General features: G+C 62.4%; 55 protein-coding genes, 1 tRNA gene, 1 other RNA gene and 2 pseudogenes (1 of these 59 cut by a window edge). 35 read left to right on the top strand and 24 right to left on the bottom strand.

All coding sequences use genetic code 11. From position 1 onward, the window contains the following. Positions 1-196: 196 nt before the first annotated feature. Complete coding sequence (locus ACQZ6J_RS30185) at positions 197-565, bottom strand: VOC family protein (protein WP_163991796.1); 369 nt, start codon at positions 563-565, stop codon at positions 197-199. A gap of 143 nt (positions 566-708) precedes the next feature. Here ACQZ6J_RS30185 and ACQZ6J_RS30190 point away from each other — a divergent pair, with 143 nt between their 5' ends. Next, positions 709-1,053, top strand: a complete 345-nt coding sequence (locus tag ACQZ6J_RS30190) for a hypothetical protein (RefSeq protein WP_449086731.1) — start codon at positions 709-711, stop codon at positions 1,051-1,053. Positions 1,054-1,110: 57 nt separating this feature from the next. Here ACQZ6J_RS30190 and ACQZ6J_RS30195 read toward each other — a convergent pair whose 3' ends face one another. Genes ACQZ6J_RS30195 through ACQZ6J_RS30205 form a run of 3 tightly spaced genes read right to left on the bottom strand, consistent with a single transcriptional unit; the run spans position 1,111 to position 3,177 of the window. Then, complete coding sequence (locus ACQZ6J_RS30195) at positions 1,111-1,797, bottom strand: helix-turn-helix transcriptional regulator (protein ID WP_449086732.1); 687 nt, start codon at positions 1,795-1,797, stop codon at positions 1,111-1,113. A gap of 13 nt (positions 1,798-1,810) precedes the next feature. Beyond that, positions 1,811-2,770 carry an NAD(+) diphosphatase gene (gene nudC, locus ACQZ6J_RS30200; protein WP_449086733.1) on the bottom strand — a complete coding sequence of 320 codons (960 nt, stop codon included), beginning with the start codon at positions 2,768-2,770 and terminating at the stop codon, positions 1,811-1,813. Further along, the gene (locus ACQZ6J_RS30205; RefSeq protein ID WP_163991791.1) at positions 2,767-3,177 is read right to left on the bottom strand and encodes an HIT family protein; all 411 of its coding nucleotides are present in this window, start codon (positions 3,175-3,177) and stop codon (positions 2,767-2,769) included. The genes nudC and ACQZ6J_RS30205 overlap by 4 nt, the downstream gene beginning before the upstream one ends. Positions 3,178-3,268: 91 nt before the next feature. Between ACQZ6J_RS30205 and ffs the strand changes: the two genes are divergently transcribed. From ffs to ACQZ6J_RS30220, 3 genes are all read left to right on the top strand, one after another. Next, positions 3,269-3,365, top strand: an RNA gene (gene ffs, locus ACQZ6J_RS30210) — signal recognition particle sRNA small type. Between the two features lie 47 nt (positions 3,366-3,412). After that, positions 3,413-5,290, top strand: coding sequence for a DNA polymerase III subunit gamma/tau (locus tag ACQZ6J_RS30215; RefSeq protein WP_449086734.1), 1,878 nt, complete (start codon positions 3,413-3,415; stop codon positions 5,288-5,290). Positions 5,291-5,399: 109 nt separating this feature from the next. Then, positions 5,400-5,723, top strand: coding sequence for a YbaB/EbfC family nucleoid-associated protein (locus ACQZ6J_RS30220; protein ID WP_075856809.1), 324 nt, complete (start codon positions 5,400-5,402; stop codon positions 5,721-5,723). Positions 5,724-5,738: 15 nt separating this feature from the next. Here ACQZ6J_RS30220 and ACQZ6J_RS30225 read toward each other — a convergent pair whose 3' ends face one another. Continuing rightward, on the bottom strand, positions 5,739-6,215 hold the full coding sequence (locus ACQZ6J_RS30225; RefSeq protein WP_449086735.1) for an Lrp/AsnC family transcriptional regulator: 477 nt from the start codon (positions 6,213-6,215) through the stop codon (positions 5,739-5,741). A 112-nt stretch (positions 6,216-6,327) separates the two neighbouring features. On the opposite strand from ACQZ6J_RS30225, the gene ACQZ6J_RS30230 reads away from it, so the two are divergent. Then, complete coding sequence (locus tag ACQZ6J_RS30230) at positions 6,328-6,864, top strand: RBBP9/YdeN family alpha/beta hydrolase (RefSeq protein WP_449086736.1); 537 nt, start codon at positions 6,328-6,330, stop codon at positions 6,862-6,864. A gap of 95 nt (positions 6,865-6,959) precedes the next feature. Beyond that, the gene (locus ACQZ6J_RS30235) at positions 6,960-7,571 is read left to right on the top strand and encodes a LysE family translocator (RefSeq protein WP_449086737.1); all 612 of its coding nucleotides are present in this window, start codon (positions 6,960-6,962) and stop codon (positions 7,569-7,571) included. Between the two features lie 80 nt (positions 7,572-7,651). Here ACQZ6J_RS30235 and ACQZ6J_RS30240 read toward each other — a convergent pair whose 3' ends face one another. Then, entirely contained in the window at positions 7,652-8,296 is a 645-nt protein-coding gene (locus tag ACQZ6J_RS30240; RefSeq protein ID WP_449086738.1) for an MOSC domain-containing protein, read from the bottom strand. A gap of 57 nt (positions 8,297-8,353) precedes the next feature. Between ACQZ6J_RS30240 and recR the strand changes: the two genes are divergently transcribed. From recR to ACQZ6J_RS30300, 12 genes are all read left to right on the top strand, one after another. Continuing rightward, the gene (recR, locus tag ACQZ6J_RS30245; RefSeq protein WP_163991778.1) at positions 8,354-8,959 is read left to right on the top strand and encodes a recombination mediator RecR; all 606 of its coding nucleotides are present in this window, start codon (positions 8,354-8,356) and stop codon (positions 8,957-8,959) included. Positions 8,960-9,053: 94 nt separating this feature from the next. Then, on the top strand, positions 9,054-10,436 hold the full coding sequence (locus ACQZ6J_RS30250; protein ID WP_449086739.1) for a lytic murein transglycosylase: 1,383 nt from the start codon (positions 9,054-9,056) through the stop codon (positions 10,434-10,436). A 160-nt stretch (positions 10,437-10,596) separates the two neighbouring features. After that, positions 10,597-11,202 (top strand): ribosome maturation factor RimP, encoded by a 606-nt coding sequence (gene rimP, locus ACQZ6J_RS30255; RefSeq protein ID WP_163991776.1) that lies wholly within the window; start codon positions 10,597-10,599, stop codon positions 11,200-11,202. 62 nt (positions 11,203-11,264) lie between these two features. After that, positions 11,265-12,872, top strand: coding sequence for a transcription termination factor NusA (gene nusA / locus ACQZ6J_RS30260; RefSeq protein ID WP_163991774.1), 1,608 nt, complete (start codon positions 11,265-11,267; stop codon positions 12,870-12,872). After that, the gene (locus tag ACQZ6J_RS30265) at positions 12,869-13,561 is read left to right on the top strand and encodes an RNA-binding protein (RefSeq protein ID WP_163991772.1); all 693 of its coding nucleotides are present in this window, start codon (positions 12,869-12,871) and stop codon (positions 13,559-13,561) included. Before nusA ends, ACQZ6J_RS30265 begins: the two co-directional genes overlap by 4 nt. A gap of 101 nt (positions 13,562-13,662) precedes the next feature. Continuing rightward, positions 13,663-16,398 (top strand): translation initiation factor IF-2, encoded by a 2,736-nt coding sequence (infB, locus tag ACQZ6J_RS30270; protein ID WP_449086740.1) that lies wholly within the window; start codon positions 13,663-13,665, stop codon positions 16,396-16,398. A gap of 417 nt (positions 16,399-16,815) precedes the next feature. Beyond that, positions 16,816-17,223: a 30S ribosome-binding factor RbfA gene (gene rbfA, locus ACQZ6J_RS30275; RefSeq protein ID WP_163991768.1), complete on the top strand. Its 408-nt coding sequence runs from the start codon at positions 16,816-16,818 to the stop codon at positions 17,221-17,223. 12 nt (positions 17,224-17,235) lie between these two features. Further along, complete coding sequence (gene truB / locus ACQZ6J_RS30280; RefSeq protein WP_163991766.1) at positions 17,236-18,168, top strand: tRNA pseudouridine(55) synthase TruB; 933 nt, start codon at positions 17,236-17,238, stop codon at positions 18,166-18,168. 93 nt (positions 18,169-18,261) lie between these two features. Further along, complete coding sequence (locus tag ACQZ6J_RS30285) at positions 18,262-19,113, top strand: alpha/beta fold hydrolase (RefSeq protein WP_449086741.1); 852 nt, start codon at positions 18,262-18,264, stop codon at positions 19,111-19,113. A gap of 153 nt (positions 19,114-19,266) precedes the next feature. Further along, positions 19,267-19,536, top strand: a complete 270-nt coding sequence (gene rpsO, locus ACQZ6J_RS30290) for a 30S ribosomal protein S15 (RefSeq protein WP_047635766.1) — start codon at positions 19,267-19,269, stop codon at positions 19,534-19,536. A 323-nt stretch (positions 19,537-19,859) separates the two neighbouring features. Beyond that, on the top strand, positions 19,860-21,998 hold the full coding sequence (pnp, locus tag ACQZ6J_RS30295) for a polyribonucleotide nucleotidyltransferase (RefSeq protein ID WP_449086742.1): 2,139 nt from the start codon (positions 19,860-19,862) through the stop codon (positions 21,996-21,998). Between the two features lie 308 nt (positions 21,999-22,306). After that, positions 22,307-23,323, top strand: a complete 1,017-nt coding sequence (locus tag ACQZ6J_RS30300; protein ID WP_449086743.1) for a class I SAM-dependent methyltransferase — start codon at positions 22,307-22,309, stop codon at positions 23,321-23,323. A 44-nt stretch (positions 23,324-23,367) separates the two neighbouring features. Here the strand turns inward: ACQZ6J_RS30300 and ACQZ6J_RS30305 are convergent, their stop codons facing one another. The 4 genes from ACQZ6J_RS30305 to fabA all read right to left on the bottom strand — a co-directional run bounded on the left by ACQZ6J_RS30305 (position 23,368) and on the right by fabA (position 26,629). Beyond that, a complete protein-coding gene (locus tag ACQZ6J_RS30305; RefSeq protein WP_449086744.1) occupies positions 23,368-23,946 on the bottom strand; it encodes a GNAT family N-acetyltransferase in 579 nt (192 codons plus the stop codon). Between the two features lie 79 nt (positions 23,947-24,025). Next, the gene (gene fabI, locus ACQZ6J_RS30310; protein WP_449086745.1) at positions 24,026-24,832 is read right to left on the bottom strand and encodes an enoyl-ACP reductase FabI; all 807 of its coding nucleotides are present in this window, start codon (positions 24,830-24,832) and stop codon (positions 24,026-24,028) included. Between the two features lie 4 nt (positions 24,833-24,836). Next, a complete protein-coding gene (fabB, locus tag ACQZ6J_RS30315; protein ID WP_163991753.1) occupies positions 24,837-26,060 on the bottom strand; it encodes a beta-ketoacyl-ACP synthase I in 1,224 nt (407 codons plus the stop codon). A gap of 53 nt (positions 26,061-26,113) precedes the next feature. After that, on the bottom strand, positions 26,114-26,629 hold the full coding sequence (gene fabA, locus ACQZ6J_RS30320; protein WP_163991751.1) for a 3-hydroxyacyl-[acyl-carrier-protein] dehydratase FabA: 516 nt from the start codon (positions 26,627-26,629) through the stop codon (positions 26,114-26,116). A gap of 297 nt (positions 26,630-26,926) precedes the next feature. On the opposite strand from fabA, the gene irrA reads away from it, so the two are divergent. After that, positions 26,927-27,349 carry an iron response transcriptional regulator IrrA gene (irrA, locus tag ACQZ6J_RS30325; RefSeq protein ID WP_163991749.1) on the top strand — a complete coding sequence of 141 codons (423 nt, stop codon included), beginning with the start codon at positions 26,927-26,929 and terminating at the stop codon, positions 27,347-27,349. A gap of 50 nt (positions 27,350-27,399) precedes the next feature. Here the strand turns inward: irrA and ACQZ6J_RS30330 are convergent, their stop codons facing one another. Further along, positions 27,400-28,035, bottom strand: a complete 636-nt coding sequence (locus ACQZ6J_RS30330) for a trimeric intracellular cation channel family protein (RefSeq protein ID WP_163991747.1) — start codon at positions 28,033-28,035, stop codon at positions 27,400-27,402. 143 nt (positions 28,036-28,178) lie between these two features. On the opposite strand from ACQZ6J_RS30330, the gene ACQZ6J_RS30335 reads away from it, so the two are divergent. Then, positions 28,179-28,658, top strand: coding sequence for a hypothetical protein (locus ACQZ6J_RS30335; RefSeq protein WP_449086746.1), 480 nt, complete (start codon positions 28,179-28,181; stop codon positions 28,656-28,658). A 3-nt stretch (positions 28,659-28,661) separates the two neighbouring features. Here ACQZ6J_RS30335 and ACQZ6J_RS30340 read toward each other — a convergent pair whose 3' ends face one another. The 5 genes and pseudogenes from ACQZ6J_RS30340 to ACQZ6J_RS30360 all read right to left on the bottom strand — a co-directional run bounded on the left by ACQZ6J_RS30340 (position 28,662) and on the right by ACQZ6J_RS30360 (position 31,407). Beyond that, positions 28,662-29,453, bottom strand: a complete 792-nt coding sequence (locus ACQZ6J_RS30340; RefSeq protein ID WP_449086747.1) for a YdcF family protein — start codon at positions 29,451-29,453, stop codon at positions 28,662-28,664. 71 nt (positions 29,454-29,524) lie between these two features. After that, the gene (locus ACQZ6J_RS30345; RefSeq protein WP_204326799.1) at positions 29,525-30,247 is read right to left on the bottom strand and encodes a YoaK family protein; all 723 of its coding nucleotides are present in this window, start codon (positions 30,245-30,247) and stop codon (positions 29,525-29,527) included. A gap of 107 nt (positions 30,248-30,354) precedes the next feature. Then, positions 30,355-30,593: pseudogene (locus ACQZ6J_RS30350) on the bottom strand (GIY-YIG nuclease family protein). A gap of 206 nt (positions 30,594-30,799) precedes the next feature. Next, a tRNA-Ala gene (locus tag ACQZ6J_RS30355) sits at positions 30,800-30,875 on the bottom strand. A gap of 151 nt (positions 30,876-31,026) precedes the next feature. Next, the gene (locus tag ACQZ6J_RS30360; RefSeq protein WP_163991740.1) at positions 31,027-31,407 is read right to left on the bottom strand and encodes a TIGR02300 family protein; all 381 of its coding nucleotides are present in this window, start codon (positions 31,405-31,407) and stop codon (positions 31,027-31,029) included. A gap of 383 nt (positions 31,408-31,790) precedes the next feature. Between ACQZ6J_RS30360 and ACQZ6J_RS30365 the strand changes: the two are divergent. The 4 genes and pseudogenes from ACQZ6J_RS30365 to rpsA all read left to right on the top strand — a co-directional run. Continuing rightward, positions 31,791-31,997: pseudogene (locus tag ACQZ6J_RS30365) on the top strand (3-phosphoshikimate 1-carboxyvinyltransferase); the annotation flags it as partial. A gap of 74 nt (positions 31,998-32,071) precedes the next feature. Then, complete coding sequence (locus tag ACQZ6J_RS30370; RefSeq protein WP_449086748.1) at positions 32,072-32,707, top strand: FMN-binding negative transcriptional regulator; 636 nt, start codon at positions 32,072-32,074, stop codon at positions 32,705-32,707. Between the two features lie 32 nt (positions 32,708-32,739). After that, the gene (gene cmk, locus ACQZ6J_RS30375; protein ID WP_163991734.1) at positions 32,740-33,372 is read left to right on the top strand and encodes a (d)CMP kinase; all 633 of its coding nucleotides are present in this window, start codon (positions 32,740-32,742) and stop codon (positions 33,370-33,372) included. A gap of 179 nt (positions 33,373-33,551) precedes the next feature. Then, the gene (gene rpsA / locus ACQZ6J_RS30380; RefSeq protein WP_112795593.1) at positions 33,552-35,255 is read left to right on the top strand and encodes a 30S ribosomal protein S1; all 1,704 of its coding nucleotides are present in this window, start codon (positions 33,552-33,554) and stop codon (positions 35,253-35,255) included. Positions 35,256-35,359: 104 nt separating this feature from the next. On the opposite strand, the gene ACQZ6J_RS30385 is transcribed toward rpsA, so the two are convergent. The 3 genes from ACQZ6J_RS30385 to ACQZ6J_RS30395 all read right to left on the bottom strand — a co-directional run bounded on the left by ACQZ6J_RS30385 (position 35,360) and on the right by ACQZ6J_RS30395 (position 38,870). Continuing rightward, positions 35,360-37,087 carry a hypothetical protein gene (locus ACQZ6J_RS30385; RefSeq protein WP_449086749.1) on the bottom strand — a complete coding sequence of 576 codons (1,728 nt, stop codon included), beginning with the start codon at positions 37,085-37,087 and terminating at the stop codon, positions 35,360-35,362. Between the two features lie 239 nt (positions 37,088-37,326). Next, entirely contained in the window at positions 37,327-37,953 is a 627-nt protein-coding gene (locus ACQZ6J_RS30390; RefSeq protein WP_163991730.1) for a ribonuclease D, read from the bottom strand. An 83-nt stretch (positions 37,954-38,036) separates the two neighbouring features. Next, the gene (locus ACQZ6J_RS30395; RefSeq protein ID WP_449086750.1) at positions 38,037-38,870 is read right to left on the bottom strand and encodes a MerR family transcriptional regulator; all 834 of its coding nucleotides are present in this window, start codon (positions 38,868-38,870) and stop codon (positions 38,037-38,039) included. A 271-nt stretch (positions 38,871-39,141) separates the two neighbouring features. On the opposite strand from ACQZ6J_RS30395, the gene ACQZ6J_RS30400 reads away from it, so the two are divergent. Together ACQZ6J_RS30400 and ACQZ6J_RS30405 are read left to right on the top strand one after the other, a co-directional pair. After that, entirely contained in the window at positions 39,142-40,413 is a 1,272-nt protein-coding gene (locus tag ACQZ6J_RS30400) for a 4-aminobutyrate--2-oxoglutarate transaminase (protein WP_449086751.1), read from the top strand. A gap of 71 nt (positions 40,414-40,484) precedes the next feature. After that, positions 40,485-41,966, top strand: coding sequence for an NAD-dependent succinate-semialdehyde dehydrogenase (locus tag ACQZ6J_RS30405; protein ID WP_449086752.1), 1,482 nt, complete (start codon positions 40,485-40,487; stop codon positions 41,964-41,966). An 8-nt stretch (positions 41,967-41,974) separates the two neighbouring features. On the opposite strand, the gene ACQZ6J_RS30410 is transcribed toward ACQZ6J_RS30405, so the two are convergent. Further along, positions 41,975-42,748 carry a metallophosphoesterase gene (locus ACQZ6J_RS30410; protein ID WP_449086753.1) on the bottom strand — a complete coding sequence of 258 codons (774 nt, stop codon included), beginning with the start codon at positions 42,746-42,748 and terminating at the stop codon, positions 41,975-41,977. Between ACQZ6J_RS30410 and ACQZ6J_RS30415 the strand changes: the two genes are divergently transcribed. Both ACQZ6J_RS30415 and copD read left to right on the top strand, forming a co-directional pair. After that, a complete protein-coding gene (locus ACQZ6J_RS30415) occupies positions 42,747-43,130 on the top strand; it encodes a hypothetical protein (RefSeq protein WP_449086754.1) in 384 nt (127 codons plus the stop codon). The two genes, ACQZ6J_RS30410 and ACQZ6J_RS30415, sit on opposite strands and share 2 nt — an antisense overlap. Next, entirely contained in the window at positions 43,130-44,014 is an 885-nt protein-coding gene (gene copD / locus ACQZ6J_RS30420) for a copper homeostasis membrane protein CopD (protein ID WP_449086755.1), read from the top strand. Before ACQZ6J_RS30415 ends, copD begins: the two co-directional genes overlap by 1 nt. A gap of 26 nt (positions 44,015-44,040) precedes the next feature. Here copD and ACQZ6J_RS30425 read toward each other — a convergent pair whose 3' ends face one another. Then, the gene (locus tag ACQZ6J_RS30425) at positions 44,041-44,811 is read right to left on the bottom strand and encodes a TIM barrel protein (protein ID WP_449086756.1); all 771 of its coding nucleotides are present in this window, start codon (positions 44,809-44,811) and stop codon (positions 44,041-44,043) included. A 61-nt stretch (positions 44,812-44,872) separates the two neighbouring features. Continuing rightward, complete coding sequence (locus ACQZ6J_RS30430; RefSeq protein ID WP_449086770.1) at positions 44,873-45,820, bottom strand: helix-turn-helix domain-containing protein; 948 nt, start codon at positions 45,818-45,820, stop codon at positions 44,873-44,875. Between the two features lie 86 nt (positions 45,821-45,906). Here ACQZ6J_RS30430 and ACQZ6J_RS30435 point away from each other — a divergent pair, with 86 nt between their 5' ends. The 5 genes from ACQZ6J_RS30435 (at position 45,907) to ACQZ6J_RS30455 (ending at position 52,156) form a co-directional block, all read left to right on the top strand. Further along, entirely contained in the window at positions 45,907-47,181 is a 1,275-nt protein-coding gene (locus tag ACQZ6J_RS30435) for an ABC transporter substrate-binding protein (RefSeq protein WP_163991713.1), read from the top strand. A gap of 117 nt (positions 47,182-47,298) precedes the next feature. Continuing rightward, the gene (locus ACQZ6J_RS30440) at positions 47,299-48,159 is read left to right on the top strand and encodes a carbohydrate ABC transporter permease (protein WP_449086757.1); all 861 of its coding nucleotides are present in this window, start codon (positions 47,299-47,301) and stop codon (positions 48,157-48,159) included. Continuing rightward, the gene (locus tag ACQZ6J_RS30445; RefSeq protein WP_163991708.1) at positions 48,156-48,992 is read left to right on the top strand and encodes a carbohydrate ABC transporter permease; all 837 of its coding nucleotides are present in this window, start codon (positions 48,156-48,158) and stop codon (positions 48,990-48,992) included. Before ACQZ6J_RS30440 ends, ACQZ6J_RS30445 begins: the two co-directional genes overlap by 4 nt. 15 nt (positions 48,993-49,007) lie before the next feature. Next, the gene (locus tag ACQZ6J_RS30450) at positions 49,008-50,096 is read left to right on the top strand and encodes an ABC transporter ATP-binding protein (protein ID WP_449086758.1); all 1,089 of its coding nucleotides are present in this window, start codon (positions 49,008-49,010) and stop codon (positions 50,094-50,096) included. 56 nt (positions 50,097-50,152) lie between these two features. Next, entirely contained in the window at positions 50,153-52,156 is a 2,004-nt protein-coding gene (locus tag ACQZ6J_RS30455; RefSeq protein ID WP_449086759.1) for an aldo/keto reductase, read from the top strand. A gap of 182 nt (positions 52,157-52,338) precedes the next feature. Here ACQZ6J_RS30455 and ACQZ6J_RS30460 read toward each other — a convergent pair whose 3' ends face one another. After that, entirely contained in the window at positions 52,339-52,872 is a 534-nt protein-coding gene (locus ACQZ6J_RS30460) for a methylated-DNA--[protein]-cysteine S-methyltransferase (RefSeq protein WP_163991702.1), read from the bottom strand. 252 nt (positions 52,873-53,124) lie between these two features. Here ACQZ6J_RS30460 and ACQZ6J_RS30465 point away from each other — a divergent pair, with 252 nt between their 5' ends. Continuing rightward, positions 53,125-53,460, top strand: coding sequence for a DUF6665 family protein (locus ACQZ6J_RS30465; RefSeq protein ID WP_163991700.1), 336 nt, complete (start codon positions 53,125-53,127; stop codon positions 53,458-53,460). A gap of 3 nt (positions 53,461-53,463) precedes the next feature. Here the strand turns inward: ACQZ6J_RS30465 and ACQZ6J_RS30470 are convergent, their stop codons facing one another. After that, positions 53,464-54,666, bottom strand: a complete 1,203-nt coding sequence (locus ACQZ6J_RS30470) for an ROK family transcriptional regulator (protein WP_449086760.1) — start codon at positions 54,664-54,666, stop codon at positions 53,464-53,466. 232 nt (positions 54,667-54,898) lie between these two features. On the opposite strand from ACQZ6J_RS30470, the gene ACQZ6J_RS30475 reads away from it, so the two are divergent. Continuing rightward, positions 54,899-55,003, top strand: the beginning of a protein-coding gene (locus ACQZ6J_RS30475; protein WP_163991697.1) for an extracellular solute-binding protein. Its footprint extends 1,134 nt past the window's final position; 105 of the gene's 1,239 nt are visible here — the first part of the coding sequence; it begins with the start codon at positions 54,899-54,901; its stop codon lies off the right edge, out of view.

A 55,003-nucleotide genomic window follows, 5' to 3' on the forward strand; every position in this document is an offset into this window, starting at 1 on the left:
GTCATCCGATGCTGGCCTCCACCTGGACAGCATTTTGAATCACAAAACCGACCGGACGGGAATCCCCTCAGATTCAGTTAAGCAATGAAGCGCTCTAGCCTTCCTTCCGCCACTGCGTTTGGCGAGAGATTTAGGCTGTCCCCTCTCCCCGCGAGCGGAGAGAGGGCTAGGCTTAGGAGCAAGCGGCGTCTCGGCTTTACTTATCCGGCTCACAAACACGAAGGCGATGGCCGTCCGGGTCGAGCACGACGAAGGTCGGACCGAAATCCATCGTCGTCAGTTCCTGCGCGATCGGCAGGCCCCGCGCCTTCCAATCCTTGTAGTGCTTTTCGACGGCGCCGGCTCCTTCGACCATGAAGCCGAGTTCGCCGCGATTGCCGATAGCCGAGGGTTGCGGCTCGACGCTGCTGCGGCGCCAGAGGCCGAGGTTGAAACCGTTATCGAGCGAGAAGGCCACGAAATTCGGCGAGGCAAAGGTGGGCTCGCGGCCGAGCAGGTCACGATAGAACGGCGTGCTCTCGCCAGGATCCTTGACGTAAAAGATGATGAGGTTTGGGCTGGTCATGTGGATATTCCTCTCATTTTGGGTGGATATAAAGTCATGCAGACGCGGTCCGGCAGACAGACGATGTCTGCCGGTCGTGAATTTGCTGGTGGATGGCCGGATGCTTATGGGTAAGCGATGTTAAGACGCGTCACGGCGGACCGATGGCGCTTTCCGCGCTTCAGGCTCTTGATTTTGCATCTGTTTTGATCGTGAAACCGCTGCGCAAGCCGCAGGATGATGCCTTAGCGCATTCTGTCTTCCTCGCGATACGCAGCATGCCCGTCGAGAAAGCCCAGATCGCGGATCATGAAGTCCGGCGCCTCTTCAAGATCGAGGCGATCACGACGGCCGACGAAATGCCGATGCGCAATCCGCGGAAAATCCTTCAGCCATGCAAACGGAGAAAGACCCTTGCCTTCCTGCGCCGCGATGACCGGGCGATGCGCCTCTTTCGTGACGATAAGAACGTGGCTTGCCATGATCGATCCTCCTTCCTGCTTGGATGAAGATCATCATAGCCGGGCCTACTGACAGTTTATGGCAGTAGCATCGTGCGCGCCGGATCAATCGTGGGCAACGCCCTCCCGGGCATGCCACTCCCGGGCGAGAGCGACGCGGCGGCGTGGATAGCGTGCCTCCAGCACGGCGAAATCGACGACGCGGTCGGCGCGGAAATGCCGATAATCCTGGCGCAGCTCGCACCAGGCCATGATGATGCGGGCGTTGTCGAAGTAGCCGAGCGCAAAGGGCCAGATACGCCGGGTGGAAATCGTACCGTTCACGTCGCCATAGGTCAGCTGCACCATGCGCTCGGTGCGGATCGCCTTGCGCATGAGGGAAAGATCGGCCCTGTCTTCGGTGATGCGCCGCGTGCCGACGACCACCGCCGCCTGATCGACCGCCTCGCGCAGGTCGGCGGGCAGCACGGCGGCGATCTTGGCAAGCGCATCGGCGCCGGCCGCCGCCAGCCGCGAATCGGTTGCGCGCGCCACCCATCTCGATCCCAGCACCAGCGCCTCGATCTCGTCCTGCGAAAACATCATCGGCGGCAGCATGAAACCGGGCTTCAGCACGTAGCCGATGCCGGGCTCGCCCTCGATCATGGCGCCCTGCGACTGCAGGCTTGCAATATCGCGATAGAGCGTGCGCAGGCTGATGCCGGTTTCCTCCGCCAGAACGGCACCGCTGACCGGGCGGCGGTAGCGCCGCAGCGTCTGCAGCAGCGTCAGCAAACGTTCCGAGCGCGCCATGGCAGCATTGGTCCTAGCGTTTCCATTCCACCCAGTCGCGCATCAGGCGATGGGCGATGGAACCCTTGGGCGGAGACGTGTTGCCGGCTGCCGAGCCGCGATCGAGCAAGGCGAGCGTCTCTTCCGGGGTGAACCAGCGGCAATCGTCGAGCTCGGTCTCGTCCATATGGATTTCCGTCGACTTCGCCTCGGCATAGCAGCCGATCATCAGGGAATGCGGCATGGGCCAGGGCTGGGAGGCATGATAGCGTATGCGTCCGGTGTGGATGCCCGATTCTTCCTGCGTCTCGCGGCGCACGGCATTCTCGATGGTTTCGCCCGGCTCGACGAAGCCGGCGAGACAGGAATACATGCCCGGTGCGAAATGATGGCTGCGGCCGAGCAGGCAGAGATTCCTTTCCTCATCGATCGTCAGCATGATGACGACGGGGTCCGTGCGCGGGAAGATCATGTGTTCGCAGGCCGTGCAGACGCGCTTGTAGCCGCCGATGCGGCTTTCCATGATCGAGCCGCAACGGCCGCAGAAGCGGTTGTCGCCATTCCAGCGAATGAGGCTCATCCCTTGCGCGGCCTCGCCGAGGATTTCGCCTTCCAGCAGAAGATCGCGCCAGAGCGCGCGCATGTCCGCGGGCTTGTACTGGCTGGCAAGCTCGTCGGCATTGACGCGCACGGGCACGGCAAGCCGGGGCTCGCCGGTCTTGCGATAGCCGAGCAAGACGGCTTCGTCCCAGTTCGGATCGAGCCCCTGCAGCTCGTAGCGGGCAAACAGCGGGTCGAGCACCTGCCCGTCATGCTTCAGAACGAGCCGATCCTGGGCAAAGGCCAGGATATGCGTGCCTTCCTTGGCGAGCGCATGCTTGATCGATTCCTCGTCGCGATGCTCGGCATCCCGGTCGAGCTGGTTTTCCGCAAAGGCGGTGAGACTGCTGGCTTCCGGATGCGGGGCATCCGAGGAAAAAATGGAATGGCTCATTGTGAAAGCGTTTCCCGCAACTTGGCTATGAGGCTGTTCATGTCTTCGTCCGAATAGGGTTCCGCCTTGCCGTAGCCCCAAACCGGACCGGGCCAGTTGGCGTCTCCTTCGAACCGCGCAATGACATGAACATGAAGCTGGCGGACAATATTTCCAAGTGCCCCGACATTGATTTTTGCTGCTCCCGTGACCGTCTTAAGCGCGCTTGCGACCTTATCCGTTTCGAAGGTCAGCAAGATACGGTCGAGCGGCGTCAGCTCGAAAACTTCCGATTTGCCGGGCCGCCGGGGGATCAGCACAAGCCATGGCCAGCGGCGATCCTTCATAAGCCGTACGTCGCAAAGGCCTGTGATGGCGACGGAAACGCTGTCATTCGCCAGACGGTCGTCGAGCGTAAACTCCTTCAAGGGGGCATCCTCCATTGTTTTATCAAATGTTTAGCAGTTTTTTTTGACCTTGGCTTGCTTTTGATGACGATATTGCCGATATGTGCATCCGGGAGGTTGGTGGTGGACGAGCCACTCGCCAACCGGGTCAGGTCCGGAAGGAAGCAGCCCTAACGAGCCCGGCACGGGTCATCGTGCCAGCCTCCCACCCTTTCTGAAAGCAAGACCCGGCTTTCTGCGGGCAATAAGCAGGGCGATGAGCGACAGCGAGCGACAAGCAAAAGATGCCGCCTCGACCGGCACCGGTTACCGAGTGCTGGCCCGCAAGTATAGGCCCAAGGACTTCACGGACCTGATGGTCGGCCAGGAGCCGATGGTTCGCACGCTGACCAACGCGTTCGAGACCGGCCGTATCGCCCAGGCCTATATGCTGACCGGCGTGCGCGGCGTCGGCAAGACGACGACGGCTCGCATCCTTGCCCGCGCCCTCAACTACAAGACCGCCGATATCGACCGGCCCACCATCGATCTGCGCGAGCCCGGCGAACATTGCCAGGCGATCATGGAAGGCCGCCATGTCGACGTCATCGAGATGGACGCCGCCTCGCACACGGGTATCGACGATATCCGTGAGATCATCGAGCAGGTGCGCTACCGGCCGGTCTCGGCGCGCTACAAGGTCTACATCATCGACGAAGTGCACATGCTCTCGACGGCCGCCTTCAACGGCCTGCTGAAGACGCTGGAAGAGCCGCCCGAGCATGTGAAGTTCATCTTCGCCACCACGGAAATCCGCAAGGTTCCGATCACGGTGCTGTCGCGCTGCCAGCGCTTCGACCTGCGCCGCATCAGCGCTTCCGATCTGGTCGGGCTGTTCACCACCATCGCCGGCAAGGAAGGCATCGAGGCCGAGCCGGAAGCGCTTGCCATGATCGCCCGCGCCGCCGAAGGCTCGGCGCGCGACGGCCTGTCGCTCCTCGACCAGGCGATCGCCCATGGCAGCGGCTTCGTCGCCGCCGACGCCGTGCGCGCGATGCTCGGACTTGCGGACCGCGCCCGCATCGTCGATCTCTTCGGCCATGTCGTCAAAGGCGATGTTTCGGCAGCGCTTGCGGAATTCAACAGCCAGTACGAGGCCGGCGCCAATCCCGTCGTCGTGCTGACCGATCTTGCCGATTTCACCCATCTCGTGACCCGCCTCAAATATGTGCCCGATGCCGCCGACGATCCGTCGCTGAGCGAAGTCGAGCGCACGAAAGCGGCAGAATTCGCGCAGGGCGTCGCGGTGACGGCGCTTTCCCGCATCTGGCAGATGCTCTTGAAGGGCATCACCGAGACGGAGAATGCCTCGCGCACCGCCGGGGCTGCCGAAATGGTGCTGATCCGGCTCGCCCATGCCGCCCATCTTCCGGCCCCGGAAGATGCGGCACGCCGGCTTGCCGAATTTTCCGACGGCAATGGCGGCTCCCGCCCGTCGCCGTCTCCAATCGGCGGCAATGGCGGCGGAGCAGCGATCTCCTATCAGGGCAACGCCATGGCGCGTGCCGTCGAAACACCGGCGCCGCGGCCGACGCCTTCGGCACCGGTCGCCATGTTGCGCGCCGTGCCGAATACGCAACCCGATTCGCAGCCGGTCGGCCGCATCGAACAGAAGCCGGTCGAAGCGCCGAAGCCGCTCGTGCCGATCAACTCGATGGCCGATATCGCCGAACTTGCCAGCCAGAAGCGCGATCCGAAGCTGAAGGCACTGGTGCGCGCCTTCGTGCGCCCCGTAAAGCTGGAGCCGGGCAGGCTCGATGTCAGCCTGACACCAGGCGCTCCCGGAACGCTCCTGAACGAGCTTGCCGGCAAGCTCAGGGAATGGACCGGCATTCACTGGATCGTCAGCCTTAGCCGCGAGGAAGGCCAGCCGACGCTGGTGGAAGCCGAGGCGAACGCGCAGAAGCAGCGGGTCGCCGACGCGCGGCAGGATCCCGATGTCGCCGCGATTCTGGCGCAGTTTCCGGGCGCGAAGATCATCGACGTGCGGGTGCGGGCACCCGAGACCGAAGACGAGGAAGAGGCCGCCGCTCCGCCGGCCGTCGCCGAATCCGTCGACGGCGATATCCTGCCGGGCGACGACATAGAATTCTAGGGCTAGTATGGGCTTCGGCGGAACCGCATCGGCTTGAAGCCGGCGGCGGCCATGGCGGCACATCCCGCCCGAGAAGAAACTGACACTTGCAGAAGAAGGACCAACGACGATGCGCGACATCATGGGCATGATGGGCAAAGTGAAGGAAATGCAGGCGAAGATGGAGAAGATGCAGTCGGAGATCGCCGACATTCGCGTCGAAGGCAAGGCCGGCGGAGGCCTCGTCACCGTCACCGTCAACGGCAAGGGCCTGATGCTGGGCATCAAGATCGATCCGTCGCTTTTCAAGGAAGACGATGTCGAAATCCTCGAAGACCTGATCGTCGCCGCCAACAAGGATGCCCAGGAGAAGGCCGAGGCGATCGCCGCCGAAAAGACCCGCGAGCTGACCGCCGGCCTGCCGATCCCGCCCGGCTTCAAGCTGCCGTTCTGAGAACGGTATCCTCCATCAGCGGGCGGCCGCCTTGCGGATCAAATTGCGGCCGATCGCCTTTGCAGGCTCGTTTCGCAGCACCAGCGATGTCGTGACGGCTCCATGGCGAGCAATGGAATCGACGATGGTTTCAAGGTCGGCCGGCGTCGGCACAAGCACCTTGAGCAGGAAGCAATCCTCACCCGTCAGCCGCAAAACCTCGATAATCTCGGGCATTTCGGAAAACTGTTTCAGATAGGGTCGGATATGCTCATGCGTGGTGCGCAGCCGGATGACCGCCATCATGCCGAGACCAACCGCGGCGGGATCGATAACAGCGCGATATCCAGCGATCACGCCACGCTCCTCCAGCCGCTTCAACCGCTCCGACGCCGCCGGCTGCGACAGACCGACGCGACGGCCGAGCTCCGACACCGAGATTCGCCCGTCCTGCTGCAGGATCTCGATGATCGACAGATCCGTCGGATCCAGCCCTCTTTCGATACTGTCCATCGTCCACCTTCAATTCATCGGCCGCTGAATGCTTTACCCGATGGATTGCAATGTCAATCGATCAAACGACGTGCCAGCTTTCTTCATAGCGGAATATGGAGAAAGGACAGAGATGAGCGACATCATTACCCTGCCGGGGCTTGGCGGTTCGGGCGAAGGCCACTGGCAAACCCTGTGGGAACGTCAGGACCCAAGCCTGCGACGGTTTCAGCCGTCAAGCTGGGACAAGCCGATACTCACGGATTGGATCGCCGCGCTCGAGCGGGAAATCGCCCGTTCGGCAACGCCGCCCATCCTGATTGCGCATAGCCTTGCCTGCCAGCTCGTCGCCCATTGGGCGCCCATGAGGAAAACGGCGATCCTGGGCGCATTCCTGGTTGCCCCTCCCGACCCGACAGGCGAAATCTATCTCGCCGAGGCCGGCAGCTTCGCCAATCCGCCGCGGCAACAGCTGCCGTTTCCGTCCCTGCTTGTCGCGAGCACCGACGATCCTTACGGCCCTCACAAATACGCGTGGACCATCGCCGAAGTCTGGGGCAGCACGCTGGTCGATGTCGGGCCGCGCGGCCATATCAATGCGGCATCCGGGCTGGGCGACTGGCCGCAAGGCAAGGCGATCTTCGAGCGCTTTCGCACCCAGCTCGGCTGAGCGCAAAGCTGGCGTTTGGAAAAGGTCGGCCGGAATGCTATGTCTGGACTTCTTCTTCCAGATATCATCTGGCCTGCCCGATCGGAGGGAATGCGATGAGCCTGTCGACATTGCTTGTTTTTGCCGGTGCCCTGTTCATTGCGGCGGGATCGCCGGGACCGAACATCGCCGCGCTGGTGGCACGCGTGCTGACGAAGGGCGCGCGCAACGTATTACCCTTCCTTTCCGGCATGTGGCTTGGCGAGGCGATCTGGCTGACCTGCGCCGTTGCCGGGCTTGCGACCATTGCCGAAACCTTCCACCTCGCCTTCGTCGTCATCAAGTGGCTCGGCGTCGCCTATCTACTCTATCTCGCCTGGAAAATGTGGTTTGCCTCCTCCGATACGACGGGGAATGAGTTGCCGGACGAGCAATCGGCCGCCCGGCTCTTCCTCGCCGGTTTCACGGTGACCATGGGCAACCCGAAGATCATGGTGTTCTATGTGGCGCTGCTGCCCTCGATCATCGATCTGCATGCCGTCACGGTCACCGGCTGGGCAGAGCTGGTGACGACGATGTTCGCAGTGCTTGTTGTCATCGATCTCTCCTGGGCGATGCTGGCGGCCAAGGCCAGAACCTTCCTCAAGAGCCGCCGCGCCGTACGCATCGCCAATCGTACCAGCGCCGCCACCATGGCGGGTGCCGCCGTGGCAATCGCCATGCGCTGAGACGAGAGCTTTTCCGCTTTTCTTCGAATCGCGAAAACTCTCTATCCTTTTGTTTTTACGCAATTCCGGACGGAAAACCGCTATGCGCTTTTCCTGGAATTGCTCTGAAGCGCGGCGCCTTCGATCAGGGCGCGCAGCTTGTGGTGGATGGGCGCCGCCAGGTAACGCGCCTGATCTTCCGGCGACAGGTGTCTGCCGAGCGTCGCCATCATTTCCGGCATCGTCACCCGCCCGCCCGTGTAAGGCAGATAGGCGACCGGCATACCGGCACTCGCCATGCCGCCCGTAAGCACGCGGCAATAGATTCCGGGTCGCCCGGCATGAATATAGCGATTGACGAACAAGGGATCGCCCATCTTTGCGGCGAATGTCGCGCAGGGGATGCGCGCCGAGCTTACCTCCAGAACAAGATCGTCGGCTATGAACCGATCGCCGACGGCCACCTCACGATTGTCCAGGCCCTCGACAATGAGGTTTTCACCGAAAGCGCCAGGCTCTAACGGCCGCCCGAGCTCCCTCGCCCACCAGTCCAGCGTCAGCGAACCCTCGACATAGACGGCCTGATCGCGGCCGCCGTGATGCTTGCGATTGCAGATCGCGTCGCCGACCAGCCCTTCCGCATCGATCATGACGGTGCCGTTCACGGCATGCTTGTTGATGCCGGTCTTCGTTTTCCTGTCGGGCAGCGCCTCCGGGGCACCGAGGCAAACGGCCAGAATTTTCATCGGTCAACCGTCCCTTCCGTGATTCCGTTTCGCGAGCTTATGAGCTAAAAGCCTCCCATGGCAAAGCGAGTCACCGGCCCCGAAATCGAAAAACTCATCCAGCTTCTGGCGAAAGTGCCGGGCCTCGGGCCGCGCTCGGCACGGCGGGCGGCGCTGCACCTGATCAAGAAGAAGGATCAGCTTCTCGGGCCGCTGTCCCATGCCATGGGCGATGCCTATGACAGGGTGAAGATCTGCTCGCGCTGCGGCAATGTCGATACCGTCGACCCGTGCACAGTCTGCACCGACGAACAGCGCGACCAATCCGTCATCATCGTCGTCGAAGACGTGTCCGACCTCTGGGCGCTGGAGCGCGCCGGCGCGATGAACGCCGCCTACCATGTTCTCGGCGGCGTCCTGTCGCCGCTCGACGGCGTCGGACCCGACGATCTCAACATTCGCGGGCTGATCGCCCGCGTCGGCGAAGGCGGCATCCGCGAGATCATCATCGCCGTCAACGCAACGGTCGAAGGGCAAACCACAGCACACTATATAACCGATCAGCTTGCCGGGCTCGACGTCAAGATCACCCGCCTTGCGCATGGCGTTCCGGTCGGAGGCGAGCTCGATTACCTCGACGAGGGCACGCTGGCGGCGGCGCTCAGGGCGCGGACGGCGATTTGAGACGACTTTTTCACGACGGCATAAAGGACTGCGTATGAGGAGAGTGCATACCCCCCTCTGTCACTTCGTGACATCTCCCCCACAAGGAGGGAGATTGGTTGCTTGTGGCACGGTCTTCGCCAAGCAATCAGTTGCCGTAACCGCAGAAACTTCGAACCTTCGATATGACGTAAAGCGCGCCGCCAACGATCTCCCCCCTTGTGGGGGAGATGTCCCGAAAGGGACAGAGGGGGGTATCGCCCGGCATATTCTGCGCTTCGTTATCCTCCTCCTCGCCCTCCTCCCCCTGCCCGCGCTTGCCGCCTCGAAGGCCGATGTCGAGGCGCAGTTTCAGGCGTGGATTCAGAAGGATCTCTGGCCAGAAGCGCGTAAAGCCGGAATTTCCGAAAAGACTTTCCAGGCCGCGTTCGCCGGCGTGACGCTGAACTGGGACCTGCCGGATCTCGTGCCCCCGGGCTTCCCGAAGCCCACGGAGCAGAAGCAGACCCAGGCCGAATTCTCCTCGCCCGCCCCCTATTTCAACGAGGCGCGGCTGCAGAAGCTGGCCGCGACCGGGAAGAGCCTCGCCTCGCAATATGGACTAGTGCTGCGGCGGATCGAGAAAACCTATGGCGTGCCGGGGCCGATCCTGCTGGCCATCTGGGGCCGCGAGACCGGTTTCGGCATTGCCAAGCTGCCGAATTCGGCGATCCAGGTGCTGGCGACCAAGGCCTTCATGTCGACCCGCAAGGACATGTTCCGCACCGAGCTCGTCGCCGCCCTGCGCATCCTCGAGCATGGCGATGTCACGCCGGATCAGTTCAGGGGCTCCTGGGCCGGCGCTCTCGGCCAGCCGCAGTTCATGCCGACCAACTACCTGAAATATGCCGTCGATTTCGATGGCGACGGCCATCGCAATATCTGGACATCCGTGCCCGACACGCTGGCATCCATAGCCAACTATATGGTCCAGAAGGGCTGGCAGCGCGGCCGTGGCTGGGGCTATGAGGTCACCATCCCGCAAAACGTATCCTGCGCTCAGGAGGGACCGGATCTTGCCAAGCCGATCTCGCAGTGGGCCTCGCTCGGCATCAAGCGGGTTTCCGGCAAGAGCTTTCCATCGGACGAATTGCGGGCCAGCGGCATGATGCTGGTTCCGGCCGGCCGCGACGGGCCGGAATTCATCGTCACGCCAAACTTCTATGCCATCAAGGAATACAACAATTCCGACCTTTACGGCCTCTATATCGGCAATCTTGCCGACCGTATCGCCTCCGGCGGCGGCGCTTTCGAGGAAAAATGGGGCGATGTCGGCAAGATGCTGCGCTCCGACGTCGCCGGCATGCAGAAGACGCTGGAACGCAAGGGCTACGATGTCGGCGGCACCGACGGGCTTCCGGGCTACAAGACGAGACGCTCGATCGGCCAGTGGCAGGAAAAGAACGGCATGAAACCCACCTGCTATCCCGAGGCCTCCATGCTCGGCATATTGAAATAAACGCGGAAAAGCCTTTCGGCGCGAATGCCTTGCAATTTGCCGGAAAGAGGCTTATATCGGCTTCAAATTCTTGATCGTGTGATGAAGAGTGGGCCGCAAGGACCCGCTCTTTTTTATTAGCTCGATCTCCCGTTTGCATGAACAATGCAGGAGTGAATGCTTGTCGGACGTGACAAACGCAGACAATACCAACGAACCCAGGCTGATCGTCGAAACCGGCCTTGATCAGCGCGTCGCCGCCATCATCGAGCCCGTCCTTGTGGGCATGGGCTTCCGCCTGGTGCGCGTACGCCTCTTGAATCTGAACGGCCTGACGCTGCAGGTGATGACCGAGCGCAACGACGGCACCATGACCGTCGAGGACTGCGAAGAGGTCTCCACGGCCATTTCTCCGGTCCTGGATGTGGAAGATCCGATCGATAAGGCGTATCATCTGGAGGTGTCTTCGCCCGGCATCGACCGCCCGATGGTGCGCAAGTCGGATTTCGTCCGCTGGAACGGCCATATCGTCAAGTGCGAAACGTCGATCCTTGTCGATAACCGCAAGCGTTTCCGCGGCAAGATCGTCGCCGTGGATGCCGATGGTTTCACGATCGAGCGCGACGAGGCTACCCGCGGCGAGGAGCAGAAGGTAACCATTCCGTTCAGCACGCTGGCCGAAGCCAAGCTGATCCTGACGGACGATCTCATCCGCGATGCGCTGCGCGCCGACAAGCTGGCAAAAGCCGAGGCAGCGAACCAGAACGAAGCGGACGAAGAAGAATAACCGATCAACGAACCGCCTGACGGAACGGGAACCGAAGGGCAGGAAGACGGAGACTAAAGACAATGGCAGTCAGTGCGAACCGGCTAGAACTTCTGCAGATCGCAGATGCAGTGGCGCGCGAAAAGGTCATCGACCGCGAGATCGTGCTTGCCGCAATGGCGGACGCGATCCAGAAGGCCGCGCGCTCGCGTTACGGCACGGAGTCGAACATCCGCGCCGACATCAATCCGAAGACCGGCGAAATTCGCCTGCAGCGCCTGCTCGAAGTCGTCGAGAAGGCCGAGGACTATTCCACGCAGATCCCGCTGGAACTGGCCCGCGACCGCAACCCCGACGCCGCCCTTGGCGATTTCATCGCCGATCCGCTGCCGCCGATGGATTTCGGCCGCATCGCCGCCCAGTCGGCCAAGCAGGTCATCGTGCAGAAGGTGCGCGAAGCCGAGCGTGACCGCCAGTTCGACGAATTCAAGGATCGCGTCGGCGAAATCGTCAACGGCACGGTCAAGCGCGTCGAATACGGCAACGTCATCGTCGATCTCGGCCGTGGCGAAGGCATCATCCGCCGCGACGAGATGATCCCGCGCGAGAATTTCCGCTACGGCGACCGCGTCCGCGCCTATGTCTACGACGTCCGTCGCGAGCAGCGCGGCCCGCAGATCTTCCTGTCGCGCACGCATCCGCAGTTCATGGTCAAGCTCTTCACCATGGAAGTGCCCGAAATCTACGACGGCATCATCCAGGTGAAGTCGGTTGCCCGCGATCCGGGCTCTCGCGCCAAGATCGCCGTCATCTCCAACGACTCGTCGATCGATCCGGTCGGCGCCTGCGTCGGTATGCGCGGCTCGCGCGTTCAGGCCGTCGTCGGCGAATTGCAGGGCGAGAAGATCGACATCATTCCGTGGTCCAGCGAGCCGGCGAACTTCGTCGTCAACGCGCTGCAGCCGGCCGAAGTCGCCAAGGTCGTTCTCGACGAAGACGCGGAACGCATCGAAGTCGTGGTTCCAGACGAGCAGCTGTCGCTGGCCATCGGCCGCCGCGGCCAGAACGTCCGCCTCGCATCGCAGCTGACCGGCTGGGATATCGACATCATGACGGAAGCCGAGGAATCGGAACGCCGCCAGAAGGAATTCAACGAGCGCACCAACCTGTTCATGGACGCGCTCGACGTGGACGAAATGGTCGGTCAGGTTCTGGCCTCCGAAGGCTTTGCCGCCGTCGAGGAACTGGCTTACGTCGATCTCGACGAAATCGCCTCCATCGATGGTTTCGACGAAGAGACCGCGCAGGAAATCCAGGAGCGCGCCCGGGAATATCTGGAGCGCCTGGAAGCCGAGATGGACGAGAAGCGCAAGGCGCTCGGCGTCTCCGACGAGCTGCGCCAGATCAACGGCATGACCGCACAGATGATGGTCGCCCTCGGCGAGGACGGCATCAAGACGATCGAGGACTTCGCCGGCTGCGCTGCCGATGACCTCGTCGGCTGGAGCGAACGCAAGAACGGCGAAACGAAAAAGTTCGAAGGCCTGTTCTCCAAGCTCGAAGTGTCGCGCGTCGAAGCAGAACAGATGGTCGTGCAGGCTCGCCTGCTGGCCGGCTGGATCACCGAGGCCGATCTCGCCACTGAGACGACCGAAGAGGTCGCGGAGGATGAAGCCGAGCAAGAAGCATGACGATCACCGAGGGGCCAAGCGCACCGCCTGAAGACAGCGATCTCGGGGGTGACGGCGCAAACGGCCGCATGTGTATCGTGACACGCGAAAGCGGATCGGCCGACGAGCTGATCCGCTTCGTAGCCGCTCCGGACGGGACCGTTGTTCCCGATCTGAAGCGGCAGCTGCCGGGACGCGGCTGCTGGGTCAAGCTTGACCGGGCGCTGGTGGACAAGGCAGTGGCGAAGAAATTATTTGCCCGCGCCTTGAAGGCGGAGGTGACGGCACCGAGCGATCTCGGCGCCATCGTCGACCGCCTTCTTGTGGCGCAGCTGGCCGGGATGATGCACATGGCGCGCAAGGCAAGCCAGTTCGTCAACGGCTCGTCGAAGGTCGATGGCGCTGTTCGCAATGGTTCGGCACTCGCCGTATTCCACGCGATCGACGCCGCTGCCGACGGTGTGCGGAAGATCGACCAGGCACGCAAGGCCTGGCATCTCGGTATGGAAACCGAACAGGAAATACCGTCGTTCCGTGTCTTCACGGAGGCGGAAATGGAAGAACTGATGGGCCAGAATGCTTTTATCCATGCCGCAGCGCTTGCGGGGCGGGCGGGTGAAGGTGTAGTGAAGCGCGCAAACCTGCTCGAACGGTACCGCAACGGCGGTCAGTCCCGGGCAACGGGCGGCGCTGGCCGGCGAAAACAATGACGCGGTCACCGGCCTACGCCGGACGCCTCATTAAGGTACATGTATTGAACGACAGGGTCTGACGGACGTTTCCGAGCCCTGTCCGAAGGAACAGGAACGGAATGACCGATAACCAAGACGACAAGACGCTGAGTGCATCGGGTAAGAAGACCCTCACCCTGAAGCCTTCAGGCGTAAATCAGGGAACCGTGCGCCAGGACATGGGCCGCGGACGCACCAAGGCGGTCGTGGTTGAGACCCGCAAGCGCCGCCCCCTGCGCCCCGAAGACGAAAAGCCGATCGTTGGTTCGACGACCGCTGCCGCACCGCAATCGGTGACGCGGGTTGCGGAACCGACACCGCAGCCGCCACGCCCGCCGCAGCCGGCTCCGCGCATCCATCAGCCGGGCGGCCAGCAGCAGCGGCCACAGCAATCCAACCAGAACAACCAGCAGCGCCCGCAGCAGGAACGTTCGTCGCGGCCAGTGGTCTTGAACCATCTGTCGGCTGGCGAAATGGACGCCCGCCGCCGCGCGCTCGCCGAAGCCCAGGTTCGCGACGCCGCCGATGCGGTGCGCCGTGCCGAGGAAGAAGCACGCCGCCTTCAGGAAGAAGAGGCACGCCGCATCGCCGAACAGGCTGAAGCTGCCCGCCGGGCCGCCGAAGAGGCTGCTCGCGCCGCGGAAGCCAAGGTCGAAGCAGCCGCCGTGCCGGTGGAAGCGCCAAAGCCTGCAGCCGCCCAGCCGGCCGCGGCCGCGGCTCCTGCCGTTGCACGTCGTCCGGATGCGGCTCCGCAGCCTGCACGCCCCGGCGCTCCTGCTGCCGACGCACCGGCCAACCGCCGCCGCACCAATGAGGAAGAGACCGATCGCGGCCCGCCGCGCGGCGCTCCGGCACGCGGCAAGGTCACGCGTCCTGAGCCGGCAAAGCCGGTCACAACCCGCCCGAAGACGGACGAAGAGCGTCGCCGCGGCAAGCTCACCGTAACGACGGCGAATGTCGATGAAGACGGCAGCGCTCGCGGCCGCTCGCTTTCGGCCATGCGCCGCCGCCAGGAAAAGTTCCGCCGCAGCCAGATGCAGGAAACGCGCGAGAAGATCTCGCGTGAAGTCGTGCTTCCGGAGACCATCACCATTCAGGAACTGTCGCAGCGCATGTCCGAACGCGCCGTCGACGTCATCAAGTTCCTGATGAAGGAAGGCCAGATGATGAAGCCGGGCGACGTCATCGACGCCGATCTGGCCGAGCTGATCGCCAGCGAATTCGGCCATACGGTCAAGCGCGTTTCGGAATCCGACATCGAACAGGGCATCTTCAACGTTGCCGACGAGGAAGGCGAACTGGTTTCGCGTCCGCCGGTCGTCACCATCATGGGCCACGTCGACCACGGCAAGACCTCGCTGCTCGACGCCATCCGCAAGACGAGCGTCGTCTCGGGCGAAGCCGGTGGCATCACCCAGCATATCGGCGCCTACCAGGTCGAGCAGAACGGTCAGAAGATCACCTTCATCGACACCCCGGGCCACGCCGCCTTCACGGCAATGCGTGCCCGCGGCGCCCAGGCGACCGACATCGCGATCCTCGTGGTTGCGGCCGACGACAGCGTGATGCCGCAGACGATCGAATCGATCAGCCATGCGAAGGCAGCGGGTGTTCCGATCATCGTGGCGATCAACAAGATCGACAAGCACGAAGCCAATCCGCAGAAGGTCCGCACCGAACTGCTGCAGCACGAAGTGTTCGTCGAATCCATGGGCGGTGAAGTGCTCGACGTGGAAGTGTCGGCAAAGAACGGCACCAACCTCGACAAGCTGCTCGAAGCCATCCTGCTCCAGGCGGAAATCCTTGACCTCAAGGCCAATCCGAACCGCACGGCAGAAGGCACGGTCATCGAAGCCCAGCTGGATCGCGGTCGCGGCTCCGTCGCCACCGTCCTCGTCCAGAAGGGCACGCTGCGTCCGGGCCAGATCGTCGTTGCCGGTGATCAGTGGGGACGTGTGCGCGCGCTGGTCAACGACAAGGGCGAGCATGTGAAGGAAGCGACGCCGGCGACGCCGGTCGAGGTCCTCGGTCTGTCGGGCACGCCGGCGGCCGGCGACAAGTTCGCCGTCGTTGAAAACGAAAGCCGCGCCCGCGAGATTTCCGAATATCGTCAGCGTCTGGCCCGCGACAAGGCCGCTGCCCGCCAGTCGGGTCAGCGCGGTTCGCTCGAACAGATGATGACCCAGCTGCAGAGCGTCGGCGTGAAGGAATTCCCGCTGGTGATCAAGGGCGACGTGCAGGGCTCGATCGAAGCCATTGCCGGCGCGCTGGAGAAGCTCGGCACCGACGAAGTCAGGGCCCGCATCGTTCATTCGGGCGCAGGCGGCATCACGGAGTCGGACATTTCGCTGGCCGAAGCCTCGAACGCCGCCATCATCGGCTTCAACGTTCGCGCCAATGCCCAGGCACGCCAGTTCGCAGAGCGCGAAGGCATCGAAATCCGCTACTACAACATCATCTACGACCTCGTGGATGACGTGAAGGCAGCGATGTCGGGCCTGCTCTCGCCGGAGCGCCGCGAAACCTTCCTCGGCAATGCCGAGATCCTCGAGGTGTTCAACATCACGAAGGTCGGCAAGGTCGCGGGTTGCCGCGTTACCGAAGGCAAGGTCGAGCGTGGCGTCGGCGTGCGCCTGGTGCGCGACAACGTCGTCATCCACGAAGGCAAGCTCAAGACGCTCAAGCGCTTCAAGGACGAAGTATCGGAAGTCAATGTCGGCCAGGAATGCGGCATGGCCTTCGAAAACTACGAGGACATTCGCGTCGGCGATACGATCGAATGCTTCCGCGTCGAGCACATCACGCGCACGCTGTAAGCGATCGTTCGATTTGAGAGATAGCAAAACCGCCGGCCAAGTCCGGCGGTTTTTTGTTGGACCCGACCGGACGGCCATGTGGTCATCACGCGGCAGGCGGGGCGGCGTTTTGCGCTATCGCCGTAAGGGTCAACACGACAGGCCCCTTCTGGACGTCGACACATACGGCGATTTGGCTGGCTGGAGCGAGATCCCCGATATAGGCCGCCGTGACGGGTGGATCGGATTCGACATCGGATCCTTCCTGGCCTGTGTCCCGGCATCCGCTTTTGCCAAACCGGGCAGCCGGGAGGCCGCATTGGCGAGGATTCTCGGCTTCCGGCGGCCCAGACAGGCCATCCAGCCTTGACCTTTGCGCCGGATCGAGTCATGTGACCCGCTTTATTGCGTCCACGGGACGCTGCTAATGGAAAAACCATGACCAGACCAACTTCTTCCGCGCCTTCGCAGCGCATGCTTCGCGTCGGCGAGCAAGTGCGCGCAGCGATCACGCAGGTTCTGCAGCGCGGCGAAGTGCGCGACGACCTGATCGAGCGCACCGTGATCTCCATTTCCGAAGTGCGCATGTCGCCGGATCTGAAGATCGCCACCGCTTTCGTGACCCCGCTCGGCGTCACCGACCACAACACCGTCATCGAGGCGCTCAATCGCCATGCGAAGTACATCCGCGGCCGTCTTGGTCCGCAGCTTCGCCAGATGAAGTACATGCCGGAAGTGCGCTTCCGCGACGATACGAGCTTCGACAATTACAAGAAGATCGACGCCTTGCTGCGTTCACCCGAGGTCAGCCGCGATCTCGAAGACGATAACGACCAAGATCAATAACAGAGACAGAGAATGTCCAAACCACGCAAGCCCAAGGGCCGCCCGATTTCGGGCTGGCTCATCCTCGACAAGCCGGTAGATTTCGGCTCGACCGAAGCCGTTTCCAAGATCAAGTGGCTGTTCAAGGCCCAGAAGGCCGGCCACGCCGGCACGCTCGATCCGCTGGCGTCCGGCATGCTGCCGATCGCGCTCGGCGACGCCACCAAGACGGTTCCCTACGTCATGGACGGCCGCAAGATCTACGAATTCACCGTCACCTGGGGCGAGGAGCGCGCCTCCGACGACCTCGAAGGCGCGATTACCGCCACCTCGGACAAGCGCCCGGGCGAAGAGGACATCCGCGCGCTGCTGCCGAAATATACCGGCGCCATCCAGCAGATTCCGCCGCAGTTCTCCGCCATCAAGATATCAGGCGAGCGCGCCTATGACCTCGCCCGCGAGGGCGAAACGGTCGAGATCCCGTCGCGCGAGGTGGAGATTTTCCGCCTGACGCTGCTCGCCTGCCCGGATGCCGATACGGCGCATTTCGAGGTCGAGTGCGGCAAAGGAACCTATGTGCGCGCGCTTGCCCGCGATTTCGGCCGCGACCTCGGTTGCTACGGCCATATTTCCGGCCTGCGCCGCAGCTTCGTCGCCCCCTTCGCCGAGGAGACGATGGTGCCGCTGGCCGACCTCGTGGCGCTGGAAGCCATCGAGGATGCGGACGAACGGCTTGCAGCCCTCGATGCACTGCTGATCGACACCGCCGAGGCCCTGTCTTCGCTGCCGCATCTCGTCATCAGCGACGACCAGGCGCATCGACTGAAGATGGGCAACCCGATCCTGGTTCGCGGGCGCGATGCGCCGGTTGCCGAAACCGAGGCCTACGCCACGGCACGCGGCAAGCTGATCGCCATCGGCGAGATCGGCCAGGGCGAATTCCGCCCCAAGCGCGTGTTCGGCTGACCTTTTGCCGGCAGCAAAAGGCGGCTATTGCGAGGCAGCAGCGTACGATATGTTCTCCGACGGGCCATGACGGCCCGTTCAAAGGGGGCAAACATGCGCAGAATTGCAATCGGAATACTGACGTTCCTTTCGTTGTTCCTGACAATTACCGGCGCTCAATCCGCCGAGCGCTGGGCCGGCTTGCCGGCTTTTCCGCCGATGCCGCAGCCAAAGACGAGCGGCATGGCCGATGTCAACGACATCAAGATGTACTATGCCGAATATGGCGAGGGTGACCCGATCCTCTTCATCCATGGCGGACTTGGGAATGCCGAGGTCTGGGGCGCTCAGGTTGCCGATTTCGCTAGGGATCATCTCGTCATCGTCGCCGACAGCCGCGGTCATGGCCGATCGACCCGCAGCCAGCAGCCCTTCGGCTACGACCTGATGACCTCGGATTACGTCGCGCTGCTCGACTATCTGAAAATCGACAGGGTGACGCTGGTTGGATGGTCTGACGGCGGCATCATCGGCATCGACATGGCGATGAAACATCCCGAAAAGCTGACGCGGGTGATCGCCCAGGCCGCCAATGTCACGACCGATGGCGTGAAGCCCGATGTCATGAACAACAAGACCTTCAACGACTACATCAATGTCGCCGGCGAGTATTACAAGAAGCTGTCGCCGACCCCGAACGAATACGATGCCTTCGTCAACCAGATCTCACAGATGTGGGCGACACAACCGGCATGGACAGCAGCCGACCTTGGCAAGATCTCCGTGCCGGTGACGCTTGCCATCGGCGACCACGACGAGGCGGTCAAGCTCGACCATACGCAGATGATGGCCAAGGAAATTCCGGGGGCCAAGCTCGTTATCCTGAAGGACGCCAGCCATTTCGCCATGCTGCAGGATCCTGAGGGCTACGATGCCATGATCCGGGACGCCATGGCGGGACGCTGAAAGGCGGCTCGGGGAGAACCCTCTTTCCATTGCCGCTCATTTGGTTTATAGGCAGCGCCAGCATCAGGCATGCCTGAGTGCATTCGCGGCCAATGCTGGACGACATCCCGGCGTTTGGCGACTTTAATTTCCTCTCATAGAAAGGACTATCCGATGTCGATCACTGCTGAGCGCAAGGCTGCGCTGATCAAGGAATACGCCACCGTCGAAGGCGACACCGGTTCTCCGGAAGTCCAGGTAGCGATCCTGACCGAACGCATCAACAACCTCACGGACCACTTCAAGGACCACAAGAAGGACAACCACTCCCGTCGTGGCCTTCTGACGATGGTTTCCAGCCGGCGCTCGCTTCTTGACTATCTCAAGAAGAAGGACGAAGGCCGTTATACCAAGCTGATCACCAGCCTCGGTATCCGCCGCTAACGGAATTTCCGGCGGGCGTTCACCTGAACGTCCGCCGGATGCTTATGAGGGGTATGCCCCTTCAGACTGTTTCGCCTGCGCCTCGCATTTGCGCGACGCGAAACTACCGGCAGCCCGGATGGGCCGGCGCTGCCAACAACAACCGTTGACCTGTCATGGGGCAGGATTGCCGGATGCTTTCAGCCGAAGCCTCGTGCTTCGGCCTGACTTCGAAAGCCTCTCGTTGTCTTGCCCGTGATGCGTCACATTTCGTGCGGTTGAAGATGTGCCTTGCCGAATGTCTCGGCGACGGCGCCTTTTCCCGCACAATGTTAGGACAAGATATGTTCGATATCCATACTGTCGAAATCGAGTGGGCAGGCCGCCCGCTGAAGCTCGAAACCGGCAAGATCGCCCGTCAGGCCGACGGCGCCGTCGTCGCCACCTACGGCGAGACCGTGGTTCTTGCCACCGTCGTTTCCGCCAAGTCGCCGAAGCCGGGCCAGGATTTCTTCCCGCTCACCGTCAACTACCAGGAAAAGACCTACGCAGCCGGCAAGATCCCCGGCGGCTACTTCAAGCGCGAAGGACGTCCGAGCGAAAACGAAACCCTCGTTTCCCGCCTGATCGACCGTCCGATCCGCCCGCTCTTCCCGGAAGGCTACAAGAACGACACGCAGGTCGTCGTCACCGTCATCCAGCATGACCTGGAAAACAATCCCGACATCCTGTCGATGGTTGCCACATCCGCAGCGCTCACGCTCTCCGGCGTTCCCTTCATGGGCCCGGTCGGCGGCGCTCGCGTCGGCTACATCAACGGCGAATACGTGCTGAACCCGCATCTCGACGAGATGGACGAATCGAGCCTCGACCTCGTCGTCGCCGGCACGCAGGACGCCGTTCTGATGGTTGAGTCGGAAGCCAAGGAACTGCCTGAAGACGTCATGCTCGGCGCCGTCATGTTCGGCCATCGCGGCTTCCAGCCCGTCATCGACGCGATCATCAAGCTCGCTGAAGTCGCAGCCAAGGAACCGCGCGATTTCACGCCGGAAGATTATTCCGAACTCGAAGCCGAAATGCTCGGCATTGCCGAAGCCGAGCTGCGCACCGCCTACAAGATCACCCAGAAGGCTGATCGCTACGCCGCCGTCGACGCCGTCAAGGCGAAGGTCAAGGCACACTTCCTGCCGGCCGAAGGCGAAGCTAAGTACACGGCCGAAGAAGTTGGCGCCATCTTCAAGCACCTGCAGGCGAAGATCGTTCGCTGGAACATCCTCGACACCTCGAGCCGCATCGACGGCCGCGATCTGTCGACCGTTCGCCCGATCGTGTCTGAAGTCGGCCTTCTGCCGCGCACGCACGGTTCGGCGCTGTTTACCCGCGGTGAAACGCAGGCAATCGTCGTCGCCACGCTCGGCACCGGCGAAGACGAACAGTATGTCGACAGCCTGACGGGCATGTACAAGGAGCGCTTCCTGCTCCATTACAACTTCCCTCCCTACTCGGTTGGCGAAACCGGCCGCATGGGTTCCCCGGGTCGTCGCGAAATCGGTCACGGCAAGCTCGCATGGCGCGCTATCCGCCCGATGCTGCCGACGGCTGAACAGTTCCCCTACACGCTGCGCGTCGTCTCCGAGATCACCGAGTCCAACGGCTCGTCCTCGATGGCAACGGTTTGCGGCACCTCGCTCGCTCTGATGGACGCCGGCGTTCCGCTGGCCAAGCCGGTTGCCGGCATTGCCATGGGTCTGATCCTGGAAGGCGATCGCTTCGCCGTTCTCTCCGACATTCTCGGTGACGAAGACCACCTCGGCGACATGGACTTCAAGGTCGCCGGCACGGCCGACGGCATCACCTCGCTGCAGATGGACATCAAGATCGCCGGCATCACCGAAGAGATCATGAAGGTCGCTCTCGGCCAGGCACAGGGCGGTCGCACCCACATCCTCGGCGAAATGTCCAAGGCAATCACCGAGAGCCGCGGCCAGCTCGGCGAATTCGCACCGCGCATCGAAGTCATGAACATCCCGGTCGACAAGATCCGTGAAGTCATCGGCTCCGGCGGCAAGGTCATCCGCGAAATCGTCGAAAAGACCGGCGCGAAGATCAACATCGAAGACGACGGCACCGTGAAGATCGCCTCGTCCTCCGGCAAGGAAATCGAAGCGGCCCGCAAGTGGATCCACTCGATCGTTGCTGAGCCGGAAGTCGGCCAGATCTACGAAGGCACGGTAGTCAAGACCGCCGACTTCGGCGCTTTCGTCAACTTCTTCGGCGCCCGCGACGGCCTCGTCCACATCTCGCAGCTCGCTTCCGAGCGTGTCGCGAAGACGCAGGACGTCGTCAAGGAAGGCGACAAGGTCTGGGTCAAGCTGCTCGGCTTCGACGAGCGCGGCAAGGTTCGCCTGTCCATGAAGGTCGTCGACCAGGCAACCGGCCAGGAAATCGCCGCCGACAAGAAGAAGGATGACGCAGCCGAATAAGCTGCGCCTTCATTCAGGTTCCGGGGCGCGGGATTCGTTTCCGCGCCCCTTTTATATTGATGTCGTCGGCCGCCCCTGCTGAAATTGCGTGCCCGGCCTCTCACCCTAGCCCTCTCCCCGCACGCGGGGAGAGGGGATAACGATTGTGCTCGATAACAGTCCTTCCTACTAAGAGGCATGTTGTCTTGCTCCGTCGTCCCCTCTCCCCGTTCCAACGGGGAGAGGGTTAGGGTGAGGGGCAAGTACCCGGATAAGACGGTGGCACAGATCCGACGAACAAAACCCACTCCCATGACGAGATCACGCCCATGAGCCGCGACGCCCTGAAGACCCTGTTTCATCCCTTTGCCTCCGGCACCGTAGACGCGCCCGGCGAGGGCGAGCGGATCCTGTTTCTCGGCGCCGAGGCCGGCTTTGCGCTGCCTGACGGTTTTGCCGCCGAGCTTTCCGCCGTCCAGGGCTTCCGCCCCTTCTATCGCCAGCTGCAGGCGCAGCGCATCAACGTGACGCCGGAAATCGAAGGCAGTGACTATGACGGCGCGCTCGTGCTTTGCGGCAAGCACAAGGGCGAAAACGAAAGCCATATCGCCGAAGCACTTTCGCGGGTGAAGGAAGGCGGCCTGATCGTCGTCGCCGGCGGCAAGGAAGACGGCATCCAGCCGCTGCGCAAGCGCATCGAAGGTTTTGGCCTTACGGTCGAGCATATGCCGAAATATCACGGCGTCGCCTTCTGGTTCGCGCGCCCCGCCGACATCGAGGCGCTGACGGCGCAGCTCGTGAAGCCTGCAACGCGCGTCGACGACCGGTTCACCACCGCGGCCGGCATGTTCTCCCATGACCGGATCGATGCCGGCTCGGAGCTGCTGGCCTCGCGCCTGCCGACCGACTTCAGCGGCGATGCCGCCGACTTCGGCGCGGGATGGGGCTATCTCTCCGTCGAGCTGGCGACAAAGTCGCCAAGGATCGCGCGTATCGACCTCTACGAGGCCCACTACGACGCGCTGGAGGCCGCCCGCGCCAATCTGCTTGATAATTGCCCGAAGGTCGCCCAGCGCTTCTTCTGGCACGATCTGGCGAGCGAGCCGGTCAAGGACAAGTACGACCTCATCGTCATGAACCCGCCCTTCCATGAGGGGCACGCCGCCGAACCCTCGCTCGGTCAGGCGATGATCAAGACGGCCGCCTCGGCGCTCCGCAGCGGCGGACGGCTGATGCTGGTCGCCAATCGCGGCCTGCCCTACGAGCCGGTCCTGGCCGAACACTTCAAGGAGCATGGCGAGACCTGCCGCAATGCCCGCTACAAGGTGCTCTGGGCAAAGAAGTAAACGAGGAAGGCGGCCGATCGGTCGCCTTTTTTATATTCGCTTGGTCATGGCTTCGGTTTCGGCGCTCTCGCAGCCCACTCGCGGCTCAGCACGGCATAGACGCATTCGTCGCCCCAGACGCCGTTGAAGCGATCGCTTTCGATCAAGAGCGCCTCACGACGCAGACCCAGCCGTTCGACGACGCCGACGGACCGGGCATTCTTCGCATCCAGCCGCGCGAAAATCCGGTGAAAGCCGAACGTTTCGAAACCGAGCGTGATGACGGCTTCCGTCGCCTCGGTCGCATATCCCTTTCCGGCATGGGCCGGACTGAAGATATAGCCGACCTCGGCCTGCAGGGCGGCCTTGTTTGCGAATGTCAGGCTGACGTCCCCCACCAAGGCGCCGTCCTCCCGCCGAATGGCGGCGCACGGCAGCGTATCGCCGTCTTCCGAAAAAGAGGAATTCAAGCGGGCATCGAAGCGCGCCTTCATCGCCTCCGGCGAAGGGGGATCGCGGTACAGGAAACGATAGATGTCCGGCAGGGAGCGATAGGCGCTGTAGGCCTCGAAATCCCCCGGCACAAAGCGGCGGAGGAGGAGACGTTCGGTCGATGCGAAGGGTTCGGCGTCGTTGGACGTCATTCGGGAATCCCCTGGAAGGATATCCGGAAGTTCGGTCCTCCCGGCCAAGGACCGAGAGGATGACTCAGATCAAGGATGCCTACTCGGCATCGGCCGTCGACAGCGTTTCCAAAGTCGGCATCGAGGTGATGTTGTAGCCGGCATCGACGAAGTGGATTTCGCCTGTAACGCCCGCCGACAGGTCCGACAGGAGGTAGAGCGACGACGAGCCTACCTGATCGATGGTGACCGACTTGCGCAGCGGCGCGTTGCGCTGGTTCCACGACAGGATGGCGCGGGCATCCGAAATGCCGGCGCCGGCCAGCGTGCGGATCGGGCCGGCGGAAACGGCGTTGACGCGGATGCCGCGCGGGCCGTAATCGGCGGCGAGATAGCGAACCGAAGCCTCGAGCGCCGCCTTGGCGACACCCATGACGTTGTAGTTCGGGATCACGCGCGTCGAGCCGTTATAGGTCAGCGTCAGCATGCTGCCGCCTTCGGTCATGAGGTCGGCGGCGCGTTTGGCGATCTCGGTGAAGGAGAAGCAGGAAATCACCATGGTGCGGGTAAAATTGTCCCGCGTGGTGTTGGCATAAAGCCCCTTCAGCTCGTTCTTGTCGGAAAAGCCGATGGCGTGGACGATGAAATCCAGCTTGCCCCAGCGCGCCTTGATCTCGTCGAAGACGGCATCGACCGATGCAAGATCCTCGACGTCGCACGGCAGGAGGAAATCCGAGCCGACTTCGGCTGCCAGCGGCTTGACGCGCTTGCCGAGCGCCTCGCCCTGAAATGTGAAAGCCAGCTCCGCGCCCTCGGCTGCGAGCGCCTTCGAAATACCCCAGGCAATCGAGTGATTGTTTGCGACGCCCATGATGAGGCCGCGCTTACCCTGCATGATTCCCGTCATTGCCTTATCCGTTGTAGCGCTGGAACACGAGCGTGGCGTTGGTGCCGCCGAAGCCGAAGGAGTTCGAAAGAGCGATATCGAACTTGGCGTCGTCGATACGCTTGCGCACGATCGGCACGCCTTCGAATTCCGGATCGAGTTCGGTGATATGGGCACTTTCGCCGATGAAGCGTTCCTGCATCATCAGGATCGAATAGATCGATTCCTGCACGCCGGCTGCTCCGAGCGAATGGCCCGTCAACGACTTGGTCGACTGGATCGGCGGGATCCTGTCGCCAAAGACTTCGCGAATCGCGCCGATTTCCTTGCTGTCGCCCACCGGCGTCGAGGTGCCGTGGGTGTTGATGTAGTCGATATCGCCCTTCACCGTGGCGAGCGCCTGGCGCATGCAGCGCGCGGCACCCTCACCCGACGGCGCGACCATGTCGTATCCGTCCGAGGTGGCGCCGTAACCGACGATCTCGGCATAGATCTTGGCGCCGCGCGCCTTGGCGTGTTCCAGCTCTTCCAGAACCAGCACGCCGGCGCCGCCTGCGATGACGAAGCCGTCACGCTTAGCGTCATAGGCCCGCGAAGCGGTTTCCGGGTGATTCTCGTTGAAGTCGGACGACATGGCACCCATGGCGTCGAAGAGGTTCGACATGGTCCAGTCGAGATCTTCGTGGCCGCCGGCGAACATCACGTCCTGCTTGCCCCACTGGATCATTTCAGCGGCATTGCCGATGCAGTGCGCCGAGGTCGAGCAGGCGGACGAGATCGAATAGTTGACGCCGTGGATCTTGAACCAGGTCGCAAGCGTTGCCGACGCGGTCGAGGACATCGACTTCGGCACGGCGAACGGGCCGATGCGCTTCGGGCTGTTGTTCTTGCGGGTGATGTCGGCGGCTTCGATCAGCGTGCGGGTCGACGGGCCGCCGGAGCCCATGATGATGCCGGTGCGCTCGTTGGTGATGTCACCTTCCTCGAGGCCGCTATCCGCGATCGCCTGCTTCATGGCGACATGGTTCCATGCGCCACCCTGCGACAGGAAGCGCATCGCACGACGATCCACCAGCTCGGTCGTATCGATGTTCGGCGAACCCCAGACCTGGCACTTGAAGCCATGCTCGGCAAAATCGGGAGAGAAAGAAATGCCGGATTTGGCTTCGCGCAGCGAGGCGGTCACTTCTTGAGCATTGTTTCCAATCGAAGAGACAATACCCAGACCCGTAACAACTACCCGTCTCATATCGATGACCTTTTCTAAAACGTCTGTCTTGGTGGAGGCGGCGGAGCCGCGATTCAGGCGACCTTGTCCTTCGACAGGCCCACGCGCAGGTCCGACGCCTGATAGATGGTCTCGCCGTCGGCCTTCAGCCAGCCGTCCGCCGTGCCGAGGACCAGGCGGCCACGCATGACGCGCTTGAAATCGATGCCGTATTCGAGAAGTTTCGTGTCCGGGCGAACCATGCCCTTGAACTTCACCTCGCCGGTGGAAAGCGCCATGCCGCGGCCGGGCTCGCCGAGCCAGCCGAGGAAGAAGCCGGTGAGCTGCCACATGCCGTCCAGGCCGAGGCAGCCGGGCATGATCGGATTTCCGGCGAAATGACACGGGAAGTACCAGTCATCGGGACGCACGTCGTATTCGGCGCGGATGAAGCCCTTGTCGAAGGCGCCGCCGGTCTCGGAGATTTCGGTAATGCGATGGACCATCAGCATCGGCGGCAGGGGGAGCTGCGCATTGCCCGGACCGAACAGTTCGCCGCGGCCGCAGGCCAGGATTTCCTCGTAATTGAAGCTGGACTGTCTCGTCGTCATAAAAAATCCGTTTCCCCCGCATGAATGCCGATGGATGTGAAGCTTTAGTGCAAGATGGACAGAAAATGAAGCGAAAGCATCACACACTCATTCATCCGCTCTATCGAACGCACTAGCCGTTATGTGGTGGTCGCATACAGGAACGCCAGAGCCGCGACCAGAGCGAAATGCGCCAAAAGCCCGTTTTTTGCGGCTTTTGAGCAGCTTCCCACCCCATCGAAACTATTGAAAGCAATCAAGGCAAAAGTTATATGGCTTAGTTAAGAATTACAGAGATCAGGAATCCGGAGTCCCTGAATGGCGGAAGAGGCCGAAATCGCGATCGAAAGCAGGCTGCGCAACGTAGGCCTGAGGCCGACCCGACAGCGGATTGCGCTGGGTGATCTTCTCTTTGCGAAGGGCGACCGGCATCTGACCGTGGAAGAACTTCACGAGGAAGCCGTTGCCGCCGGCGTTCCGGTTTCGCTGGCAACCGTCTACAATACGCTGCATCAATTCACCGAGGCCGGCCTGATCCGCGTGCTCGCCGTCGAGAGCACCAAGACCTATTTCGACACCAACGTCTCCGACCACCATCACTTTTTCGTGGAAGGCCACAACGAGGTGCTGGATATCCCGATCAGCAATCTGACGATCGGCAATCTGCCGGAGCCGCCGAAGGGCATGGAAATCGCCCATGTCGACGTGGTGATCCGCCTGCGCCGCAAGCAGCAGCGTTAAGGCCGCTCCTCCCGCATCAACCGTCCTGCGGCAAAAGGTCTTCCGTCACATCACATCACATCATCCGGATGCCGGCCCGGCCTGTGGCGATAGGTCGGAAAGGTCCAGCCGAACCAGAGCGCGCCGCCACGGACCGCAAAGGCCGCGATCACGCCCAATCCGGCGGATACATAGAGCGGCATCATCGTCGCGTTGGCGGCCGTGAAGACGCCCGCGCCGACGAGCGAGGCCGTGACATAGATTTCCGGCCGCAGCAGCACCGAGGGCTCGTTCGCCAGCAGATCGCGCAGGATGCCGCCGAACGTCGCCGTCAGCGCGCCGGTGACGATGGCGACGGTGGGCGAGCCCGTCGCCGCCATGCCCTTGGCGGCCCCCATGACGCAATAGGCCGACAGTCCCACCGCATCGAGCCAGAGAAGCAACCGATAGCGCGATTCGAACAGATGCGCGGTGAAGAAGAACAGCACGCCGACCACGGCGCAGATGATGATATAGGTCGGGTTCAGCACCCAGAAGACGGGCACCCGGCCAAGAACGATATCGCGAAGCGTGCCGCCTCCGATGCCGGTGACGGCGGCCAGGAACAGGAAGCCGATCAGGTCGAGCTGCTTGCGCGAGGCCGCGAGCGCACCGGTTGCGGCAAAAAGGGCGACGCCGGCATAATCAAGAAACGAAAGAAGCGACATCGAAAACTCCAACGGGGCGCCGGCGATCTTTGCGAAATGAATCACGACGGCAAGGGCCGCGCAAGCAGGCGCGTGTAAAGATGTCGTAGCGGCTACGGCGACTATCGCATGGCCGTAACGGCGCTTCGAAGAGGAATCCCCCCGTGAAATCCCTGCTGATCGTAATCCTCAACCTCGTCGCACTCGTGATGATGCCCGCCGTGGCCATGGCGCAGCAATCGATCCTGCCGGATCCCGTGGCCTTCGAGAAAGATCACTTCACCAAGAGCTGCGACGGACAGGTGAGCTTCGGCGATCATTTTGCGACGGAGCAGGATATCAACAACGACAAGCTGACCGACATCGTCGTCAACGAAGGCGAGATCACCTGCAAGGGCGAAAAAGGACCCTACTGCAACGATGAGGGCTGCCCCTACAATTTCTACGCCCAAGTGGCCGAAGGCGGCTATCTGTTGATCGCCACGGCGCAGATCTACGGCTACGATTTCATCCAGCGTTTCGGCAACATGGTGCTTGTCATGAAGATGCATCCGCGCTTCTGCGACCGCAAGGACGGGGAAGATCCTTGCGAGATCACGGTCCGGGTGCGCGGCACCAAATTCGTCACCATCTCCAAGAAGTAGCTTTCACGGCGCCGGGTAGAGCGCCGAGGTGCGGCCGACGGCGTAATATCCGACCAGGCCGACCCATTCGCGCACGCCCGTCGCCAGGAGCTGCGCATTGCGCGAGGGCTGGGTCAGATCGAGACCCAGGCTTTCCTTGCCGGTGCTGCGATAATCGACCGGCCACGGCACGACATCGATCCCCTGCTTGCGGAAAATCCCCATCGAGCGCGGCATATGGAAGCCGGAGGTGATGAGCAGGCAATCCGAAAGCCCGTTCTGCGCCAGCAGCTGCTTCGTATTGACCGCATTCTCGAAGGTGGTGCGCGAGGTCTTGTCCTCGATCATCCGGCTCGTCGAAATGCCGAGCGCGGTGAAGAAGCGCTCCGAGATGACGGCATCGCCCTCATAGGCGCCGCCGATCGAGCCGTCGCCGCCCGAGATCAAGATACGCGCCTGCGGAAACTTCTGCGCCAGCCGCAAAGCTTCGATGAGGCGGTCGCCGGCCGAATCGAGTTCGTAGCCGCCGCGCACGGTCGTCACCTCGTTCTGCGTGGCGCCGCCGAGAACGATCATGCATTTGAGGTCGGCCGGATCGGCAGCGGGGTGCGGAAAGCGCTCCTCCAGCCCCTGCACGATATAGGAGCCTGCCGTCGTATAGAGCGTGACGAAGAGGATGAGCACGGATAGCAGCGACGAGGCAATGACGGTGGCGCGCCAGCGCAGGAGCGCGGCAAAGAATGCCAGCAGGACGAAGAAAAACGCCAGCGACAGCGGTTGACCCAAGATCCAGACAAGTTTCGAAAAAACGAACACGGCACATCCTTACGCTTGTCGGCAAAACGATTCGGCTTTTCTCCTAGCAGATTTTGTGCGCTGCAATGTGGCTATTTCGACCGCCGCACCATCGGGGCCGCCGCCATCAGGCGGTGGCTGAAGCGGCGCTGCAGCGGGCGGGGAATGAAAAGCGTGACCAATGCCAGGAGGAGTGCTGCCATCGACACCAGCCACAGCGCATGCGCGCCCAATGCGCCGGCAAGAAACGCACCGATGATGGCGCCGACGATCATGCCGCTCCAGGGCACGATCTGCACCGTCCAGGCAAAGTCGCGGTCGCCCAGCAAGAAGCGGCCGATGCCGCGGCCGAAACGCGAGAGCGCCCCGGTAACGTAAGTCAGGCCGATCGGCAGACCTTCGATATGTTCGACGGTGGCGTTGACCAGGCCCATGGCGAGCACCACCAGATAGAACTGCACCAGAATCAACGACGGCTCTGCAAAACCCGCGGCTGCGGCGAGAAGGACGCTGACGCAGGCCAGCACCACGAAAGCCCGCCGGTCGGCCGCATGGGCGATGACGATCCCGAGCGCATTGCCCGCTATGAATGTCAGGATCGCGGAAAACAGCACCGCCGCATGGCCGAAATCCCCGGTTCCCACCGCAATCGCCGCCCGCGTCGTGTTGCCCGTCATGAAGGACACGAAGTTCCCCGTCAGCATCAGGCCGACGGCATCGGTCATGCCGGCCAAAAAGGAAATGGAGGCGACGAGCGCAAGCCCCGTCAGCCTGCGGCGGGTCCTAATGAGACGACGGCGTCGTTGTCTGGTCATAACCGAATCGGGATAGTTTGCGGAGGATGCGAGGCTAGCATGAAGTTGGGGCGAATGCGCAGAGCTACGGTACTTGTTGGAAATGGAAAGCCTTGCTCAGGGCGCAGCTACAACCTCTTTTTCACAAAGGCACGCCCTGATCCGGATTTGAGATATTTTTCGAATGCGAATGCTTGCGCCTCATCGGAAAACGCAATGTAGGTCTTACCGACCATGGCGCATATTTCGACGTATGGGATACTTCTTCAGCGTTGTGCTTTTCCAGGCGAGCTTTCGGATCGCCGGTTATGCCGACGTAGTGGCGATCGGGAGAATGGCAGCTTTGAAGAATATAGACGTATTTCATGCTGCGCATGACAGTATGTAACGATAAACGCACAACCTCCGCGACAGAACGACCTGTCGGAAAAACACCGTCAAACTCTATTTAATCTCTGAGAAAAAGTCCGCTTACGTTACTGCGTAACTTCAGCGCGACAGCCTTCGCCATCTCCTCGCCCTCAGCTCCTCAAGCCTCACGGCTTGCCGAGCCGAAGCTCGCAGAGCGAAGCGTGGTGGAGCTAAGCGGGATCGAACCGCTGACCTCTTGCATGCCATGCAAGCGCTCTCCCAGCTGAGCTATAGCCCCATCAAGGTGGTGCCGTTTGACCGGCCCTGGGTCCCTTCCGAGCGTTTCGCCCGTCGGGGTGGCGGCTTATTACTTGTGGTTTTCACAGATAGCAAGCCGAAAAATTCGGCCCGGGAAATTTTTCTTGTTCGCCGGGCCGACTGTCTTGAGATCAGACGTCGTCGTCGTCGCCGGTGACGCCGATGATGTCGCTCATGTCGTCATCGTCTTCATCTTCGTCGGCTTCGAGGAAGGTGTCGTCGTCATCGTCGCCGATTTCGACATCGTCATCGCCGATATCCGGAATATCGTCGCCGGCGGCAGCCTCATCGGCATCCTCGAGGGACACCAGTTCGACTTCGGTGCTTTCGGTATCGACCTCGGCCACTTCTTCTTCTTCCGGAACTTCCTTCGAAGCGGAGGTTTCTTCGAAATAGGACAACGGCCAGGACTTGCCGGTGTAGGGCGAGATCACCGGATCCCGGTTCAGGTCATAGAACTTCTTGCCATTGTCCGGATCGGTACGTTTTGTTCCAAGTTCCGCTTTCGCCACTGTCAAAGCCTCATCAATGGCCGAATGAAAATTCGGCAATGCCGGGGAAGCCGGCGTTTTAAGGGAAATATCAGCCGGTCCCCTTAATCGTTACGGCCGTTTCTGTCAAAGCTAAAGTTCAAGCGCTTCGCCAGCGTTCTCACGCCTTCCGGGATGATCGGGCCGTGAGCCTGTGCCGACCAGCCGGCGTGAACCGCGGCATACCTTGAGCAAGAGCACCGAAGCCAGCCGCAAAATGCGGCGGGAATACCGGTCTCACAAAGCAATTGCCCATGCCGCACGGCACCATCCCGCAGCCGGCCGTGGCACGCCGCTCGACCGGCCTTTCCGGCTCGATCCGCCTTCCCCGTGGCAGAGGCAAGGATATGCCGACGCTTCGGGACAAGCCGGACGGTAGAGGCCTCGGCAATGCCGGCAAAGGCGAAACCCGGACCCTTCTCGATCATCGCATTGCCGTGAGCTTCCTCGTCATGGGGCTTGCGAGCCGGCATCCGGTTACGCTCGACGATTCCGCCATGATCGCCACGAGCTTTCCCGAGTTTTTTGCTATGATGACAAGATTGGGCGCGACGATCGAAGCCAAGGATTGATAGATCGCGCCATCGGCCATCCGAAGCCCTATCCTGCAGGGCTTCGAGGATGGCGGCAACAACGGATCGAAGCCATGTATCAGCCTCCACATCATCGCGAAGACGATCTCGGCACGCAGCACCAGCTGATCCGCGCCCATCCGCTGGGACTGCTGATCACCGCGGGCGGCGGCGGGCTGATCGCCAATGCCGTGCCGTTTCATCTCAATGCCGAGCTTTCGCCCAAGGGCACGCTGCAGGCGCATCTCGCCAGGGCAAACGGCCAGTGGCGGGAGATCGAAGCGGGTGCGCCCGTGCTCGTCGTCTTCCAGGGCGCCGATACCTACATCACGCCATCCTGGTATGCGACGAAGCGGGAAACCGGCAAGGTGGTGCCGACGTGGAACTACGCGATCGTACAGGTTCGCGGGAGCGCGCGGACGATCGAGGATCCCGTCTGGCTGCGCACGCAGATCGGCGCGCTGACGGGCGACAACGAAGGCGACCGCGCGCAGCCCTGGGCGGTGGAGGATGCGCCGCCGGACTTCATCGCAGCCCAGATGAAAGGCATCGTCGGCATCGAAATCGACATCGAGACGATTGACGGCAAATGGAAGGTGAGCCAGAACCGGCCGCTCGCCGACCGGCAAGGCGTGGCCGAGGGCCTTGCGGCGATCGATCGCAGCGAAGCCGCCGAGATGGCCGATCTGGTGCGCCGCTACAGCAAGTAATATCGGGATACAGGGTAGGGACAAAGGAAGACATGATCATCGCCATCGACGGACCTGCGGCTGCCGGCAAGGGAACCTTGGCGCGCCGGATCGCCGAAACCTATGGTTTTCATCATCTCGACACCGGCCTTACCTACCGGGCGACCGCCAAGGCCCTGCTCGATGCCGGATTGCCGCTCGACGACGAAGCCATTGCCGAGGGCATGGCGCGCAAGGTCGATCTGGCCGGGCTCGACCGGACCGTTCTGTCCAGGCATGAGATCGGCGAGGCCGCGTCGAAGATCGCCGTCATGCCGAGCGTACGCCGGGCCCTGGTCGAGGCGCAGCGCCGCTTCGCCGAAAAGGCGCCGGGAACGGTGCTCGACGGCCGCGACATCGGCACCGTCGTCTGCCCCGGCGCGCCGGTGAAGCTCTATGTGACGGCTTCGGCCGCGGTCCGCGCGAAACGGCGCCATGAAGAGATCGTCGAAGCCGGCGGCAGCGCTAATTACGACGCCATCTTCGAGGACGTGAAACGGCGCGACGAACGCGATATGGGCCGCACCGACAGCCCGCTCAAGCCGGCCGAAGACGCGTACTTGCTAGATACCTCAGAAATGAGTATAGAAGCGGCGTTTCAGACGGCAAAGTCGATCATCGACGCCGCTCTGAGCCGAAATGCCTGAAAATACGAGCGGCTTTTGCGCGCCCCGCGCCCGAAGCTGCCAATTTCAATAGCCTGACATTCCGTCCAAGCGCCGGATAGCTTCCCGAAGGGGAGGCGGACTGGGGTCAGGCCTGTTCAACGCGAACCACCGGCGCGTCAGTGTCCAGATTGCATGATCGGGACACGCCAGGAGATTTTATGTCTGTAACTTCCCCCTCTCGCGAAGATTTCGCGGCCCTTCTCGAAGAATCCTTTGCCAAGAACGATCTGGCTGAAGGCTATGTCACCAAGGGCATCATCACCGCCATCGAAAAGGATGTCGCCGTTGTAGACGTCGGCCTCAAGGTCGAAGGCCGCATCGCGCTGAAGGAATTCGGTGCACGCGCCAAGGACGGCACGCTCAAGGTCGGCGATGAAGTCGAAGTCTACGTCGAGCGTATCGAAAACGCGCTTGGCGAAGCCGTTCTGTCGCGCGAAAAGGCTCGCCGCGAGGAAAGCTGGATCAAGCTCGAAGCCAAGTTCGAAGCTGGCGAACGCGTCGAAGGCGTGATCTTCAACCAGGTCAAGGGCGGCTTCACCGTCGATCTCGACGGCGCTATCGCCTTCCTGCCGCGTTCGCAGGTCGATATCCGCCCGATCCGCGACGTCACCCCGCTGATGCACAACCCGCAGCCCTTCGAAATCCTCAAGATGGACAAGCGTCGCGGCAACATCGTCGTATCGCGTCGTACGGTTCTGGAAGAGTCCCGTGCCGAGCAGCGTTCTGAAATCGTTCAGAACCTCGAAGAAGGCCAGGTTGTTGACGGTGTCGTCAAGAACATCACCGATTACGGTGCGTTCGTTGACCTCGGCGGCATCGACGGCCTGCTGCACGTCACCGACATGGCATGGCGCCGTGTGAACCATCCGTCGGAAATCCTGTCCATCGGCCAGCAGGTCAAGGTACAGATCATCCGCATCAACCAGGAAACCCACCGCATCTCGCTCGGCATGAAGCAGCTCGAGAGCGATCCGTGGGATGGCATCCAGGCCAAGTATCCGGAAGGCAAGAAGATTTCCGGTACGGTTACGAACATCACCGACTACGGTGCGTTCGTCGAGCTGGAGCCGGGCATCGAAGGCCTGATCCACATCTCGGAAATGTCCTGGACCAAGAAGAACGTACACCCCGGCAAGATCCTGTCCACGAGCCAGGAAGTCGAAGTCGTCGTTCTCGAAGTCGATCCGACCAAGCGTCGTATCTCGCTCGGCCTGAAGCAGACGCTCGAAAACCCGTGGGCAGCATTCGCCCGCAACCATCCGGCTGGCACCGAAGTCGAAGGCGAAGTCAAGAACAAGACCGAATTCGGCCTGTTCATCGGCCTCGACGGCGATGTGGACGGCATGGTTCACCTCTCCGACCTCGACTGGAACCGTCCGGGCGAACAGGTCATCGAAGAGTTCAACAAGGGTGACGTCGTCAAGGCCGTCGTTCTCGACGTCGACGTTGAGAAGGAACGCATCTCGCTCGGCATCAAGCAGCTCGGCAAGGACGCGGTTGGCGAAGCAGCCGCTTCCGGCGACCTGCGCAAGAATGCAGTCGTTTCCTGCGAAGTCATCGCAGTCAACGACGGCGGCATCGAAGTGAAGCTCGTCAACCACGAAGACATCACCTCGTTCATCCGCCGCGCCGATCTGTCGCGTGACCGTGACGAACAGCGTCCGGAGCGTTTCTCGGTTGGTCAGGTTGTCGACGCTCGCGTCACCAACTTCTCCAAGAAGGACCGCAAGATCATGCTGTCGATCAAGGCTCTGGAAATCGCTGAAGAGAAGGAAGCCGTTGCTCAGTTCGGTTCGTCCGACTCGGGCGCTTCGCTCGGCGACATCCTGGGTGCGGCTCTCAAGAACCGCAACGCCGAATAATCTTCGGTAGACGCCTCGAAACAAAAGACCCGCCGGAGCGATCCGGCGGGTTTTTCTTTGCCCGTCATCCGGCGTCCATGCCGGCTATCCCATTCCCAGGCCGTCTATTCCCAGGCGACCATGCGACGATAGAAATCGAAGGCGTGGTCGTGCAGGGGATCGCGCAACGGCTGCGGCAAGGCAACCAGCTGCGGCCGAACACCGCCGCCCTTCTGCGCAGAGGCGGATCCGGCTTCCGATTCGTCGGATACCTCCTCGGTCGCCTGCGCCGGCGATTCGTCCGCCTGGGCCTGCTCTTCATCCTGATCCTGCGGGTTCTCCTCGTCGCCGGCTTGGCCGCCTTCCTCGTCGCCAACAGGATCGACGCGACTGAGCAGCTTCGATTCGCCGTTCTTGACGGGTGGGTCGGCCGGCAGATAGTTCGCCACGACGAAGGGGACACCGAGCGGCAGGGGCGCGGGCATTCCCGCCTGCTCCGCAGCCTCATACATTGCCATCGGCGCTGCGGACGACGCTTGAGTTACCGGCTTGCCGGCAAGCACGGCAGCGGCGACGGGTGCCTCTGGCTGATCGGCCAATGACACGGGCATGGCTGCTACCGACGCCGGGCTGCGGCCATTTTCATTGACGGGCGGCTGCGGGGGAAACGCCTGCGCCGCTGCGTTTCCGGTCAGCGCCTGCGCGATGATCTTCTCGATCGATGACGAGGGATTGCTGATGATCTGCAGAAGATCGGGATCGGTTGCCATCGCGGGTGGGCTTATGACCACCTGCAGCCCCTGCTTGATGTCGGCTTCGATCTGCTGGATATCGCGCGGTACCGGCGGCGGCGTCAGCGGCGATCTGATCAGTGCCACTTCGGTCGGGAGTTCGGCTTCGGCGGCGACAGCCGTCAGCAACGCCCCCGTAGCCAGATCATCGACAAGAGAAGCAAGCTCCGAAGCCTGGACCGTAGTCGCGACCACGATGCCGTTGCCGATGGCAGGCGCGGCTTGCGGAGCCGCCGTGGTTCCGTTTTGCGCGGCCGCCTGCGCCGGGGTCGTTTCAGCGCCAACCGGCGCTGATTGAGATGGAGTACCCGGTTGCGGCAACTGCTGAGACGCCGGCGCCGGCTGTGCGGCTGGCTGGGCCACAGTTTGGGCGGGCGTTTGCGTGGCCGTGGCCGTGGCCGTGGCCGTGGCCGTGGCCGTGGCCGTGGCCGTGGCCGTGGCCGTGGGAAGCGTCGGTTCTTCCGCTGCCGCCGCAAGGGCCGTTACCAGAGCGGTCAGATCGGCTGCTTTCTGCAGCAGGGCCGATTTCGGCAGCTGCGCGGCCGGCGTCTCCACCTCGCCCGCATTCTGGCCGTATGAACTCACCACCGCCTTCAACATGGCGTCGGGCTCGACAACGGACGCCTGTTCCAGGTTGAGCGCCAGCTGAACCGCGTTTGGGCTTTCCGGATCCTCCAGCGCCTCGGCCAGAAGCGGCAGCGGCAGCGGCGTCTTCATCTGCGCATCCAGTCGCTGCTGCGCCACGGCGAGCTGTTGCGGCGTCGAATTGCGGATTGCGGCAGCAACCCGCTGCGCATAGGCCGTGTTGTTTTCGCCTGGCTCACGGGAAACATTCAACGCCTGCGCGGCGGTATCGATTGCGGCAAGCAGACTATCGAACATCCGTTCGCGCGCCGCGACCAGCAACATGTTCAGCTTGCCCTCGACGCTGGCATTGATCGTACTCGAGAGAACGGCGAGCGGCGTTGCGGCGGTTTGGAGACTAGAGGTCTCCGCTGTCGCAACGATCGGCTTTTCAATAGCCACACCCACGGCGGACACGGCACCAACGGGAAGCAACATGACATGCTCCTTTGTCTGGCAAGGCGACGATGGAAGCGGGAGGCAGGTTCAATCAAGGTCCGCTCATGCGGCCAACAGATCTTCGAGCGCCGGATAACCGGAAGAGCAAAACGCGGACGCGTCGGGCAGGAAGTCAATGATGAGGATAGCAGCCGGTTTCTTAACAGATTGTTAAACGAAACAGGCCAATGCCACTTTCACGGCATCGGCCTGTGGATTTCGCTTCTGGAGGGAAGCCGTCAGCTATGCGCGAAGATATCCGCCTCTTCCCAGCCGAGCAGATCGAGCTTGGCGCGTGTGGGAAGGAAAGCGAAGCAATCATCCGCATAATCCATGCGGCCGTCGCGCAGCAGGCGTTGCGTCAGCTTTTCGCGCAGCGCATGGAGATAGAGTACGTCGGAGGCCGCATATTCGAGCTGCGCAGGCGACAATGTCTCGGCGGCCCAGTCGGACGATTGCTGCGCCTTGGAAATATCGACCTCCAGCATCTCCTTGAGATTGTCCTTCAAGCCGTGGCGGTCGGTATAGGTGCGGCAGAGGCGCGAGGCGATCTTGGTGCAGAAGACCGGCGTGGTGGTGACGCCGAAGGTATGGAACAACACGGCAATGTCGAAGCGCCCGTAATGAAAGATCTTCTGGCGCGCAGGGTCGGCGAGCATGGCGACCAGATTGGGCGCCTGCTTCTGGCCGGCAGCGATGCGGATGATGTCAGCCGTGCCGTCGCCCGACGAAAGCTGCACGAGGCAGAGCCGGTCGCGGCGCGGAACGAGGCCGAGGGTTTCGGTGTCGATGGCTATGGCGCCGGTATAACGGGCGGCGGCTTCGGCGGAAATATCGCCTTCGTGATAGCGGATGGTGGCAGCCATGACATTCTCCTGGCTCTGTCTTTATGAGTTCGTTTTTCGTCCGTTCTATAGAACAGACGGGGCGCCAACGATACCGCCGCGGCTTAAAATGTCGGCGGCGTGTTGATCCAGAGCAATATCGTCTCACCATCGTGTCGGTTGCGCCAGGAATGATAGCGGCGGCTTTCGAAATAAAGCGAATCGCCGGGCAGGAGATCGAAGAACTGGTCGCTGTCGAGCACGAGTTCCAGGCGTCCGGCAAGGACATGGATGAACTCCTCGCCTTCGTGGCGATAGGCGCCCTCGCTCGCGGCACCCGGCGCAAGCACGAAGCGATGGCAATCCATCATCGTGCGCCCTTCCGCCAGCAACTGGACGGTGACGCCCGGCGTCGTCGCCGGCCAGGCCCGCCATTCGCCGGATCGGATCAGCGCCGGAACATCCTCGCGCTCCTCGCCCGACAGGCGCGATACCGTGGTGCCATAGTAATCAGCCAGGTCGTGGAGGGTCTTGAAACTGACGCCTTGCGACGTGCGCTCCAGCGTCGACAGCGTCGAGGACGTCATGCCCATGTCAGCGGCGACCTGATCCAGCGTCCTGCCGGCGGCATGGCGCAGCGACCGCAGCCGGCGGCCGATATCCGAGGATGCTGCGGATTGCTCGCCATTGTCGGGACCGGCGGCGCTTCCCTCCTCGGTCTCAAGCGCCTCGCGAATCGCCGCCGGATTGAGGCCGCGCTCGGCACGGAACCATGAAATGCGCTTCAGACGCGCCACGTCCTCGGCGCTGTACTGGCGATGCCCCGTCTCGGAGCGGGAGGGCACGACAAGGCCCTGGCTTTCCCACAGCCGCAAAGTGGAGGCCGATACGCCGGCAAGACGTGCCGCTTCCGCCACCTTGTAGCGCACTGCGTAGCGCTCTGGCTCGATGCTGCTCATTTGCCAATGATCCCTGATCTCTAGTCTTTCGATCCGTTTAGCATGGATGAAGCGCGGAATCGATTTAAGGAATTATGCAACCTATCAAGGTGCCGTGGCGCCCTCGGCAAGCCTTGAAGACCACGCGGCGCCGTATGTGATCCCCTCGGCGCATTCTTGTCACCCGCACAAAATCACGCTTGAAATCTTGCAGAAAAAATGTAGGAGTTTTCTAAAGAACTTACAGAAGTTCTGCAAGATAATTCAAAATGACTTTCTGGGAGCCACCGCAATGACCTTGACCGAACGGAAGAATGCCGCCATTTCCCGCGGCGTCGGCATGACGACGCAAATCTATGCCGACCGCGCCGAAAATGCCGAGATCTGGGACAAGGAAGGTCATCGCTATATCGATTTCGCCTCCGGCATCGCCGTGGTGAATACCGGCCACCGCCATCCCCGCGTCATTGCCGCCGTCAAGGAACAGCTCGACCGCTTTACCCACACCTGCCATCAGGTCGTTCCCTATGAGAGCTATGTGCATCTTGCCGAGCGTCTCAACGCCATCGTTCCGGGCGATTTCGCCAAGAAGACGATCTTCGTGACAACCGGAGCCGAAGCGGTCGAGAATGCCGTCAAGATTGCCCGCGCCGCCACCGGCCGTTCCGCCATCATCGCGTTTGGCGGCGGCTTCCACGGCCGTACTTTCATGGGCATGGCGCTGACCGGCAAGGTCGCGCCCTACAAGATCGGCTTCGGCCCGATGCCGGGCGATGTCTTCCATGCGCCCTTCCCGGTGCCGCTGCATGGGGTCACCGTCGAACAATCGCTGGCGACGCTGAAGAAGCTCTTTGCCGCCGATGTCGATCCGCAGCGCGTTGCCGCCATCATCCTCGAGCCCGTACAGGGCGAAGGCGGCTTCTATCCGGCGCCGGCAGCCTTCATGAAGGCATTGCGCGAGATCTGCGACCAGCATGGCATCCTCCTGATCGCCGACGAGGTGCAGACCGGCTTTGCGCGCACCGGCAAGATGTTTGCCATGGATCATCATGAGGTGGCGGCCGATCTCGTCACCATGGCGAAGAGCCTTGCCGGCGGTTTCCCGCTCGCCGCCGTCACCGGCCGCGCCGAAATCATGGATGCGCCCGGACCGGGCGGCCTCGGCGGCACCTATGGCGGCAATCCGCTCGGGATCGCCGCCGCCCATGCCGTGCTCGACGTCATCGCCGACGAAGGCCTGTGCGACCGCGCCAACCAGCTTGGCTCCCGCCTGAAGCAGCGGCTGGAATCGCTGCGCGACAAGGTGCCTGAAATCGCCGATATCCGTGGCCCGGGCTTCATGAACGCCGTGGAATTCAACGATGCGACGACCAAGCTGCCGAGCGCTGATTTCGCCAACAAGGTGCGGCTCATCGCGCTCGACAAGGGGCTGATCCTTCTGACCTGCGGCGTCCACGGCAACGTCATCCGCTTCCTGTCGCCGATCACCATTCAGGACGGCGTATTCAGCGAGGCGCTTGACATTCTCGAGGCATCGCTGCTGGCGGCAAGCGCGTCCCGCTGACCGCTGCCCTTGGCGTTTACTTCCTATCCGCCCGCGCGGCCTGCCGGGCGAAACCTGTCGGAGTGCATAGCATGTCCTTTACAACAGCAATGACCAAGCACGTTCCCTTCTCCTCGCGCTTCCTGCGCGCCGCCGGCTACATCAATGGCGCCTGGACGGCTGGTGGAGCGACAAAGACGTTCGATGTCGTCAACCCCGCAACCGGCGAAATGCTCGCCTCGCTGCCCGATATGGGCGCCGCCGAGACGACCGCCGCGATCGATGCCGCCTACATCGCCCAGGTCGCCTGGGCCGCCCGCCCGGCCAAGGAGCGCGCCGTCATCCTGCGCAAATGGTTCGACCTCATGGTCGCCAACGCCGATGAGCTGGCGGCGATCCTGACGGCCGAGATGGGCAAGCCGCTGCCGGAAGCGAGAGGCGAAATCCTCTACGCCGCGTCCTATGTCGAATGGTATGCGGAAGAGGCCAAGCGCATCTATGGCGAAACCATCCCCGCGCCGTCCAACGACAAGCGCATGGTCGTCATCAAGCAGCCGGTCGGCGTCGTCGGCACGATCACGCCCTGGAACTTCCCCGCCGCCATGATCGCCCGCAAGATCGCGCCGGCGCTTGCCGTCGGCTGCACCGTCGTCTCCAAGCCCGCCGAGCAGACGCCGCTGACGGCGATCGCGCTTGCGGTGCTTGCCGAAGAGGCCGGTATTCCGGCCGGCGTTCTCAACATCATCGTCGGCATCGACGGACCGGCGATCGGCCGCGAGCTTTGCGGCAATCCGAAGGTACGCAAGATCAGCTTCACCGGCTCGACCGAGGTCGGCCGCATCCTGATGCGCCAGTGCGCCGACCAGATCAAGAAGGTCAGCCTCGAACTCGGCGGCAATGCGCCCTTCATCGTCTTCGACGACGCCGATCTCGACGCCGCCGTCGAAGGGGCGATGGCTTCGAAATACCGCAATGCCGGCCAGACCTGCGTTTGCGCCAACCGCATCTATGTCCAGTCCAACGTCTATGACGCCTTTGCTGCCAGGCTCGCCGCCAAGGTCGGCGAACTTTCCGTCGGCGACGGCTTCAAGCCTGGCGTAACCGTTGGACCGCTGATCGACGAACAGGGCGTTGCCAAGGCGGAAGACCATGTTCAGGACGCCGTCTCGAAGGGCGCCCGCGTCGTCGCGGGCGGCAAGCGCATCGAGGGTGCCGGCACCTTCTTCGCACCGACGATCCTGACCGGCGTGAACCGGAACATGAAGGTTGCCCGCGAGGAGACGTTCGGTCCGGTCGCGCCGCTCTTCCGCTTCGATACCGTCGAGGACGTGATCGCGCAGGCGAACGACACCGAGTTCGGCCTTGCCGCCTATTTCTTCGCCGGCGACCTCAAGAAGGTATGGCGGGTTGCCGAGGCGCTGGAATACGGCATGGTCGGCATCAATACCGGCCTGATGTCGTCCGAGACGGCACCGTTCGGCGGCATCAAGCAATCCGGCCTCGGCCGCGAAGGCTCGCGCCATGGCGCCGACGACTATCTGGAAATGAAATATCTCTGCATCGGCAATCTATAGCCGGCAAATCAAGTCGAGGTAATGTGAACGCGGCCCTGCCACAGCCGGGCCGCGCTCAATCGACCGGTATGAAACGCGCCGGTATCGAGATTGAGGCGCAGGCCATTGACTTCGGCTCGCCGGATGGGTGTATGACCGTGCACGATCAGCTTCGGCAGTGGCTGCGCGCTGTCGTAGAAGCGCGAGCGGATGAAGACGAGGTCGTCGTCCTGCTGCTCCGAAATCGGCCTGTCGGGATCGATGCCGGCATGAACGAACAATGCCTCCGGCGTGTCCAGCAGGATCGGCAACCGGCGCAGAAAATTGACGTGATCGTCGGGCAGCCAGGTGCGGATGAAGGTATCCAGCTTCTTCTGCTTGGGATATTCCTCTTTTAGCTTGAGGATATCCACGCCATAGGATGCCAGCGTGGCGTCGCCGCCAAGTGCCACCCAATCATCCAGCGATATCTCGCCATCGGCATAGGCAAGCATGGCCATTTCGTGGTTGCCCGTCAGGCAGATGCGGTCGAACCCGTTGGGCGGCGCCGCCATGAGGCGGCTGACGACCTGCGCCGAGGCCGGGCCGCGATCGATGTAGTCACCCAGCATGACGATGAGCTTTCGGCCCGGCAGTCCCGCCGCGTCGGCCACGATCTTGCGCTCCAGCGAGCTCAGGAGATCATAGCGGCCATGGACGTCACCGATGACGTAGGTGGGCATGTCGAGATGTTCGAGCCGTTCGCGACGCCGGCGATGGCCGGAGCCATTCCCGATTTTTTCGCGTATCCTGGATGCCGCCATGAAACTGCCTTTCGAGCGCACGCCCCGGAACGCCTCAACTGTGTCTGCAAAAAGGACTCAAAAGCGACGATTCTTTGCCAGAGGGGCGGAAATCATCGCCGATGAGCGTTTCGGCGGCAGGTTCAAGCCTGCGGCATCGGCTCGCCTTGCGGCAAAGCGTCCCGAATGGCGCCTTTATGCATGGAGAAAGTTGACAGTGTGTGTCTGCAATCCTATCGCGCTCACCAACCTGGCGACAGAAATTCCGCGCCATCCGAGCCAAGGGAAAGCGGGAGATCCGGCAATCTCGGCACAAGGGCAGCCATTTGTCCGGCAAGATCGACATCCTACCGAACTGGAACGTTACACCCATGGCGCCTATGAATTTATCGTGAAGCCCTGATGGATCCGACGACAGCGCTCCAACTCTGCCGCTTCCTTCACGACGCATCCCTGATGCTTCTGTGGGGCGCCTGTGCCTATCTCTCGCTGTTCGTGCCGAAAACGCTTGCCGACATCGTCTGGCGCATGTCCGCAAGGTGGTTTTTCCTGATTGCCGTGATTGCGGTCACGACGCTCCTGGCGGCGTTGCCGGCAACGACGGCGAATATCGGCAGCGGATGGAGCGACGCGCTCGATGCCGGCATGACCCATGACGTGCTCTTCGACACCACGGTAGGACTGGCCTGGCAGGCGCAGGCGCTTGCAGCCCTCGTCATGGCCGGCGCCTTCCTGCTGCCGGAACGCCGGCGTCGCCACGGGCTGGCCTTCGGCGCGGGCCTCGGGCTCGCCTGCCTTTCCCTGACAGGACATGCCTCGATGCTGGAAGGCTGGCTGCGGCAGGCGCATCGGGCCAACGACATCCTGCATGTGCTGACCGGCGGCGGCTGGCTGGGAGCCCTGGTGCCATTGATTCCCATTCTGCGGCTTCTCGGCCGGCCCGAATGCAGAGCGGAAGCAGGCCTGGCGCTGCGTCGCTTCTCCAATGCCGGGCATGTTGCGGTGGCGCTCGTCATTCTCTCCGGCATCGTCAATACCATGCTGATCCTGAAACGCCTGCCCACGGACTGGTCTTCTCCCTACCAGCTGCTGCTTGCTCTCAAGATCGCGCTGGTCGCCGGCATGGCGCTGCTGGCAATCGTCAACCGCTACGTCTTCGTTCCGTGGATCGGCCGCAATCCCGGCCGCGCGCTGCAGGCGCTCCGGCTGGGAAGCATCGCCGAAATCGTCATCGGTATCGTGGTGATCGGGCTGGTCGCCGTGTTCGGCATGCTGGAACCGGTCTGAGCCGCCTATCTTCTCCGCGAGATGCTCTAGCCGCCGAGCGATTTCACGACGGCGGGGACGGCCTCTGAATCGCGGGCCGCCGGCCTGTATTCCAGGCCCACCCTGCCGCGATAGCCGTGGGCAAACAGCCAGTCCAGCCGCTCCGCCAGATCGATATGGCCCGTGCCGGGATCGCCGCGGCCAGGATGATCGGCGACATGGAGATGGACGATGCGGTCGATCCGGTCGCCGACGACCTCGCGCGTATCCTCGCCCATCACGGCCGAATGATAGAGATCGTAGACGATGCCGATTTCCGGGCGGCCGACCTCGTCGACGATATCGAGGCCTTCGGCCGTCGACGACAGATAGTAGCCGACATGATCGATCTTCGTGTTCAGCGGCTCGATGCCGAGCCGGACGCCGGACCCTTGCAGAATATCGGCGCCGGCACTCAAGGCGGCGACGAGGGCCGCCCGCTGCTCGGCACGCGAAAGCTCCGGCAGGTCATCGCCGGCCTGCGCGATCAGAACGGATGCGCCGAGACGCTGCGCCACCGCGACGGACTTGCGCAAGCCCTCCAGCCAAGCCTCTTTGTTTGCCGGATTCGTCAGCGCGATCATCGGCTCCGCCACCATGCCGGAAACCGCGATGCCGGTCTCGGCAACGGCGGCGGCGATGGCATCGACATCCTTGTTCGTCCAATGCCAGAACTCGACCGCATCGAGCCCCGCCGCATGCGCCAGCCGGACACGATCCGCAAAGGCATCGCCTTCGCGCGCAAACAACCACTCGATACAAGCCGAAAACTGCCGCATGAAATTCTCCTCCCCGACATTCCCCAGCAATGCGCGGGATCGGCGGCAACCGCAAGAGGCGTCAGCGCTGAATATGCAGAGGACGCCGTGCGGATGAATCGATGGCTTTCACGTTCATCGCGGAGAGGACGCGCATGTCGCGGCGGAAATCGGACGGCGTCATGCCGGCAATGTGACGGAAGGATTTGTTGAAAGCGCTGATCGAACCGAAGCCGCTGTCCATGGCGACCTGCAGGACATTGGCGCCGTCGCGCATCAGCATCGCCTGGGCGCGCGAAAGGCGCAGCAGGTTCACATATTTCGCCAGCGTCATGCCGGTCGACTTCTTGAAGAGGTTCATGGCGTATTTCGGATGGAGATGCGCCGCCTTGGCGATATCGACCGTATCGATGTCGTCCAGGAAATTGTCGGCGATGAAATCGCACATTCTCGCCAGGCTGCGCGAGGATTGCGGATGAACCTGCTCGTTCGCCAGGTTTTCATGCCTTTCCGGCACCATGCGATAAGGCTCGAAGGCGATGCGCTCCAGGCGCAGGAGAAGTTCGGCGACGGCATGCTCGGCCTTGGCCCCGTCGTCCGACATCACGTAACGGTGCCACCGGGCAAAGTTCTCGTCGTCGGCGGCATCGGTCGCGGAGCTGATGAGGGTCTGCCCGCGAATGAGCCGGCCGGAAATGTCGAGCGGCAGCCGCAGGCGGAAGAAATGCACGAGCGGCAGATGCGCCCCCGCATAGATCGCATCTTCCGACAGCTCATCCAACAGATGCGGCTGGCCGCCCCAGAAAAGGCAGATCTCGCCCGCTCTCAAAGTAAGCTCGTGATCGCCGATCCGATAATGCACGGTCCCCCGGACGATGTAGTTCACTTCCACCTGCGCGTGCCAATGCGGCTTTGCCATTGGCAACGGGTGGTTATGGAACATCTGCAGGACATTCGGGAGCCCTTCGACGCTGCTTGCGCCCGGCTGATAGACCGCCCGTTGACCCACCTTACTTTTCGCCAAGTCGATGTTCCCTTTGTAGGAGACAGAAGCGCACCGCCAGCTAGTTTAAACGCGTTCGCTTGCGGACAGCAATTGAAAAGGGAGGATTTTCAATGCGTTTAAAACTTGCTGGGGCGACGGCGCTTGCCGCCTTGCTCGCTTCCGGTTCTGCCTTTGCGGAACAAACCACCATCACAGTCTGGAGCTGGAACATCGCCGCGTCGGCGCTGAAATCCACGGTCGAGGGCTTCAATAAGAAATATCCGGATATCAAGGTCGATGTGCAGGACATCGGCAACCCGCAGGTCTTCGACAAGATGCTGGCGGCCTGCGCTGCCGGCGGCGACGGCCTGCCCGATGTCATGTCGATCGAAAACCACAAGGCGTCGATCTTCTGGAACCGCTTTCCGGACTGCCTGACCGACCTGACGAAGCTCGGCTATACCGACGAACTCAAGAAGCAGTTCCCCGATTTCAAGCGCGCCGAGCTCGAAGTCGGCGACGCGGCCTATGCGATGCCCTGGGATTCCGGCCCGGTTACCATGTTCTACCGCCGCGATATCTATGAAAAGGCCGGCGTCGATCCGGCAACGATCAAGACCTGGGACGATTTCATCGCCGCCGGCAAGAAGATCTCGGCCGCAAATCCGGGCGTGATCATGGCCCAGGCCGATCTCAACGGCGATACCGAATGGTTCCGCATGCTCGCCAACGAGCAGGGTTGCGGCTATTTCTCCGACGACAGCCAGAGCATCGCCGTCAACCAGCCCGGCTGCGTCCAGGCCCTGGACAAGGTGAAGGAAATCAAGGACGCGGGCCTGCTGAGCGCTGCAAACTGGGATGAGAAAATCCAGTCGAACAATGGCAGCAAGGTCGCGTCGCAGCTGTTTGGCGGCTGGTACGAAGGCACCATCCGCTCCACCTCGCCGGCCCTTGCCGGCAAATGGGGCGTCTATCCCATGCCGAGCATGACGGCCGATGGCCCGCATGCGGCCAATCTTGGCGGCTCGTCGCTGGCGATCGCCAGCAGCTCCAAGAACAAGGAAGCCGCCTGGAAGTATCTGGAATACACGCTCGGCACCAATGAGGGCCAGGTGACGATGCTGAAATCCTTCGGGCTCGTGCCGTCGCTGCTGACGGCGGTTCAGGATCCCTTCGTCAACGAGCCGCAGCCCTATTGGGGCGGACAGAAGATCTGGGCCGACATCCTCTCGACCCTGCCGAAGATCCGTCCAAGCCCGGGCACGCAGTATTTCAGCGATGCCGACGCCGTCATCAAGGCAGTGCAGACGAAGTACCTCGCCGGCGGCTATCCGAACGGCAAGGCGGCGCTCGACGATGCAGCCCAGCAGATCGCCTCGGCGACGGGTCTGCCGCTTGCGAAGTGAGTGAGTGACACTGCCGGGCGCGCATCCCGAGCCGCGCCCGGCATCCCCGCCACCCTCACGGCGGCGGGGATACGACGTCACGCGTCATTTCACCGCGCATAAAGGAGGAGGATTTTCATGCGGCTGCAGAACCGGAGCGCCTACACGTTCCTTGCGCCCTATCTTCTGGTGTTCACGGCCTTCTGGGTGTGGCCGATCATCGATTCGTTCCTGATCTCGTTCCAGAACACCCGCATCAACCCGTGGGCCTTCAATCTATCGATCAATTGGGGGCGCCTGTTCGGCGACCCTGCCTTCTACAACGCGCTCGAGAACACACTGATCATCCTTGTCGTCCAGGTGCCGATCATGATCGGACTTGCGACGGTGATGGCGGTGCTGCTGAACTCGCCGCTGTTGAGGGCGCGCGGCCTTTTCCGCTTCGCTTTCTTCGCGCCCGTCGTCGTCGGCGAGGTGGCCTACGCCGCGGTGTTCCGGCTGATGTTCAACCTCGACTTCGGCATCATCAACAAGCTGCTCGGCACGGTCGGCATTGCGCCGGTGTCGTGGTTCGCCGAATCGCATGCCGCCATGCTGCTCATCATCATCGCCGTCACCTGGCGCTGGGCCGGCTACAACGCCATCATCATCCTGTCGGGGCTGCAATCGATCCCCGAGGATGTCTACGAGGCCGCGACTCTCGACCGCGTCAGCCGCTTCAAGCAGTTCATCCACATCACGCTGCCGCTCCTGAAGCCGATCATCCTCTTCTGCGTCGTGTTGTCCGTCATCGGCACCATGCAGCTCTTCACCGAACCGTATCTGATCACCAACAAGGGTGGCCCCGGCGGGGCGACGGAGACGCTCGGCCTGCTGCTGTATCGCCAGGCCTTCCAGTCGACCAACTTCGGCTATGCCTCCGCGATTGCCTACACCATGGCGGCGCTCGCGGTGGCGATCTCTCTCCTCAATCTCTGGGTGGGGCGCGAACCGAAATGAAATCAAGGTCCAAATCAACGCTGATCCGCTCGCTTGCGCTGCACGGCCTGCTGGCGCCGCTCGCCATCATCTGGCTGTTTCCGCTCTGGATGATGCTCGTCTTCTCGACCATGCCTGACTACGGCATCTTCAGCCCGGATATCATCGTGGCTCCATCGACGAGTTTCATGGACAACGTCCGGAACCTGCAGGCTGATACCAACTTCCTCGGCGCGCTGGCGATCTCGATCGTCGTTGCCGTCATCTACACGTTTCTGTCGGTGCTGCTGACCTCGATGGCCGGATGGGCGCTGGCGCGCTACCAGTTCGTCGGCCGTTCAGGCGTCATCGGCATCATCCTCGGCACCATTACCCTGCCCTACTCCGTCGTCGTCATCCCGCAGTTCATCATGGTGGCGCGCGATTTCGGGCTGGCCAATTCATGGGTCGCGCTGATCGTGCCGCCGCTCTTCAACTCGCTCGGCGTGCTGTTCATGCGTCAGGCCTTCTCGATGATGCCGGGCGAGCTGTTCGACGCGGCCCGCGTCGAAGGCGTCAAGGAATGGCAGATCTTCCTGCGCATCGCCCTGCCGCTGGCACGGCCGACGATGGCGGCGCTCGCCATCATCCTGTTCCTGGCCTCCTGGAACAACTACCTCTGGCCGCTGCTCATCAACTCCCGGCCGGGAATGATGACCGCACCCGTGGCGCTCGGAACGCTGATCGGCCTCACCAAAGTCTCGTGGGGCGGCATCATGGCCGGCGCCGTGATGCTGACGGCACCGATCCTCGTCGTCTTCGTTCTCCTGCAACGCCACTTCATTGCCGGCATCGCCGCAGGCGCAATCAAATAATTCCGGGGACCCTGTATGGCTGAACTGTCTCTTACCAATGTCGTCAAACGCTACGGTGCGCTGGAAATCATCCACGGTGCCAATCTCGATGTGAAGGACGGCGAATTCGTCGTCTTCGTCGGGCCGTCGGGATGCGGCAAGTCCACGCTGCTGCGCATGATCGCCGGGCTGGAGGATATTTCCGGCGGCGAACTCAAGATCGGCGGCCGCATGGTCAACGATGTCGAACCGGCCGATCGCGGCATCGCCATGGTCTTCCAGTCCTATGCGCTCTATCCGCATCTGACGGTCGAGCAGAACCTCAACTTCGGCCTGCGCATGAACGGCAATCCGAAGGCCGATACCGATCGCCGCGTCAAGCAGGCGGCCGAGATCCTGCAGATCACCGAATTGATGCAGCGCCGGCCGAAGCAGCTTTCCGGCGGCCAGCGCCAGCGCGTCGCCATCGGCCGCGCCATCGTGCGCGAGCCGCAGATCTTCCTGTTCGACGAGCCGCTGTCCAACCTCGACGCCGAGTTGCGCGTGCAGATGCGCGTCGAAATCTCGCGTCTTCACAAGAAGCTCGGCACGACGATGATCTACGTCACGCACGACCAGACCGAGGCGATGACGCTGGCCGACAAGATCGTCGTGCTGCGCAGCGGCAACATCGAACAGGTGGGAGCGCCGCTCGATCTCTACGACGATCCGGCCAACCAGTTCGTAGCCGGATTCGTCGGCTCGCCGAAAATGAATTTCCTGCAGGCCGAGGTCACGGACAATCAGCCCGGCCGCATCGACATCGTGCTCAAGGGCCAGCGCAACGTGCGCCTGACATTGCCTGTCACCTCGGCAAAGGTCGAGGTCGGGCAATCGGTGACGATCGGTGTTCGCCCGGAACATTTCCTCGAGGCCGGGCGCGGCGACGCGGACATGACCGTCGACGTCGATGTCGCGGAGCATCTCGGCAATACCAGCTACATCTACGCCAATATCGACAGCGGCGAGCAGATCGTCATCGAGCGCGAGGAGTCCCGCAACACGGGCAATCGCGACAAGCTCACCGTGGCGCTATCGGCGGCCAAGACATTCCTGTTCGACAGCGCCGGCAACCGATTGCGGTAGGCGCTGCCCTTCATTCCCTCCCAAGACAGCATGCAGATTTAGGAAAGGACCGTTTCATGACTACCGACACACCAATCCGCTGGGGCATCATCGGCCCCGGCCGGATCGCGCAGACTTTTGCCGACGGCGTCGCCCATTCCCGTAGCGGCAAGCTGGTGGCCATCGCCAGCCGCAATCCGGACAAGCCGGGTCTCGGCGATGGGTTCCCCGGCGCCCGCATCGTCAACGGCTATGACGCCTTGCTGGCCGACAAGGAGATCGACGCCGTCTATATCGCCACACCGCATACCGGCCACGCCGAATGGGCGATCAAGGCGATCCGCGCCGGCAAGCATGTACTCGTCGAAAAGCCGATCGCGCTTTCGGCCTTCGATGCCGAAGCCATCTATTATGAAGCCAAGAAGGCCGGTGTCTTCGCCGGCGAAGCCTTCATGTACCGCGTCCATCCGCAGACGGAGAAGTTGATCGAGCTGGTGAAAAGCGGCGCGATCGGCGAACTGCGCATCATCCGCTCCTCCTTCGGCTTCAACATGGGCACGGTTAAGCCGGAGCACCGGCTGTTTGCCAACGAAACGGCCGGCGGCGGCATCCTCGATGTCGGCGGCTATCCGGTATCGATGGCGCGCCTGATCGCCGGTGCCGCCGACGGCAAGCCGTTCCTCGATCCCGAGAAGGTCTCGGGCGTCGGCCATCTCGGCCAGACGGGCGTCGACGAATGGGCCTCCGCCGTGCTGAAGTTCCCGAACGGCATCATCGCCGAAGTCTCATGCTCGATCATGGCGAACCAGGACAACACGCTGCGCATCATCGGCTCGGAAGGCCGTATCGAAGTCGCAGACTTCTGGTTCGCATCGGGCCACAAGGGCGGCGTCGGCAAGATCGAGCTCATCAAGGGCGGCGAGACCCGGACAATTGAAGTCAAGGAAGAGCGCTGGCTCTATTCCTTCGAAGTCGATGCGGCGGGCGATGCCATCCGCGCCGGAGCCAAGGAATTCGCCTATCCCGGCATCGGCTGGGCGGATTCGATCGGCAATCTCAGGGTCCTCGACCAGTGGCGCGCATCGATCGGCCTCGAATATGAGGTGGAGAAGGCGGCACACAGGACGAAGAACATCGCCGGCGGGGCCGTCACCAAGGGCAGCAGCATTCCGAAGCGCAGCATTCCGGGCATCGCCAAGCCGGCATCGCTCGTCACGCTCGGCTTCGAGTTCTTCCCGAATTTCGCCGCCGCCTCGCTGACGCTCGACGCCTTCTATGAGGCCGGCGGCAATGCCTTCGACACGGCCTATGTCTATGGCGGCGGCAAGACGGAGAGCATCTTCGGCGATTGGCACACCAGCCGCAACGTGCCGCGCGAGGAGATCGTGCTGATCGGCAAGGGGGCGCATTCGCCGCTTTGCTACCCGGACATGATCGCCAAGCAACTCGACCAGTCGCTTACCCGCCTGAAGACCGACTATGTCGACATCTACTTCATGCATCGCGACAATACCGACGTTCCGGTCGGCGAGTTCGTCGATGCCATGGATGCCGAGGTGAAGGCCGGCCGCATTCGCGGCATCTTCGGCGGCTCGAACTGGACGCGCGCCCGCTTCGACGAGGCCATCGCCTATGCCGAGAAGAACGGCAAGACGGCGCCGGCCGCCCTTTCCAACAACTTCTCGCTGGCGGAAATGCTAGACCCGATCTGGGCCGGCTGCATCGCCGCCTCGGACGACGAATGGAAAGCCTGGCTGAACGCCAAGCAGATCCCGAACTTCGCCTGGTCGAGCCAGGGCCGCGGCTTCTTCACCGACCGCGCCGGCCGCGACAAGCGCGACGACGAGGAAGTCGTTCGCGTCTGGTATTCCGAGCGTAACTTCGGCCGCCGCGACAGGGCGATCGAACTGGCGCAGAAGCTCGGCCGCAATCCGATCCACATCGCGCTTGCCTACGTCGTCGCCCAGCCCTTCCCTGTGATACCGCTGATCGGCCCGCGCACGATCGCCGAGCTGGAAGACAGCCTTTCGGCGCTCGACATCAAGCTGACGCCGGAACAGGTGAAGTGGCTCGAAGGCTGAGATAGCCCCCCCGATCGTGACGTCACGGTCGATTGATGAGCTTGGATACGAGAATTGAAAACAGCCCATCCGGTTTCCGGATGGGCTGTTTAATATGGGAGAAGATCATTGCCGCACACCTCCTTCTCCCCGAGGGTAAAAGGAGTTTACGGCGCCAACTTGCCCATACGACCAAGGAGACGTCAGGCGGCGAAATCGAATGTCTTCGTGTCCGCTCCCTCGAGCCGCAGCAGATAGGCCTTGCGCTCGAGACCGCCGGCGAATCCACGCAGATCACCCGCCGATCCCACGACGCGATGGCATGGCGCGATAATCGAGATCGGGTTGCGGCCATTGGCGGCACCGACCGCGCGGATCGCCTTTGCCGAGCCGATCTCTGTTGCGATCTGGCGGTAGCTCCTCGTCTCGCCGAAGGGGATGGCGAGCAGCGCCTGCCAGACCTTCTGCTGGAATTCCGTTCCGGCAAAATCAAGCGGTAGATCAAAGGCCTGTCGTTCGCCGGCGAAATATTCGCGAAGCTGCCGCTCGGTCTCCAGCAGGACGGGATGGCCCGCATCCTCGTCGACGATGAGCAGCGGCACGCGGCCCGGCCGATCATTGTCCCACAGGATGGCGGCAAGCCCATCATCGCTGCCGACGAGCTTCAATGCGCCGACAGGCGAGTTCATGATGCGATAGACGTAGTGCTTGCCGTCATATCTGGTCGCTTTGGTCATGCCGATATCCTTTCTTCGAATTGCGCTCGCGTTGCCGGCGAGATTGCCCTCCATGGAGCGCTTATGGCCGTATAGGACCGCAAATGGCCGGCTCCAGCCACCCGAAAAGAGACGGCAGACAGGGAAATCCATTATTTCCGGCTCTACCCGCCCAAGATCACGATGACGCAGGCAGCCTGCTTACGCTTGGGAAACGGCCCGGAATTGTGTAAAACCAAGGACAGACAGATCGCCCAGCATGCGGAGCCCCCTATGACAGTTCGCCCGCCGCGCAATTTCAATCCATCGCAAACGCATGAGACCGGACTTGGAATTCTCGAATACGAGATGATGTCGGAACGGGCCAGCACGCTCGGCCACCACGGCCTGAAGGTCGAGGCGGCGCTCGCCGCATTGCAGGAAGGCGAAGCCAAGGGCAAGGAAGGCGCGGAGCACGAGCGGCTGGTGGATACCGCCGCCCAAGCCGTCTGGGCGATGTTCATTCACCGCGAGATCTGCGGCCTGCGCAACAGCCGCGACGTCATCCAGCGTTACGGTATTCCGAACAAGGTGCTTGCGCGCCTGGGCGCCAGCCCGCGCCATCCCTAAACGTCAGGATTTCAGAATCGCCGAGAAGCGCGGATCGAAGGCATGGCCGATGGGTTCGGCCGCCGCGCCGCGCGCCACCGCCCAGGGGTCGGTCATGCCGAGCTGCAGGCGCGGCAACAGGCGGTCGGGCCGATCCGCGTTCGACGGCAATAGCGGCTGCATGGCCGCGATCAGCCGCAGCGCCAGCGCCGCGGGCGCACCGCCGCACAAGATTACCGTCTGCGGATCGAAGATGGTTTCGATGAGCTGCACGCTCCAGCGCAGGTCGATCGCCGCCCTTTCGATCCAGGCGAGAATATCCGGATCGTCGGCGGCAGCGCGGTCGTTTATCAGCGAATAGATATCCGGCGCCATCGGATCGACGCCAAGGTGATCGTAGAGCGAGGCGAGCGAGGCGCGATGCTCCAGCTGGGTCAGCCGCCCGCCCGCCGTCAACAGGGCCATACCGATTTCGCCGGCATTGCCATGGGCACCGCTGTAGAGCTCGCCGCCGAGAATGAGCCCCGCGCCGATACCGTAGCCGACATAGAGGCAGACGGCATGGTCGAGACCATGCGCCGCGCCGACCATGCGCTCGGCGGTAGCGCAGGCGGCCGCGTCGTTCTGCAGGGTGACGTTGAGGCCGGTGCCGGCAGACAGCGTTTCCAGCAGCGGAAAGCGCTGCCACGGGCCCATCATCCAGGGATTGTCGACATCATTCTGATCTATGCCGAAAGGTCCCGGCATCGCCGCGCCGAGGCCGACGAGACGCTTTTCCGCCTGCGCCACGCGCTGCTTGAGCTCGCTGCGCACATCCTGCACCAGCTGCAGCACGACGGGCGTGCCCGTCGCCGGTCCGCCGGCCGGGAGGTTCGCCTCCTTGCGGATGAGGACATTGCCGACAAGATCGACGGCGATGGCGCGGGTGATGTGACGGTCGATCTGCAGGCCGATGGCGAAGGCGCCCTCCGGCACCAGGCCATAGGGCGTGGAGGGCTGGCCACGGCCGCGCCGCACCGTTTCCCGCGACGTGACGAGGCCGCCGTTTTCCAGCTCTTCCATGATGTTGGAGACCGTCTGCTTCGTCAGGCGGGTGGCCCGCGCGAGATCGGCGCGGGAGAGCGCACCGTTCAGGCGCAGCGCGTCAATAATCACCCGCCGGTTATGGGCACTGGTGCCCTCATGGTTCGTTCCGCTCGTAGCCCTGATCGGGCGAATATCGTTCATCTGTTTTTGCCTCTTGACACCAATAGAATATTGAAGAACAAATTAGTCAAGACAATTGACTTAAAAGAAACCACAGAGTTTCATCAGGGAACGCAGGGAGCCCACGGGCTCCAAAGGACGCTGCGACAGATGTTCGGCAGCCGGCCCGGCCAATTGCCTGCTCGACACCCGATGGCGACACTTCGACCGCCATTGGAAAAATCGCGTGACTGTCAAAAAACTGGAGGATGGAATGTTGAAATCATTGAACAAGACATTGCTCGGCGCAGCGCTGATCGGCGCATCCTTCGCCTCGCATGCCTTTGCTGAAACCACGATCAATGCCCTCTTCATGGCG

It is taken from the genome of Rhizobium sp. A37_96, assembly GCF_053521765.1.

Bases quoted from the DNA above. Each gene is read 5' to 3' on its own strand.
- ACQZ6J_RS30185 (WP_163991796.1), bottom strand. From the start codon at position 565: ATGACCAGCCCAAACCTCATCATCTTTTACGTCAAGGATCCTGGCGAG.
- ACQZ6J_RS30330 (WP_163991747.1), bottom strand. From the start codon at position 28,035: ATGTCGCTTCTTTCGTTTCTTGATTATGCCGGCGTCGCCCTTTTTGCC.
- ACQZ6J_RS30410 (WP_449086753.1), bottom strand. From the start codon at position 42,748: ATGGCGGCATCCAGGATACGCGAAAAAATCGGGAATGGCTCCGGCCAT.
- ACQZ6J_RS30455 (WP_449086759.1), top strand. From the start codon at position 50,153: ATGACTACCGACACACCAATCCGCTGGGGCATCATCGGCCCCGGCCGG.
- nudC (WP_449086733.1), bottom strand. From the start codon at position 2,770: ATGAGCCATTCCATTTTTTCCTCGGATGCCCCGCATCCGGAAGCCAGC.
- irrA (WP_163991749.1), top strand. From the start codon at position 26,927: ATGGCGGAAGAGGCCGAAATCGCGATCGAAAGCAGGCTGCGCAACGTA.
- truB (WP_163991766.1), top strand. From the start codon at position 17,236: ATGTCCAAACCACGCAAGCCCAAGGGCCGCCCGATTTCGGGCTGGCTC.
- ACQZ6J_RS30235 (WP_449086737.1), top strand. From the start codon at position 6,960: ATGAGCCTGTCGACATTGCTTGTTTTTGCCGGTGCCCTGTTCATTGCG.
- ACQZ6J_RS30195 (WP_449086732.1), bottom strand. From the start codon at position 1,797: ATGGCGCGCTCGGAACGTTTGCTGACGCTGCTGCAGACGCTGCGGCGC.
- infB (WP_449086740.1), top strand. From the start codon at position 13,663: ATGACCGATAACCAAGACGACAAGACGCTGAGTGCATCGGGTAAGAAG.
- rpsA (WP_112795593.1), top strand. From the start codon at position 33,552: ATGTCTGTAACTTCCCCCTCTCGCGAAGATTTCGCGGCCCTTCTCGAA.
- recR (WP_163991778.1), top strand. From the start codon at position 8,354: ATGGCAAAGCGAGTCACCGGCCCCGAAATCGAAAAACTCATCCAGCTT.
- ACQZ6J_RS30220 (WP_075856809.1), top strand. From the start codon at position 5,400: ATGCGCGACATCATGGGCATGATGGGCAAAGTGAAGGAAATGCAGGCG.
- ACQZ6J_RS30345 (WP_204326799.1), bottom strand. From the start codon at position 30,247: ATGACCAGACAACGACGCCGTCGTCTCATTAGGACCCGCCGCAGGCTG.
- nusA (WP_163991774.1), top strand. From the start codon at position 11,265: ATGGCAGTCAGTGCGAACCGGCTAGAACTTCTGCAGATCGCAGATGCA.
- ACQZ6J_RS30440 (WP_449086757.1), top strand. From the start codon at position 47,299: ATGCGGCTGCAGAACCGGAGCGCCTACACGTTCCTTGCGCCCTATCTT.
- ACQZ6J_RS30435 (WP_163991713.1), top strand. From the start codon at position 45,907: ATGCGTTTAAAACTTGCTGGGGCGACGGCGCTTGCCGCCTTGCTCGCT.
- fabB (WP_163991753.1), bottom strand. From the start codon at position 26,060: ATGAGACGGGTAGTTGTTACGGGTCTGGGTATTGTCTCTTCGATTGGA.
- pnp (WP_449086742.1), top strand. From the start codon at position 19,860: ATGTTCGATATCCATACTGTCGAAATCGAGTGGGCAGGCCGCCCGCTG.
- ACQZ6J_RS30240 (WP_449086738.1), bottom strand. From the start codon at position 8,296: ATGAAAATTCTGGCCGTTTGCCTCGGTGCCCCGGAGGCGCTGCCCGAC.
- ACQZ6J_RS30450 (WP_449086758.1), top strand. From the start codon at position 49,008: ATGGCTGAACTGTCTCTTACCAATGTCGTCAAACGCTACGGTGCGCTG.
- ACQZ6J_RS30305 (WP_449086744.1), bottom strand. From the start codon at position 23,946: ATGACGTCCAACGACGCCGAACCCTTCGCATCGACCGAACGTCTCCTC.
- ACQZ6J_RS30415 (WP_449086754.1), top strand. From the start codon at position 42,747: ATGAAACTGCCTTTCGAGCGCACGCCCCGGAACGCCTCAACTGTGTCT.
- ACQZ6J_RS30225 (WP_449086735.1), bottom strand. From the start codon at position 6,215: ATGGACAGTATCGAAAGAGGGCTGGATCCGACGGATCTGTCGATCATC.
- ACQZ6J_RS30465 (WP_163991700.1), top strand. From the start codon at position 53,125: ATGACAGTTCGCCCGCCGCGCAATTTCAATCCATCGCAAACGCATGAG.
- ACQZ6J_RS30405 (WP_449086752.1), top strand. From the start codon at position 40,485: ATGTCCTTTACAACAGCAATGACCAAGCACGTTCCCTTCTCCTCGCGC.
- ACQZ6J_RS30385 (WP_449086749.1), bottom strand. From the start codon at position 37,087: ATGTTGCTTCCCGTTGGTGCCGTGTCCGCCGTGGGTGTGGCTATTGAA.
- rbfA (WP_163991768.1), top strand. From the start codon at position 16,816: ATGACCAGACCAACTTCTTCCGCGCCTTCGCAGCGCATGCTTCGCGTC.
- ACQZ6J_RS30285 (WP_449086741.1), top strand. From the start codon at position 18,262: ATGCGCAGAATTGCAATCGGAATACTGACGTTCCTTTCGTTGTTCCTG.
- ACQZ6J_RS30265 (WP_163991772.1), top strand. From the start codon at position 12,869: ATGACGATCACCGAGGGGCCAAGCGCACCGCCTGAAGACAGCGATCTC.
- rpsO (WP_047635766.1), top strand. From the start codon at position 19,267: ATGTCGATCACTGCTGAGCGCAAGGCTGCGCTGATCAAGGAATACGCC.
- fabI (WP_449086745.1), bottom strand. From the start codon at position 24,832: ATGACGGGAATCATGCAGGGTAAGCGCGGCCTCATCATGGGCGTCGCA.
- ACQZ6J_RS30190 (WP_449086731.1), top strand. From the start codon at position 709: ATGGCGCTTTCCGCGCTTCAGGCTCTTGATTTTGCATCTGTTTTGATC.
- ACQZ6J_RS30390 (WP_163991730.1), bottom strand. From the start codon at position 37,953: ATGGCTGCCACCATCCGCTATCACGAAGGCGATATTTCCGCCGAAGCC.
- fabA (WP_163991751.1), bottom strand. From the start codon at position 26,629: ATGACGACGAGACAGTCCAGCTTCAATTACGAGGAAATCCTGGCCTGC.
- copD (WP_449086755.1), top strand. From the start codon at position 43,130: ATGGATCCGACGACAGCGCTCCAACTCTGCCGCTTCCTTCACGACGCA.
- ACQZ6J_RS30230 (WP_449086736.1), top strand. From the start codon at position 6,328: ATGAGCGACATCATTACCCTGCCGGGGCTTGGCGGTTCGGGCGAAGGC.
- ACQZ6J_RS30300 (WP_449086743.1), top strand. From the start codon at position 22,307: ATGAGCCGCGACGCCCTGAAGACCCTGTTTCATCCCTTTGCCTCCGGC.
- ACQZ6J_RS30400 (WP_449086751.1), top strand. From the start codon at position 39,142: ATGACCTTGACCGAACGGAAGAATGCCGCCATTTCCCGCGGCGTCGGC.
- cmk (WP_163991734.1), top strand. From the start codon at position 32,740: ATGATCATCGCCATCGACGGACCTGCGGCTGCCGGCAAGGGAACCTTG.
- ACQZ6J_RS30470 (WP_449086760.1), bottom strand. From the start codon at position 54,666: ATGAACGATATTCGCCCGATCAGGGCTACGAGCGGAACGAACCATGAG.
- ACQZ6J_RS30445 (WP_163991708.1), top strand. From the start codon at position 48,156: ATGAAATCAAGGTCCAAATCAACGCTGATCCGCTCGCTTGCGCTGCAC.
- ACQZ6J_RS30370 (WP_449086748.1), top strand. From the start codon at position 32,072: ATGTATCAGCCTCCACATCATCGCGAAGACGATCTCGGCACGCAGCAC.
- ACQZ6J_RS30460 (WP_163991702.1), bottom strand. From the start codon at position 52,872: ATGACCAAAGCGACCAGATATGACGGCAAGCACTACGTCTATCGCATC.
- ACQZ6J_RS30395 (WP_449086750.1), bottom strand. From the start codon at position 38,870: ATGAGCAGCATCGAGCCAGAGCGCTACGCAGTGCGCTACAAGGTGGCG.
- ACQZ6J_RS30215 (WP_449086734.1), top strand. From the start codon at position 3,413: ATGAGCGACAGCGAGCGACAAGCAAAAGATGCCGCCTCGACCGGCACC.
- ACQZ6J_RS30425 (WP_449086756.1), bottom strand. From the start codon at position 44,811: ATGCGGCAGTTTTCGGCTTGTATCGAGTGGTTGTTTGCGCGCGAAGGC.